51 protein-coding genes, 1 tRNA gene, 3 pseudogenes and 2 riboswitches (2 of these 57 cut by a window edge) are annotated in these 56,971 nt (G+C 65.8%); of the genes and pseudogenes, 31 read left to right on the top strand and 24 right to left on the bottom strand.

Translation table 11 applies throughout. From position 1 onward, the window contains the following. Positions 1 to 147, top strand: a riboswitch (cyclic di-AMP (ydaO/yuaA leader) (it extends 68 nt beyond the left edge of the window). A gap of 4 nt (positions 148 to 151) precedes the next feature. The 8 genes from ABIB26_RS05470 (at position 152) to ABIB26_RS05435 (ending at position 9,857) form a co-directional block, all read left to right on the top strand. Next, the gene (locus ABIB26_RS05470; protein ID WP_354240303.1) at positions 152 to 970 is read left to right on the top strand and encodes a M23 family metallopeptidase; all 819 of its coding nucleotides are present in this window, start codon (positions 152 to 154) and stop codon (positions 968 to 970) included. A gap of 147 nt (positions 971 to 1,117) precedes the next feature. Beyond that, a riboswitch (cyclic di-AMP (ydaO/yuaA leader) is annotated at positions 1,118 to 1,276 on the top strand. 308 nt (positions 1,277 to 1,584) lie between these two features. Then, a complete protein-coding gene (locus tag ABIB26_RS05465) occupies positions 1,585 to 2,319 on the top strand; it encodes an NlpC/P60 family protein (protein WP_354240301.1) in 735 nt (244 codons plus the stop codon). Between the two features lie 270 nt (positions 2,320 to 2,589). Continuing rightward, the gene (locus tag ABIB26_RS05460) at positions 2,590 to 3,090 is read left to right on the top strand and encodes an HNH endonuclease (protein WP_354240300.1); all 501 of its coding nucleotides are present in this window, start codon (positions 2,590 to 2,592) and stop codon (positions 3,088 to 3,090) included. A 94-nt stretch (positions 3,091 to 3,184) separates the two neighbouring features. Continuing rightward, the gene (mobA, locus tag ABIB26_RS05455) at positions 3,185 to 3,910 is read left to right on the top strand and encodes a molybdenum cofactor guanylyltransferase (RefSeq protein WP_354240298.1); all 726 of its coding nucleotides are present in this window, start codon (positions 3,185 to 3,187) and stop codon (positions 3,908 to 3,910) included. Next, on the top strand, positions 3,894 to 4,181 hold the full coding sequence (locus ABIB26_RS05450; RefSeq protein ID WP_354240297.1) for a DUF6457 domain-containing protein: 288 nt from the start codon (positions 3,894 to 3,896) through the stop codon (positions 4,179 to 4,181). The genes mobA and ABIB26_RS05450 overlap by 17 nt, the downstream gene beginning before the upstream one ends. Then, positions 4,178 to 5,635 (top strand): molybdopterin molybdotransferase MoeA, encoded by a 1,458-nt coding sequence (locus tag ABIB26_RS05445; RefSeq protein ID WP_354240296.1) that lies wholly within the window; start codon positions 4,178 to 4,180, stop codon positions 5,633 to 5,635. Before ABIB26_RS05450 ends, ABIB26_RS05445 begins: the two co-directional genes overlap by 4 nt. A gap of 191 nt (positions 5,636 to 5,826) precedes the next feature. After that, entirely contained in the window at positions 5,827 to 6,696 is an 870-nt protein-coding gene (gene fdhD, locus ABIB26_RS05440; RefSeq protein WP_354240294.1) for a formate dehydrogenase accessory sulfurtransferase FdhD, read from the top strand. 116 nt (positions 6,697 to 6,812) lie between these two features. Further along, complete coding sequence (locus ABIB26_RS05435; protein ID WP_354240293.1) at positions 6,813 to 9,857, top strand: alpha-mannosidase; 3,045 nt, start codon at positions 6,813 to 6,815, stop codon at positions 9,855 to 9,857. Positions 9,858 to 10,078: 221 nt separating this feature from the next. Here the strand turns inward: ABIB26_RS05435 and ABIB26_RS05430 are convergent, their stop codons facing one another. Genes ABIB26_RS05430 through ABIB26_RS05420 form a run of 3 tightly spaced genes read right to left on the bottom strand, consistent with a single transcriptional unit; the run spans position 10,079 to position 12,324 of the window. Then, on the bottom strand, positions 10,079 to 10,804 hold the full coding sequence (locus ABIB26_RS05430; protein ID WP_354240291.1) for a hypothetical protein: 726 nt from the start codon (positions 10,802 to 10,804) through the stop codon (positions 10,079 to 10,081). A 33-nt stretch (positions 10,805 to 10,837) separates the two neighbouring features. Beyond that, positions 10,838 to 11,581: a hypothetical protein gene (locus tag ABIB26_RS05425; RefSeq protein ID WP_354240290.1), complete on the bottom strand. Its 744-nt coding sequence runs from the start codon at positions 11,579 to 11,581 to the stop codon at positions 10,838 to 10,840. Beyond that, entirely contained in the window at positions 11,578 to 12,324 is a 747-nt protein-coding gene (locus ABIB26_RS05420) for a hypothetical protein (protein WP_354240289.1), read from the bottom strand. Before ABIB26_RS05420 ends, ABIB26_RS05425 begins: the two co-directional genes overlap by 4 nt. Positions 12,325 to 12,609: 285 nt before the next feature. On the opposite strand from ABIB26_RS05420, the gene ABIB26_RS05415 reads away from it, so the two are divergent. Together ABIB26_RS05415 and ABIB26_RS05410 are read left to right on the top strand one after the other, a co-directional pair. After that, positions 12,610 to 14,325 (top strand): ABC-F family ATP-binding cassette domain-containing protein, encoded by a 1,716-nt coding sequence (locus tag ABIB26_RS05415; RefSeq protein ID WP_354240288.1) that lies wholly within the window; start codon positions 12,610 to 12,612, stop codon positions 14,323 to 14,325. Then, on the top strand, positions 14,322 to 16,235 hold the full coding sequence (locus ABIB26_RS05410) for an ABC transporter ATP-binding protein (protein WP_354240287.1): 1,914 nt from the start codon (positions 14,322 to 14,324) through the stop codon (positions 16,233 to 16,235). Before ABIB26_RS05415 ends, ABIB26_RS05410 begins: the two co-directional genes overlap by 4 nt. 429 nt (positions 16,236 to 16,664) lie before the next feature. Here the strand turns inward: ABIB26_RS05410 and ABIB26_RS05405 are convergent, their stop codons facing one another. From ABIB26_RS05405 to ABIB26_RS05395, 3 genes are all read right to left on the bottom strand, one after another. Beyond that, on the bottom strand, positions 16,665 to 17,084 hold the full coding sequence (locus ABIB26_RS05405) for an NUDIX hydrolase (RefSeq protein ID WP_354240286.1): 420 nt from the start codon (positions 17,082 to 17,084) through the stop codon (positions 16,665 to 16,667). Next, entirely contained in the window at positions 17,081 to 17,596 is a 516-nt protein-coding gene (locus ABIB26_RS05400; RefSeq protein ID WP_502913624.1) for a DUF6314 family protein, read from the bottom strand. The genes ABIB26_RS05405 and ABIB26_RS05400 overlap by 4 nt, the downstream gene beginning before the upstream one ends. Position 17,597: 1 nt before the next feature. Then, a tRNA-Arg gene (locus ABIB26_RS05395) sits at positions 17,598 to 17,670 on the bottom strand. Between the two features lie 96 nt (positions 17,671 to 17,766). Between ABIB26_RS05395 and ABIB26_RS05390 the strand changes: the two genes are divergently transcribed. From ABIB26_RS05390 to ABIB26_RS05380, 3 genes are all read left to right on the top strand, one after another. Next, entirely contained in the window at positions 17,767 to 18,624 is an 858-nt protein-coding gene (locus ABIB26_RS05390; RefSeq protein WP_354240285.1) for a DUF998 domain-containing protein, read from the top strand. A 222-nt stretch (positions 18,625 to 18,846) separates the two neighbouring features. Further along, the gene (locus tag ABIB26_RS05385) at positions 18,847 to 19,398 is read left to right on the top strand and encodes a DUF7793 family protein (RefSeq protein WP_354240284.1); all 552 of its coding nucleotides are present in this window, start codon (positions 18,847 to 18,849) and stop codon (positions 19,396 to 19,398) included. Continuing rightward, positions 19,388 to 20,905, top strand: coding sequence for a putative bifunctional diguanylate cyclase/phosphodiesterase (locus ABIB26_RS05380; RefSeq protein ID WP_354240283.1), 1,518 nt, complete (start codon positions 19,388 to 19,390; stop codon positions 20,903 to 20,905). Before ABIB26_RS05385 ends, ABIB26_RS05380 begins: the two co-directional genes overlap by 11 nt. Before the next feature lie 141 nt (positions 20,906 to 21,046). Here the strand turns inward: ABIB26_RS05380 and ABIB26_RS05375 are convergent, their stop codons facing one another. After that, positions 21,047 to 21,199, bottom strand: a complete 153-nt coding sequence (locus tag ABIB26_RS05375; RefSeq protein WP_354240282.1) for a hypothetical protein — start codon at positions 21,197 to 21,199, stop codon at positions 21,047 to 21,049. Between the two features lie 200 nt (positions 21,200 to 21,399). On the opposite strand from ABIB26_RS05375, the gene ABIB26_RS05370 reads away from it, so the two are divergent. Next, positions 21,400 to 22,425, top strand: coding sequence for a tetratricopeptide repeat protein (locus ABIB26_RS05370; protein ID WP_354240281.1), 1,026 nt, complete (start codon positions 21,400 to 21,402; stop codon positions 22,423 to 22,425). 92 nt (positions 22,426 to 22,517) lie between these two features. Here the strand turns inward: ABIB26_RS05370 and ABIB26_RS05365 are convergent, their stop codons facing one another. Then, positions 22,518 to 23,177 (bottom strand): hypothetical protein, encoded by a 660-nt coding sequence (locus ABIB26_RS05365; protein WP_354240280.1) that lies wholly within the window; start codon positions 23,175 to 23,177, stop codon positions 22,518 to 22,520. A 78-nt stretch (positions 23,178 to 23,255) separates the two neighbouring features. On the opposite strand from ABIB26_RS05365, the gene ABIB26_RS05360 reads away from it, so the two are divergent. From ABIB26_RS05360 to sucD, 4 genes are all read left to right on the top strand, one after another. Then, positions 23,256 to 24,113, top strand: coding sequence for an inositol monophosphatase family protein (locus ABIB26_RS05360; protein WP_354240279.1), 858 nt, complete (start codon positions 23,256 to 23,258; stop codon positions 24,111 to 24,113). A gap of 439 nt (positions 24,114 to 24,552) precedes the next feature. After that, complete coding sequence (gene pcrA, locus ABIB26_RS05355; RefSeq protein WP_354240278.1) at positions 24,553 to 27,072, top strand: DNA helicase PcrA; 2,520 nt, start codon at positions 24,553 to 24,555, stop codon at positions 27,070 to 27,072. Positions 27,073 to 27,509: 437 nt separating this feature from the next. After that, positions 27,510 to 28,679: an ADP-forming succinate--CoA ligase subunit beta gene (gene sucC / locus ABIB26_RS05350; RefSeq protein WP_354240276.1), complete on the top strand. Its 1,170-nt coding sequence runs from the start codon at positions 27,510 to 27,512 to the stop codon at positions 28,677 to 28,679. Between the two features lie 12 nt (positions 28,680 to 28,691). Further along, positions 28,692 to 29,594, top strand: coding sequence for a succinate--CoA ligase subunit alpha (sucD, locus tag ABIB26_RS05345; RefSeq protein WP_354240274.1), 903 nt, complete (start codon positions 28,692 to 28,694; stop codon positions 29,592 to 29,594). A gap of 187 nt (positions 29,595 to 29,781) precedes the next feature. Here sucD and rbsD read toward each other — a convergent pair whose 3' ends face one another. The 8 genes from rbsD to ABIB26_RS05305 all read right to left on the bottom strand — a co-directional run bounded on the left by rbsD (position 29,782) and on the right by ABIB26_RS05305 (position 36,790). Then, a complete protein-coding gene (rbsD, locus tag ABIB26_RS05340; RefSeq protein WP_354240272.1) occupies positions 29,782 to 30,165 on the bottom strand; it encodes a D-ribose pyranase in 384 nt (127 codons plus the stop codon). Further along, positions 30,162 to 31,088 carry a ribokinase gene (locus ABIB26_RS05335; RefSeq protein ID WP_354240270.1) on the bottom strand — a complete coding sequence of 309 codons (927 nt, stop codon included), beginning with the start codon at positions 31,086 to 31,088 and terminating at the stop codon, positions 30,162 to 30,164. Before ABIB26_RS05335 ends, rbsD begins: the two co-directional genes overlap by 4 nt. Positions 31,089 to 31,099: 11 nt before the next feature. Then, complete coding sequence (locus ABIB26_RS05330; RefSeq protein WP_354240268.1) at positions 31,100 to 32,044, bottom strand: substrate-binding domain-containing protein; 945 nt, start codon at positions 32,042 to 32,044, stop codon at positions 31,100 to 31,102. Positions 32,045 to 32,106: 62 nt separating this feature from the next. Then, a complete protein-coding gene (locus ABIB26_RS05325; RefSeq protein ID WP_354240266.1) occupies positions 32,107 to 33,078 on the bottom strand; it encodes an ABC transporter permease in 972 nt (323 codons plus the stop codon). 77 nt (positions 33,079 to 33,155) lie between these two features. Beyond that, positions 33,156 to 34,709: a sugar ABC transporter ATP-binding protein gene (locus tag ABIB26_RS05320; RefSeq protein ID WP_354240264.1), complete on the bottom strand. Its 1,554-nt coding sequence runs from the start codon at positions 34,707 to 34,709 to the stop codon at positions 33,156 to 33,158. A 1-nt stretch (position 34,710) separates the two neighbouring features. After that, positions 34,711 to 35,742: a LacI family DNA-binding transcriptional regulator gene (locus ABIB26_RS05315; protein ID WP_354240262.1), complete on the bottom strand. Its 1,032-nt coding sequence runs from the start codon at positions 35,740 to 35,742 to the stop codon at positions 34,711 to 34,713. Between the two features lie 215 nt (positions 35,743 to 35,957). After that, entirely contained in the window at positions 35,958 to 36,431 is a 474-nt protein-coding gene (locus ABIB26_RS05310) for an SRPBCC family protein (protein WP_354240261.1), read from the bottom strand. Continuing rightward, positions 36,428 to 36,790 carry an ArsR/SmtB family transcription factor gene (locus ABIB26_RS05305; RefSeq protein WP_354240259.1) on the bottom strand — a complete coding sequence of 121 codons (363 nt, stop codon included), beginning with the start codon at positions 36,788 to 36,790 and terminating at the stop codon, positions 36,428 to 36,430. Before ABIB26_RS05305 ends, ABIB26_RS05310 begins: the two co-directional genes overlap by 4 nt. Before the next feature lie 293 nt (positions 36,791 to 37,083). Between ABIB26_RS05305 and ABIB26_RS05300 the strand changes: the two genes are divergently transcribed. The 9 genes and pseudogenes from ABIB26_RS05300 to ABIB26_RS05260 all read left to right on the top strand — a co-directional run bounded on the left by ABIB26_RS05300 (position 37,084) and on the right by ABIB26_RS05260 (position 47,724). Continuing rightward, positions 37,084 to 37,488: a tautomerase family protein gene (locus ABIB26_RS05300; RefSeq protein WP_354240257.1), complete on the top strand. Its 405-nt coding sequence runs from the start codon at positions 37,084 to 37,086 to the stop codon at positions 37,486 to 37,488. 206 nt (positions 37,489 to 37,694) lie between these two features. After that, a complete protein-coding gene (gene iolC, locus ABIB26_RS05295; protein WP_354240255.1) occupies positions 37,695 to 38,708 on the top strand; it encodes a 5-dehydro-2-deoxygluconokinase in 1,014 nt (337 codons plus the stop codon). Then, complete coding sequence (locus tag ABIB26_RS05290; protein ID WP_354240254.1) at positions 38,705 to 39,655, top strand: Cgl0159 family (beta/alpha)8-fold protein; 951 nt, start codon at positions 38,705 to 38,707, stop codon at positions 39,653 to 39,655. The genes iolC and ABIB26_RS05290 overlap by 4 nt, the downstream gene beginning before the upstream one ends. A 39-nt stretch (positions 39,656 to 39,694) precedes the next feature. Continuing rightward, on the top strand, positions 39,695 to 41,623 hold the full coding sequence (iolD, locus tag ABIB26_RS05285) for a 3D-(3,5/4)-trihydroxycyclohexane-1,2-dione acylhydrolase (decyclizing) (protein ID WP_354240252.1): 1,929 nt from the start codon (positions 39,695 to 39,697) through the stop codon (positions 41,621 to 41,623). A 35-nt stretch (positions 41,624 to 41,658) separates the two neighbouring features. Further along, positions 41,659 to 43,167 (top strand): annotated as a pseudogene (locus ABIB26_RS05280) (CoA-acylating methylmalonate-semialdehyde dehydrogenase); the annotation flags it as partial. A gap of 177 nt (positions 43,168 to 43,344) precedes the next feature. Continuing rightward, entirely contained in the window at positions 43,345 to 44,262 is a 918-nt protein-coding gene (locus ABIB26_RS05275; protein WP_354240250.1) for a sugar phosphate isomerase/epimerase family protein, read from the top strand. A gap of 40 nt (positions 44,263 to 44,302) precedes the next feature. Next, entirely contained in the window at positions 44,303 to 45,316 is a 1,014-nt protein-coding gene (locus ABIB26_RS05270) for a Gfo/Idh/MocA family protein (protein ID WP_354240248.1), read from the top strand. A 74-nt stretch (positions 45,317 to 45,390) separates the two neighbouring features. Then, positions 45,391 to 46,263, top strand: coding sequence for a sugar phosphate isomerase/epimerase family protein (locus ABIB26_RS05265; protein ID WP_354240246.1), 873 nt, complete (start codon positions 45,391 to 45,393; stop codon positions 46,261 to 46,263). A gap of 30 nt (positions 46,264 to 46,293) precedes the next feature. After that, the gene (locus ABIB26_RS05260; RefSeq protein ID WP_354240244.1) at positions 46,294 to 47,724 is read left to right on the top strand and encodes a sugar porter family MFS transporter; all 1,431 of its coding nucleotides are present in this window, start codon (positions 46,294 to 46,296) and stop codon (positions 47,722 to 47,724) included. Between the two features lie 91 nt (positions 47,725 to 47,815). Here the strand turns inward: ABIB26_RS05260 and ABIB26_RS05255 are convergent, their stop codons facing one another. Next, positions 47,816 to 48,265, bottom strand: coding sequence for a MarR family winged helix-turn-helix transcriptional regulator (locus ABIB26_RS05255; protein WP_354240242.1), 450 nt, complete (start codon positions 48,263 to 48,265; stop codon positions 47,816 to 47,818). A 172-nt stretch (positions 48,266 to 48,437) separates the two neighbouring features. Here ABIB26_RS05255 and ABIB26_RS05250 point away from each other — a divergent pair, with 172 nt between their 5' ends. The 3 genes from ABIB26_RS05250 (at position 48,438) to ABIB26_RS05240 (ending at position 50,676) form a co-directional block, all read left to right on the top strand. After that, positions 48,438 to 49,688 (top strand): MFS transporter, encoded by a 1,251-nt coding sequence (locus ABIB26_RS05250; protein ID WP_354240240.1) that lies wholly within the window; start codon positions 48,438 to 48,440, stop codon positions 49,686 to 49,688. Between the two features lie 135 nt (positions 49,689 to 49,823). After that, positions 49,824 to 50,318: a low temperature requirement protein A gene (locus ABIB26_RS05245; protein ID WP_354240238.1), complete on the top strand. Its 495-nt coding sequence runs from the start codon at positions 49,824 to 49,826 to the stop codon at positions 50,316 to 50,318. Positions 50,319 to 50,436: 118 nt separating this feature from the next. After that, complete coding sequence (locus ABIB26_RS05240; RefSeq protein ID WP_354240236.1) at positions 50,437 to 50,676, top strand: hypothetical protein; 240 nt, start codon at positions 50,437 to 50,439, stop codon at positions 50,674 to 50,676. Between the two features lie 277 nt (positions 50,677 to 50,953). On the opposite strand, the gene ABIB26_RS05235 is transcribed toward ABIB26_RS05240, so the two are convergent. From ABIB26_RS05235 to ABIB26_RS05220, 4 genes and pseudogenes are all read right to left on the bottom strand, one after another. Next, positions 50,954 to 51,865: a MurR/RpiR family transcriptional regulator gene (locus ABIB26_RS05235; protein ID WP_354240234.1), complete on the bottom strand. Its 912-nt coding sequence runs from the start codon at positions 51,863 to 51,865 to the stop codon at positions 50,954 to 50,956. Positions 51,866 to 51,924: 59 nt separating this feature from the next. Further along, positions 51,925 to 52,585: pseudogene (locus ABIB26_RS05230) on the bottom strand (transposase); the annotation flags it as partial. Positions 52,586 to 52,780: 195 nt separating this feature from the next. After that, entirely contained in the window at positions 52,781 to 53,089 is a 309-nt protein-coding gene (locus ABIB26_RS05225; protein ID WP_354240233.1) for a transposase, read from the bottom strand. 94 nt (positions 53,090 to 53,183) lie between these two features. After that, the gene (locus ABIB26_RS05220; protein WP_354240431.1) at positions 53,184 to 53,474 is read right to left on the bottom strand and encodes a transposase; all 291 of its coding nucleotides are present in this window, start codon (positions 53,472 to 53,474) and stop codon (positions 53,184 to 53,186) included. A 45-nt stretch (positions 53,475 to 53,519) separates the two neighbouring features. Here ABIB26_RS05220 and ABIB26_RS05215 point away from each other — a divergent pair. Further along, positions 53,520 to 54,263: pseudogene (locus tag ABIB26_RS05215) on the top strand (DDE-type integrase/transposase/recombinase); the annotation flags it as partial. Between the two features lie 80 nt (positions 54,264 to 54,343). Here the strand turns inward: ABIB26_RS05215 and ABIB26_RS05210 are convergent. The 3 genes from ABIB26_RS05210 to ABIB26_RS05200 form a co-directional block, all read right to left on the bottom strand. Beyond that, a complete protein-coding gene (locus ABIB26_RS05210; RefSeq protein WP_354240231.1) occupies positions 54,344 to 55,438 on the bottom strand; it encodes an SIS domain-containing protein in 1,095 nt (364 codons plus the stop codon). A gap of 225 nt (positions 55,439 to 55,663) precedes the next feature. Further along, complete coding sequence (locus ABIB26_RS05205; RefSeq protein WP_354240229.1) at positions 55,664 to 55,891, bottom strand: recombinase family protein; 228 nt, start codon at positions 55,889 to 55,891, stop codon at positions 55,664 to 55,666. 64 nt (positions 55,892 to 55,955) lie between these two features. Next, positions 55,956 to 56,971, bottom strand: partial view of an N-acetylglucosamine kinase gene (locus tag ABIB26_RS05200; RefSeq protein ID WP_354240227.1) — the 3' portion only. It continues 34 nt past the right edge of the window; only the last 1,016 of its 1,050 coding nucleotides appear in the window; the start codon falls outside the window, past its right edge — the gene reads right to left on this strand; it ends in the stop codon at positions 55,956 to 55,958.

Raw genomic sequence — 56,971 nt, 5'->3', positions numbered from 1 at the left:
GTGAAGTCCGCCAGCGGCAAGCACACTCCACCGAGGGACTTTTTTTGGATTCCCCTGTGCCTGGATGCTTGTTCACGGCGGACCGGGTCTTTGAACTCTCTGACCCGAATCCGACAGCTAACTTCGCAGGCTATCCAGAGAGGAACCGTTCTTGACCACCCAAACCTCGCGGGGCCGCCGCCGCGCGACCGGCCCCGCTCCGGAGCCGCGACCGGCCGTCGCCGTCATGGCAGACCGGCCGCGTGACGCGCACCGCGACGAGCGCCGCGGCCGCCGGAGCCCGTTCCGCCAGGTAACGGAATTTGCCGCCGCCAGTGGGGTGGGGCAGAAGGCCGGCATTGCCCTGGCGGCTACGGGCCTGGTCCTGACGATCGCTGTCCCCGCCACCGGCCCGGTCATGGCTACCGACGGCTCGTCGGGCTCGGTCTCCGCTACGGCGCAGCCGGATGTAACGGCCGCCTCCGCGGCCAAGATCGACTTCAGCCGGACCGCCGTGACCACGAAGGGCGATCCCGACGGCAAGCTGAAGCAACTGCTGAGCGCGCAGTCGGCGGGCAGCATCACGCGCGCCGCTTCTTCCGGCAGCCTGGGCGCACCGCTGGACCAGATGGTTTCCGCCTCGCCCTTCGGCTACCGCGTCAGTCCCATCACCGGCGGTGCCGGCGAGTTCCACCGCGGCCAGGACTACGCCGCGCAGTGCGGAACGGCGGTCCACGCGGCCGCCAGCGGCACCGTCACGTTCACCGGCTGGCATCCCTTCGGCGGTGGCAACCGCGTGGTGATCGACCACGGCAACGGCCTGGAGACCACCTACAACCACCTGTCCTCATCAAGCGTCCGTGTTGGCCAGACGGTCTCCCGCGGCGATGTTGTGGCCATGAGCGGGACCACCGGCGCCTCCACCGGGTGCCACCTGCACTTCGAAGTGATGGTCAACGGCGACGTCGTGGACCCCACCGGCTGGCTCTAAATAGCCGATGGATGACTCTCGCATTCTTGTGACACGCCGTGATCTGAATGTGACATTGGGTCCCAACTGCTGTACCGTATGAAGTACGCCAACTTCTCCGAAGTTGGCGCTCTTGAGTGGATTGCCTAGCTCTGCCACCGCTCAAGGTCCGTTCGCATGACATCGTCTGGCAGGGGCGGGGGAACCAATTTTGGTCTTCGCAAGAAGACCTTGGGGTTAAGTCGCAAAGCTTTCCAGGAAGCAGCGCGGCCGGGTGACTCCCATCCGAATCCGACAGCTCACCTCGCAGGCATTGGGAGAGGCTACTTTCGTGTCTTCACGCCACAATGCTGCGCTTAAACGCGCTTGCGCGGCTCATTCGAGCCCGCTGAAATCCACGTCCCGTGCTGCCCTTGCCGGCGCCCGGAATGGATCTCACTCCGCCGACTCAATCTCTGCTGAGTTCGGCCCGCAGGCCAAGCACCTGCAAGCAGTTCCCGCTTTTGGCGCGTCTTCGCAGTACACCCTTCGCTAAGTAACCCATTCGGGGCGATCCGGCGTACCCCCAAGATGCCGGAGCGTCCTCTGTCCGCGCCTGAAAAGTGCGGTCCAAGGATCACGAAAGAGAGAACTTAATGACTACTCGTGCAAATACTGCACGGCACCGCGCCGAGGTCACCAAGACCAACTCGCTTGCTGTCATTGCCAAGGCCGTCGGCGACAACGCCGGTACCATGGGCCGCCAGGCCGCAGTCGTCGCTGCCGCTTCCGGGCTGGTCCTGACCAGCGGAATCGCAGCCAACGCTGCCGAGACCAACGTTCAGCGCGAATCCACCTCCGCTTCGGCACTCGAAGTCCAGTCGGGCACCCCGGCAACGATCTCGGCGGCTTCCACCATTGCGATCTCCTACGAGAAGCCGGCCGTTTCCACCTCACCTGCTCCGGTCGTCGAGGCCGCAAAGCCCGTCGTCAACGTCCAGGACTCCAAGGCCGGTGCCGCCGGCGCCTCGGCCTCGACGCAGGGACTCTCCGTTGCCAGCGGCGCCGGAGCTTCCATCGCTGCCGCCGCCTACGCCCAGCTCGGGGTTGGACAGGACTGCACCGCACTGGTCACGAACGCTCTGGCTGCGGCGGGCATCAACTTCCACGGCTGGCCGGCAGGTTACCTGTCCCTGGGCCGCACCGTGGGCGCCGGCGAGGCACAGCCGGGCGACCTGGCGTACTACCAGAACGGTGGCGTGGGCATGGCCCACATCGCTGTCTACGTCGGCAACGGCATGGCTGTCCACGGCGGCTGGAACGGCGGAACCACCGCACTGAACAGCGTCAATATCGGCTCCGGGCCGGTCTTCATCCGCGTCGGCGGCTAAATCGCCGCTGGCTGGAAACAGCTGTCTGAAAACAGCTGTCTGAAAACAGCCTGAAAGTCGCCACCAAGAAGAGGACCCCCGCCCCTGTGGCGGGGGTCCTCTTCCTGTACGCCCGGCCATCTCCGGCAGACACGGACCCCCTTGCGGGAGAAAAATTCGGTGATCCGGCCTTGGGGTGTTTACTCTTGTGGTGTCGATCCATAGCCCGACCATGCAGAGGGCAGCCGGCCCTCGTGCCCCTGGCGGGTGCGGCCGTGAAGAGGTATGCGGATGCGCACTCTCGTTCTGAATGCTGGATATGAACCGCTCGCGGTAGTCACCTTCCGCCGGGCGCTCGTTCTCGTGCTTACCGGAAAGGCCAGTGTGGTGGCCGAAGGAGACGATCCGGTTGTTGGTCCCCAGGACATCCTGGGCCGGCCGTCGGTGATCCTGCTCAACCGCTACATCCGGCCCCGGTACAACACCATGACGGCGGTCAGCCGCCGGGGTGTGCTTCGCCGGGACGGACAGCGCTGCGCTTACTGCGGAAAAGCGGCCCACACCATTGATCACGTCCAGCCCAAGTCAAGGGGCGGTGCCGATTCCTGGGAAAACCTCGTGGCGGCCTGCCTGCGGTGCAACAACGCCAAGGGTGACCACACCCCCGCCGAGATGGGCTGGAAGCTCAGCTTTGTCCCGGGACCACCGAAGGGCACCATCTGGCAGATTAAGGAACTGGAAAAGCCGACGCCGGCCTGGGACCCTTTCCTCTTGCCGGAATCCGCGGCCTGATTCGTTTGCCTGGAGTCAGGCCGGACGTGTTCTGCCGGACCAAGTTGCGGCCTGGGCCGGGCCGGGGCCTGGTGGCACCGCGCTAGGCTGGCCAATGGAATTCGATGCTCTGGAATTGGACACTGTGGAATTCGATGCTGTCATACTCGCCGGAGGGCGGTCCTCACGGTTGGGCGGCTCGCCCAAGTCCGCCCTGGTGCTCGGCGGCCGGACCCTCCTCGAACGCGCACTGCAGGCCGCGAAGGGGGCCGGGGCGATCGTCGTCGTCGGACCGGACCCGGGATCGCTTCCTGCGGGGGTGCTGAACTGCCGGGAGGAGCCGCCTTTTGCTGGGCCGGCCGCCGCGATCGCCGCCGGACTCGCCGCCCTGGCGGCCCACCATTCGGGGGACGGCCGGACCGTCCGTGCGCCTCGGCTGACCCTCGTGCTGGCCTGCGACATGCCCCGGGTGGATGCCGCTGTCACGGCGTTGCGCGCGGCCCTGGATGCCGGTCCGGAGGTCGGCGCCGTCATGGCAGTCTCCGCGGACGGACGACGGCAGCCGCTCGCCGGCTTTTATGGCACGGCCGCGCTACAACACTCCGTCGCGGAAGCCGCGGAGCGGGGCGGGCTGGCGGACGCCTCGGTGTTCTCCCTTCTTGCTAGTCTTGACGTGCGGGGAATTCTCGTGCCCTCCGGTTCCACGGATGACGTGGACACCTGGGACGATGCCGCCGCACTTGGGGTATCCGGCCGGATTCCGGACCATGGACCGGACGAGCGGTCCGGAGCTCCGCGACTGAAACCGACTTTGGAGGCAAACGGTGAAGAGCCAGGATGAAACTCTGGAAGATTGGTGCCGTGCCCTGCTCCAGGCCCTCGAGCTGGAGGATGTTGAGATTGACGTCAACGACGTCCTTGCCCTCGCCGGGGTGGCCGCACACTCGGTGGTGCGTCCTGCCGCCCCGCTGACTACTTTCATCGCTGGCTTTGCCGCCGGTCTGGCCTCCGGTTCCGGCCAGGCGACGGACGCGGTCTCCATGCAGGCGGCCATCGGCGTGGCCCGGAAGCTCGCCACTGACTACGCGGCCACCGAAGCCTCCGGGGCATGACGCCTGCGCCGCCTCATGGCAGTGCTGCTGCCGGGAACGACTCCGCTCCCGGCGGAATCCAGGCCCCAGCGGACGATGAAGAGGGTGCCGGTAGCGCCCCGCCGGAACCGCACCGGCACGCGGCACACACCTGGCAGGAGGCCAGGCAACTCGCTTTTGACTGCGCCACACCCATACCTGCCGCGCGGGTGGCTCTCAGGAATGCCTTGCGGCGTATCCTCGCGGACGACGTCGAAGCGCTGCAGGACATTCCGCACTATGCCTCTTCCGCCATGGACGGCTGGGCTGTCAACGGCAGCGGGCCATGGATCCTGGCGGAACCGGGCCAGCGGCTGGCCCCGCACCAGGCGAGCCCGATCGTTACCGGCGGCCTGATCCCGGCTGGAGCCAAAGCGGTGCTCCGCAGCGAGAGCGGCCTCATTTCCCCGGACGAGGACGGGCTGCCGGCCCTGACCACCAGTGGCGCTGCCAGGCCCGGCGAGCCGCGAAACGGTGAACACGTCCGCAAGGCAGCGGAGGAAGCCACTGCCGGAGAGCTGCTGATCAAGGCCGGCACCGTGCTTAACCCGGCCCATCTGGCCCTCGCCGCCCTGGCCGGCCACGACACCGTTCCTGTGCTGGGTAAGCCGGTAGTCAGGCTGGTGCTCACCGGCTCCGAGGTCGTCTCGTCGGGTATCCCTCAACCGGGGGAGGTCCGCGACACCTTCGGCCCGCAACTGGCCGGTGTGGTGGAGCTGCTTGGCGGGATCTGCAGCGGCCAGGTGAAGATCGGGGACAGCTACGCCGAATGGCTGGCCGCCCTGGCAGACAACGACCCCGCCGTTCCGGACTCCGGGCCCGCAGGGGACGCCGGGTTTGAGGTCCAGCTCGCCGACGTCGTCATCACCACCGGGGGCACCGGCCGCTCAGGCACCGACCATCTCCGGCGTTCCGTAGCCGAGCTCGGCGGCCGGCTGCTGATCGACGGCATCGCGATGCGGCCCGGCCATCCCGCCGTGCTGGCCGAACTGCCCGACGGCCGCTTCATCATTGGCCTGCCGGGGAACCCGCTCGCGGCCATGATGGCACTTTCCACCCTGGCCGCACCGCTCCTGGCGGCACTGGGGCACGGAACGATGCCACCCGTCGTCGAAGTGCCGTGCGGCTCGACGATCGAACCCGATCCTGGCCGGACGCGGTTGATGCCTTTCCGGTTGCTTTACGGCATGGCGTCGCCGGCACAACATGCGGGACCAGGAATGCTGCGCGGGCTGGCTGCGGCCGATGGTGTGCTGGTGGTGCCGCCACACGGCGTCCAGCTGGGAGAGCTGGTCTCCGCCTTCGCCCTCCCCTGGGGCGCCCCCATCCCGGAACCGGGAGCCGCCGGGGCGAAAGCCACGACCGCACCTAAGCGTCCCGCACGGAAGCCCGCCGGCACGGACGGTCCCGTTGACTGGAGCGCCCTGCGCGGCTGAGACCGGCGAGGGCCCGCCCTGAGACCGGCGGGGTCCCGCCCTGCGGGAGGCGGGTTTGCGCGCCTGCGGCCCCCAATGTTTTGTGGCCCCCTATGGTGTGTGGCCTCTGCTTCGGGCGGACGCTTGCGGCCCGCGCTGGCCCCCCGGCCCCGTGCTTGCGATGATGGATGCATGTTTCTAAGGAGTTTTTGATGGGTCGCGTGACGCAGCGCCGCAAGGTGCACAAATTTGTCTTGGACGGCTCGCCGCAGGCTCTCGAGTTCCCGGTCCGGCACCGCGAGGACATTCTCGCCGTGGAGGAACCGCTGGAGATCCGGCTGGGGGAGCTCTCCTACTCCGTCACAATGCGGACGCCCGGAAACGACTTCGACCTGGTGGCGGGCTTCCTCGTCTCCGAGGGCGTCATCTGGAGCCCTGAACAGCTGGTATCCCTGCGGTTCTGCGCCGGCGAAGACGAAAACGGGGTCCAGACCTTCAACGTCGTGGAGGCGCAGCTGAGGCCCGACGTCGTGCGTCCCGAGACCGGACGGAACTTCTTCACCTCAAGTTCCTGCGGAATCTGCGGCACGGATTCCATCGAGGCCGTCCACAAGTCCTCGCATTTCAGTCCCGCCGCGGACCCGCTCACCGTTCCGGTGGGCGTCCTGGCGTCCCTGCCCGATCTGCTGCGGGAGGCCCAAGCCGTCTTCGATGTCACCGGTGGCGTGCATGCGGCGGGGCTGTTCCGGATTGCCGACGACGGCTCCGCCGAGCTGCTGTGCCTCCGGGAGGATGTGGGACGCCACAACGCGGTGGACAAGGTTGTCGGCTGGGCGCTCCGGGAGGGCCTGCTGCCCTTGAGCGGTACCGTGCTGCAGGTCTCCGGACGGGCTTCGTTCGAGCTGGTCCAGAAGGCGTCGCTGGCCGGCATCCCCGTGCTCACGGCCGTCAGCGCACCATCGAGCCTGGCTGTCGAGCTCGCGGAAGCCAGCGGAATGACCCTCGCCGGGTTCAGCCGCGGCACCACCATCAATGTGTACGCGGGCCACGGACGGGTATCCACCCCGGCGCCCGCGCCCTGAGCGGCGCCCTTGGCCTGAGCGGCGCGCCCTTGGCTGATTGCCGCCGCCCGACGTAAGTATTATCTATCGATTGGATACAATGGGGCTTTAGTCACACCAGCGCTAAGAGGATCACATTGCACGAGGACCGCCGTCTCACGGAAGTCCGGCTGGACCGCTTTCTGCGCGAACGCATCATCCCCGCGATCTACTCGCGCAGCATCCCGCTGGCGCTGAGCAGCTGGGAGGTTCCCGGCGAGCCGGTGCCGGTCATGGAGGCCCTCCGGCAGGACTTCGCCCCGCAGGAACACGGGGCGCCTTGGGGCCGGCCCTGGAGCACCACCTGGCTGCGGCTACAGGGCGACGTCCCGACCTCCTGGGGCACCCGGGCGGACACGGCAGTGGAAATCGTGGTGGATCTGGGTTTCAGCGGCGGCCTTCCGGGCTTCCAGTGCGAAGGCATCGCCTGGCGGCCCGACGGCACCATCATGAAAGCCATTTCGCCGCGGAACCAGTACATCCCGCTCAAGCTCCTCGGCAGCGGAATGTCCGTCGATTTCTATGTCGAGGCCGCGGCGAACCCCGACCTTTCGCAGGGATGGACCTTCGCGCCCACCCCCTACGGCGACAAGGCGACCTCGGGCAATGAGCCGGGATACCGGCTGGGGCGGATCGTCATCGCCGAGCTGAACCAGACCGTCTGGGAACTGCAGCAGGATATCTGGACGCTCAGCGGGCTGATGCACGAGTTGCCTCTGGAACTCCCCCGCCGCCACGAAATCCTGCGGGCACTCGAACGCATGCTGGATGTGATGGATCCCGACGATGTCCCGGGGACCGCAGTTTCCGGCCGGGCCGCCCTCGCCGGGGTCCTGGCCCGTCCGGCCTACGCCTCCGCCCACCAGCTGCTGGCCACCGGCCACGCACACATCGACTCCGCCTGGCTGTGGCCCATCCGGGAAACTATCCGCAAGTGCGCCCGGACGTTCTCCAATGTGGTCGCGCTCATGGATGAGAATCCAGGGTTTGTATTTTCCTGCTCCTCGGCCCAGCAGCTTGCCTGGATCAAGGAATACTATCCGGAGCTGTTCGGGCGCATCCGGGAAAAGGTCAAGTCCGGCCAGTTCGTGCCGGTAGGCGGCATGTGGGTCGAATCGGACACGAATATGCCCGGCGGCGAGGCCATGGCCCGCCAGTTCCTGGAAGGCAAGAGCTTTTTCCTGGACGAGTTCGGCGTGGAGTGCCGGGAAGCGTGGCTTCCGGACACCTTCGGCTACTCCGCGGCCATGCCGCAGATCGTCAAGGCCGCCGGCAGCAAGTGGTTCCTGACCCAGAAGATCTCCTGGAACCAGGTCAACCGGATGCCCCACCACACCTTCAACTGGGAGGGAATCGACGGCACCAGGCTCTTCACCCACTTCCCGCCGGTGGACAGCTACAGCTCCGAGCTCAGCGGACGCGAGCTGGCCCACGCCGAGCGGAACTACCGCGACCATGGCCGCGGCACCGTGTCCCTGGTCCCGTTCGGCTATGGCGACGGCGGCGGCGGACCCACCCGCGAAATGCTGGCGGCGGCGCGCCGCACGGCGGACCTTGAAGGATCCCCCAAGGTGCTGATCGGCTCGGCGGCCAGCTTCTTCACCCGGGCGCAGACCGAGTACCAGCCTCTTCCGGTCTGGGTGGGGGAAATGTATCTGGAACTCCATCGCGGGACCTACACAAGCCAGGCCAACACCAAACTGGGCAACCGTCGCAGCGAGCACCTGCTGCGGGAAGCGGAGCTCTGGTGCGCCACCGCGGCGGTGCGCGCCGGCTACAGCTACCCGGCGGCGGAACTGAAACGCCTGTGGCGCCTAGTCCTGCTGCAACAGTTCCACGACATCCTTCCCGGCAGCTCCATTGCCTGGGTCCATCAGGACGCTGAACGGAACTATGCCGCCGTCGGAAAGGCACTCGAAGCGATCATCACGGACGCCGCCGGGGCGCTGCTCGGGACGGGAGAGCGGGACTTCCTGCTCAACGCCGCGCCGCATGAGCGCCAGGGTGTTCCCGCCCTGGCCGTCGCCGAGCCGGTCCGCGCCGGGCAGCCCGTATCTGTCACCGAGGCCAGGGGCGGCTACATCCTGGACAACGGGATCATCCGGGCCGTCATCAACTCCGACGGGCTGCTGGCATCCCTGATGGACTACGCCAGCGGGCGCGAGGCCATTGCGCCCGGCCAGTTCGGAAACCTGCTGGAATTGCACCGGGACACCCCCAACGAATGGGACGCGTGGGACATCGATGCATTCTATCGCCGGAACGTCGTGGCCCTGACCGAGGCACGCTCGGTGACGCTGGAACGCGACCCCCGAGGGGAAAACCCCCCGGGCCAGGAAGCCGCCGTCGTCGTGGTGGAACGGGAGGCCGGTTCCTCCACGGTGACCCAGCGGATCTCGCTCGAGACGGGCTCCGGCTCGCTATCCATTTCCACGGCCGTGGACTGGCAGGAGAGCGAGAAGCTGCTCAAGCTCGGGTTTGCCCTCGACGTCCGGGCGGACCGCTCGGCCTCGGAGACCCAATTCGGGCACGTCTTCCGCCCCACCCACGTCAACACCTCCTGGGAAGCCGCCAAGTTCGAAATCTGCGCGCACCGCTGGATCCACGTCGCCGAGCCCGGCTACGGCGTCGCGGTCTCCAACGCCTCCAGCTACGGCCACGACGTCACCCGGACTGTCCGGGACGACGGCGGGACCACCACCACGGTGCGTCTGTCGCTGCTGCGGGCCCCCAGGTTCCCGGACCCGGGCGCGGACCGCGGCCCGCACGAGCTGAACGTGACGATCCGGCCGGGCGCCAGCATTGCCGACGCGGTCGAGGAGGGCTACCGCACGAATCTGGCGCCGCGGGTGCTCAGGGGAGCCCGCGGGGTGGAGCCGTTGTTCACAGTGTTCAACCCGGCGCTGGTCATCGAGGCAGTGAAGCTCGCCGAGGATGGCTCGGGCGACATGATTGTGCGGCTGTACGAGTCCCTGGGGGAGCGGTCCACCGGGATGGTGACGGCCAACTTCGACGTCGCCAGCGTCCACACTGTGGATCTGCTGGAACGCCCGGTGGCGGCGCCTGGCGTGACGCCGGGGCAGGATTCGGCGGAACTGGTGCTCCGGCCCTTCCAGCTGGTGACCTTGAGGTTTGTGCGCTGACGCCCGGGGTAGCCGGGTTTTCAGGGCCGGAAAGCCGCGTTAAACAGGCTGAGTGGGAGCGGTCCGAACGGACCGCTACCACTCATCCCCCCAATGGCGCTTGGACGACTGCCTCGGCTTCGCACGGCTGATTCCCGTACACGAAGCGAATGCCGCTTTCACACATTCATGATTCTCTCACGGTCTAATGATTTTGTGAATGTCTAATCGCTGTTCTTACCTTATGTTGCATTAGCTGTACCAGATTTGCTGGCGATCAGCCCGGAGAACCAGAACAGGGCCAGGCCCAGTACGTAGCCCAAGACCGCTGAGTAATTGACCACATGCTGCCCTAGCGCCCAGTCCGGAGGGGCGAAGGACGCTGGGATGCTCACCACCACGGCGAGGGCGCCGAGCAGCGTCACGAGCGCGGCTGCCCGCACCAGTCGCGGCAACCGGCTCCTGTATGCAGACAGCAGGGGTCCCATGAGGATCAGTGAGACGAAAGCCGGGTAGCTGCGGGCTGCCGCGGCATAGAAGGGAGCGAGGACCGCGTTCCGCCCGCCGCGGCCCGCGAGGGCGTCCAGGTCAGCAGAAGACCCTCGCGTGTCCATGAGGAGGACGAGCGCCGCTACAGCCACGCAACTGGTGCCCAGTGCCCAGCGTCCCGTTCTCCCGGCAATCAGTTTGTAGCCCCTGGTCGCGGAGAGTCCCCGCGTAATCCGCAGGCCGGCCAGCAGGACGGTGGTGAAAACGAGGTACCGCAGGATGAGATGGGTGAGGTTCCAGCCCCCGAGCACGCCGTCGATCGCCTCGTAGGGACCGGCGACGGCGAGTAGGCTGCATAGCGTCGCCAGGAGCAGGATTCCGAATACGGTTCTGTTCCGTCCCCTCACGGCATCAGGAACGCGGAGGAGAAGCACGGTGCAGCACACCACCAGCGTGCCCCATTCAAGGACTGCCATCATCGCGGATTCTTCCAATTCGCTCGCCTGCCCAGCTCAGGGTAGTCGTCGGTTGAAGCCAGTGTGCGTCCTCGGCGTCCGCTTCGCCACTGTCTTCCCCAGCCAGATCAGGGCAAGGCCCAGAACCAGGCAAAGAACGGCGGTGTAGCTGAAAATGAAGCGCAGGATTGCCAGCGACGGGGGGATCACCGGGGACAGCAGGCTCAAGGTGGCCGCAACCGATCCCACGGCGAGCAATCCAGCGCTCAGCCGCACGAGGACGGGAAGTCTGCTGGTGGCGGTCCGCACCATGGCCGGCAGCAGGGCCAGTGTCACATACGCGGGGTAGAGGCGGCCTGCGGCGCCGTAGTATTCCACGAGCGCGGCATGGCGCACATCTTTGGCGAAGACATCAACCAGTCCGGCGGAGGAGCCGGCCGTATCCATCATCAGAAAAAGCGCCACCACCACCACGGAGGCCGCCCCCAGCACCACGATCCCGACGGGGCCGGTGATGAGCCGCAGGGCGTCGTCGGCGCCGAACCCCCGGGCGACCCTGAGCCCGAGGGCAAAGATAGCCCCGAAAATGATGAAGCGGAGCATCAGATTTGCCAGGTTGGTACCGCCCAGAACCTGATCCACGGCGAGATACGGGGCATCGATGCTCAGCAGGATGGCGACCGTCAGGAACGCGTAGATGAAGAAAAGCGAGCGGTTCTCACCCCGGAGCGCGCTGGGGATGCGGGCGAGCGCTACGACGCCGCAGACCGCCAGGGTGGTCCATTGCAGGATCGCGATCATCCGAGGTTCTCCCAAATCTTTTCTGTTTGTGCCTGTTCCTGCTCCTGGCGGCGGAGGGTCTTTCCGAGCGTTTGCAACCGTTCGCCGGCCAGGGCGGTGAGCTCACCGCCCGGGAGCGCATCCAGGGCAGACTGCTTCGCGTCCGGCGGCCAGCCGGCCTCTTCCTCGGTGATCAAGCCGGTGGCGACGAGTCCGCCCGTGAATCCTACGCCTGCCGCGCGCGCGGTGGCGACCGCGAGCTCCGGAGACAACCTGTTGGCGGTCAACTGTGCGGAGTAGTTTTGGGGCGCGACGCCGGTGGCGGCCGACACCCGGTGCCGCAGCTCGCCGTCGTCGATCGCGTCCACCCAGTTCCGGACCGACGTCGCGTGCGGGGCCGGGCTGAGGGCAGGCCGGCCCGCGCTCAGCCCAGCCCGGGCGCCGGCGTCCGCGGGGGAAGAGCGGTTTATGACTGCGCGCAGCAGGTCCATCGTGGCAATCTGGCTGACGAGTTCGGCGGGGGTGGGCGGCTGCGGGTTGCCGGCAAGTTCGGCGTAGTGGTCGAAGGACGCCAAGGCCGCCAAGGGGCTCAGCCGCAAGGCCCGGCTGATGTTCACCAGGGTGGTTTCCGCGACTTTCCCCCGCACCAGCTGCTGGGCCAGGGTGGTGCGCTTGATGCCGGATATCCTGCAAATATCGGCCGTGCTTGCCGTCGGGGCGACACCACGAAGCCAGAGTTGAAACGCCTTGGCGGGTAGTGGCATCTACGGCTTCCTGCGGGCTCGGATGGACGGGCGGCAATGGGCATGCGGCTGCGCTGTGGATCTGCGGGGACGGATTTTACGGCGGGAGCTGATTCAACTATGCTAAATGCTCGAACCCGCTGGTCCGTACACCCCCCAAGTCCGGACCGGCGGGTTCGTTCATGCCCGGCGGAAATCGGCACCGCCCGGAGCGGTGTTTGGGCTGCCGTTGCTACCGCGTTGGTCCGCCCGTTCGGGCGCCCGTTGTGGGCCGCGGGTTTTGGGCGGCGGTGAGAGGATGGACTAATGACTGCAACCCTTGTTGCCAAAGACCTTTCCGGTGGTCACGACCACCGCACACTCTTCGCCAAACTCTCCCTGACTGTCGCGCCGGGCGACGTCGTCGGCGTCGTGGGCGCCAACGGGGCCGGCAAATCGACCCTGCTCCGGCTGCTGGCCGGCGTCGACGAGCCGCAGGAGGGCACTGTCAGCCTGGCCCCGGCGGATGCCTTTGTGGGCTGGCTGCCGCAGGAACACGAACGCCTGGCGGGCGAAACGGTCGGCGGGTACATCGCGCGCCGCACCGGCTGCGCCCGGGCCACGCTCGAGATGGAGTCCACCGCCGCGGCCCTGGGTTCCGGCGCCACCGGCTCCGACGACGCCTACTCCCTGGCCTTCGACCGCTGGATGGCGTCCGGTGCCGCCGACCTGGAGGACCGCATCCCGGCCGTCCTGGCGGACCTGGGCCTCGACGTGGGGCCCGACGCCGGGATGACCGGCCTCTCCGGCGGCCAGGCTGCCCGCGTGGCGCTGGCGGCCCTGCTGCTGAGCCGCTTCGACATCGTGCTCCTGGACGAACCCACCAATGACCTGGACCTCAACGGCCTGGCCAAGCTCGAAGCCTTCGTGCAGGGCCTGCGCGGCGGAGTGGTGCTGGTCTCCCACGACCGCGAGTTCCTCGCACGATGCGTGACCACCATCGTTGAGCTGGATCTGGCGCAGAACTCCGTGGCCGTTTACGACGGCGGCTATGAGGCTTTCCTGGAAGAGCGGGCCGTCGCCCGGAGGCACGCCCGCGAACGCTACGAAGAGTTCGCCGCCACGAAGGCGGACCTCGTCTCCCGGGCCCGGACCCAGCGCGAATGGAGCTCCCAGGGCGTCCGGAACGCCATGAAGAAGAACCCGGACAATGACAAGATCCGGCGAGCCGCCAGCACCGAGTCCTCCGAGAAGCAGGGCCAGAAGGTCCGGCAGATGGAATCCCGCATCGCCCGGCTCGACGAGGTGGAAGAACCCCGCAAGGAATGGCAGCTGCAGTTCAGCATCGGCCAGGCCCCGCGGTCCAGCGCCGTGGTGTCGACGCTCCGCGACGCCGTCGTCCGCCAGGGGGACTTCACCCTGGGACCGGTGAGCCTGCAGCTGAACGCCGGTGAACGGATCGGCATCACGGGGCCCAACGGGGCCGGCAAGTCCACCCTGCTGCGCCTCATGCTGGGCGTTCAGCAACCCGATTCCGGGGAGGCCTCCATGGGCGCCTCCGTGGCAGTCGGCGAGATCGACCAGGCCCGCGGGCTGCTCGCCGGCGGGCTGTTGCTCGGAGACGCCGTCGAGGCCGTGCTGGCCGGCCAGACTCCGGCCGAAGTCCGCACCCTGCTGGCAAAATTCGGGCTCAAAGCGGACCACACCACCCGCCCGGTGGACTCGCTCTCGCCGGGGGAACGCACCCGGGCCGCCCTCGCGCTGCTGCAGGCGCGCGGCGTGAACCTTCTCGTCCTCGACGAACCCACCAACCATCTGGACCTGCCCGCCATCGAACAGCTCGAGGAAGCCCTCGAAAGCTACGACGGCGCGTTGCTCCTGGTCAGCCACGACCGCCGGCTGCTGGAAAACGTGCGCCTTGACGCGCGCTGGAACGTGGACAACGGCGTCGTCTCCGAGCTGCTGGGCCATCCCTCCCCGGCACCACACGTCGGGGCGCCACACGGCGGACGAGATACCGCCCCGAAAGGCAACAACACATGAGTATGGACCGGGTGGCCTGGAGCTCCCTCTACAACATCACACGCGCCTCGAGCGGCTCCAAGCCGTTCTCGAAGGAAACGCTCAAGCGGGTGTTCAGCTTTGCCCGTCCGCACAAGGGCAAGCTGATCGCCTTCGTGCTGCTTTCGATCGTGATGGCTGTGCTGGCCGTCGCCACCCCGGTCCTTGCCGGCCAGGTGGTGGATGCGATCATCGCCGGAGCGGGCACCGACGTCGTGGTCCGTCTGGCCGTGCTGATCGCCGGCGTTGCCGTCGCGGAAGCCGGGATCGGCCTGATCACGCGCTGGCTGTCCTCGATCATCGGTGAGGGCGTGATCGTGGACCTGCGCACCCGAGTGTTCGACCACGTGCAGAAGATGCCGATCGCCTTCTTCACCCGCACCCGCACCGGCGCGCTCGTAAGCCGGCTGAACAACGACGTGATCGGCGCGCAGTCGGCCTTCGCCGGCACGCTGTCCGGCGTCGTCAGCAACGTCGTGGCCCTCGCGCTGACCCTGGTGGTGATGATGGGCAAGTCCTGGCTCGTGACCGTGTTGGCCATCATCCTGCTGCCGATCTTCCTGATTCCGGCCCGTCGGATGGGCTCCAAACTGGCCGACCTGCGCCGCGAAGCCGCGGACAACAACGCAGCCATGGGCACCCAGATGACGGAGCGCTTCTCCGCCCCGGGCGCCACCCTGGTCAAGCTCTTCGGCCGTCCGGACGAGGAGTCCCGCGAGTTCGCGCTCCGGGCCGGCCGTGTCCGGGACATCGGGGTGCGCACCGCCATGCTGCAGTTCACCTTCGTGACCGCGCTGACGCTCGTGTCGGCCCTGGCCCTCGCGCTGGTCTACGGCCTGGGCGGATCGCTGGCCCTCGCCGGGCAGCTGGCCGCGGGCGACGTCGTCGTGCTGGCACTGCTGCTCACCCGCCTCTACGCGCCGCTCACGGCGCTCTCCAACGCCCGGGTGGAGATCATGAGCGCCCTGGTCAGCTTCGAGCGCGTGTTTGAGATCCTGGACCTCAAGCCGCTCATCCAGCAGAAGCCGGACGCGGTGTCCTCGCCGCCCGGCCCGCTCTCGGTCGAGTTCGACGACGTCCGCTTCGCCTACCCTTCCGCCGACAAGGTCTCGCTGGCCTCGCTGGAGGACGTGTCCACGCTGGACACCCGCGGCGGCGAAGAGGTGCTGCACGGCATCAGCTTCCGGGTGGAGCCCGGCCAGACCGTGGCCCTCGTGGGCTCCTCGGGGGCCGGCAAGTCCACCATCGCGCAGCTGCTCTCGCGGCTGTACGACGTCGATTCCGGCGCCGTGCGCCTCGGCGGCACGGAACCCGGCACCGGGGTGGACGTCCGCGATCTCACCTTCGATTCGATGCGCGAAACCCTCGGCATGGTGACGCAGGACGGGCACCTGTTCCACGAAAGCATCGCCTCCAACCTGCGCCTGGCGCGCCCGGAGGCCACCGAGGCGCAGATGTGGGATGTGCTGCGCCGCGCCCGCCTCGAATACATGATCCGGTCCCTGCCCGATGGCCTGGACACCGTGGTGGGGGAGCGCGGCTACCGGCTCTCCGGCGGCGAACGGCAGCGCCTGACCATTGCGCGGCTGCTGATCGCGCAGCCGCGGGTGGTGATCCTGGACGAGGCCACGGCCGCCCTGGACTCCACCAACGAAGCCGCGGTGCAGGAAGCGCTCGGCGCGGCGCTGGAGGGACGCACCGCCGTCGTGATCGCGCACCGGCTCTCCACCATCCGCGCGGCCGACGTCATCCTGGTGGTGGAGGAGGGCTCCATTGTGGAGCGGGGAACCCACCCCGAACTGCTTGCCGCCGAGGGCCGCTATGCGGAGCTGTACCGGACCCAGTTTGCCGAGGCGACGGCTGTTGCCGGCGAGGCCGTGCCGGAGCACTAATAGTCGTTTTCGTTAGGTTTTCGTTAGTTCGTCGGGGGTTGAGGCGCGGTCTTCGCGCCCGGGACGGGGCATAGCGGGAATATGTCCATCGGCCGACCCGGGCGCGGGGCGTGTCCTGATCTGGGGGCTCGTGAAGTGGCTCCGCTGGGGGCATCGGGCCACTTCCCCGGGAGGACATGTCCAGTCTTCGCGCCGGGGACCGGGCATGACCGGACTATGTCCATCCGCCGACCCGGGCGCGGGGCATGTCCTGATCCGGGGGCAAGTGCAGTGGCTCCGCTGGGGGCGTCGGGCCACTTCCCCGGGAGGACATGTCCAGTCTTCGCGCCGGGGACCGGGCATGACCGGACTATGTCCATCGGCCGACCCGGGCGCGGGGCATGTCCTTGAGCCCGGCTGCCCCACCGCCTGGACCTGAACCCCGGCGAACTAACGAAAATGCCTACTTGCCGTGCTGGCCTCGAGGGCGGGCAGCACGTGGTCGGTGATCAGCGGCGCGAGATCGTCCGGCAGCTCGGCGGCCAGATCCAGCCAGCGGATCTCGGCGATCTCCGCGGAGGGATGAGCGCTCCACACCCCGGGCGCGGTGAAGACCGTGGCCTCGATCTGTGTGGCGGTCTCGTTGGCGGCGTCCGCGAGCCAGATTCCCAGGAGCTTCAGCTTTTCCGGCGCGAGCACGATCCCTACCTCTTCCGCCAGCTCGCGGGATGCCGTCTGGGCGGCGTTTTCTCCGGCCTCGGGCTTGCCGCCGGGATGCATGAACTTGTCCGTGCCCCGTTTCCGGACCGTCAGGAGTCGTCCGGCGGCGTCGAAGACGCAGACGGCGGAAACAACAATGAGGGGATTCACGCCGGGGTTCCTGTGATGCGGTGCAGTACGGATTCGATCAGCTGGTCCTTGGCCGGTCCCGTGACATCCCAGCGGTAGCGGAAATCGTCCGGCCCGATCAGCGTGTAGCCCACCTGGTAGGTGTCCGGGTCGCACCAGTGCTGGGCGTGGTTGCTGTTCGGGCCGAACCCCATCCGGTGGAACGGGCGGCCGTCGGGAAAGAACATGTCCATCGTGGCGCGGGCCCCGGTGGGCCGGAGCAGATACTCCCGGCTCGCCGGTCCGGTGAAGGGTTCCCCGCTGAAGGACGGCCAGGCAATGGTGCCTTCTTCGCGGAAGCGGAGGCCGCCGTCGTCGTCCTGATTGTTTGTCGTGCCGTCGGCGCGGGTCAGGGGAGTGAAGCGGACGACGCCGGTGAAGGTCCCGCGGGTGCCGGTGGCCCGGTCCAGCAGGGTCCGTGCCACGCCCCAGCTGCCCAGCAGGTAGCCGCGGAGATCGAATTCCGGAGCGGTGCCCGGTGCTGGCAGGTTCAAGTGCCCTCGATTGGAATCGAACCAACGACACCGGCTTTAGGAGAGCCGTGCTCTATCCACTGAGCTACGAGGGCGGGCATCCGCGGCGGTCGGCTGCAAGGCCGGCCCGTGCGGACACGGATATAAGCATACTAGCGTTCCTTAGGTGAGCGGCGTACTACGCTCTTGGCATGACAGCCCCAGCCCCCGCGGCCCCAGAGGACGTCCTCTATATCCCGGATGTGGCGTCCACCAGGTTTTACGTCGGCGCCCTCGCCAAGCTCAGCGTGCTGCAGTATTTCGTGGCCGAGGCGGCCGTTATCGGGGTGTGGGCGGGGCCAGATCCGTACAGCCGCCGGACCGGCTACATCAGCGATCTCGGTGCCCTGGGCTGCGGTGTGTTTGACGGCCGGGACGTGTGCTCCCCGGCGCACCTGCTGATGAACGCCTCGTTCGTGGTCCAGGGGCTCGGCATGGCGGTCGGGGCCCTGCTGCTGAGCTCCGCCCTGCTGTGCACCGCGGCGCGCCCCGGGGCCCGGATCCCGCTGCGCCCGGGCCGGGGGCGCGCGGGCCAGCGCCCTAATCAGCGGGCGGGTCAGCGCGCGGGCCAGCGGGCGCCGTCGCGCGCCGCTCTTGCCGCTTTGGCGGCTCTTGCCGCTTTGGCGGCTCTTGCCGCACGGCTGCTCAGTTTCACTGCGGGCGTCGGAACTGTCATTGTGGGTCTGGTGCCCGAGGACGCCGGGTCCGGCTGGCACGGGGTCGGGGCGGTGATGTACTTCGCGGCCGGAGCGTTGGCCCTGTTCGTCCTGGGCTGGCTGTGGATCCGGCAGACGGCGCTGGGCTGGGTCATCCTCGTCTGTGGTGCGGTGTCCCTCGGCGCGCTCGTCACCGCTGCTGTGACCGGTATGGCGGTCCCGGAACCCGGAACCCTCGAGCGGCTGATGGGCTACCCCATCACCATCGGCATGGCCGCCGTGGGGTTGGTGGTTGCCCAGCGCGTCCGGAAGGGGCTCAAGGCAAGAAAGAGCCCTGCTGGCCGGGCCGGATGAAGATCAGGCGACCACGGGGTGTCGTATGTCTCACAACGGCCCGAGCTTGCATTATCATAAGGGCACTCACCGGAATTCCGGTGCCTCGTGCGCGAGCTGTCTCTAGCGCACGCCGAAATGCCGACTTTGTAGTCTTTGGGGACGAATGTTTGATCAGCTAGTCTGGCCGCGCCTTGATGTTGCGACTGCCCTCCGGAACCGACGCAGGGGGACTGCAGTCCGATGACGGTTGAAGCGCTCGCCGCGCCCGATGACCAGCTCCCCGAAGAGACCACGGGGGCCCCGGCGCCTGCCTCTGCTGAGGTACCGGAACTCGCCACTGGCGTGGTCGCCGGCCTTGCCTCTGCGGTGGTCGCGGGCCTTGCCTCTGCTGCGGCCGGGGGACCTGCTCCGGATGTGACTGCCGGCGCGGCGGCCCCGATCGGTGTTCGTCTGCTCGACGGCGGGATCATCCAAGTCACGCTGCCGCCCAACGAGGAGATCGCGGCGGCCGAAGCGCGTGTTGCCGGAGCGGCGGTCCGTGCACTGGCCATCGGCCGTCGCATGCCGGTCATGCTTGTCATCACCGGTGTGCTCGGGATCAGCGTCGAGGCGCGGCATGTGTACACATCCTCCATCGCGGCATCGGCCTTCGCCTTGGTCGGCGAAAGCCCCGTGGACCGCGTCATTGCCCACTATCTGCTGCGCTCAAAGTCAGAGACGATTCCGGCGCAGTTCTTCACCTCCGAGGCCGAGGCCGTCGAGTGGTTAGGGCTATACGCGAGTGAAGACTGATCCTCCCGACCCCAGGCTGCACGCACTCGTTGAAGGCATTGTCCGGATTGCCGGTGGTGACCTAAGCACCAGGATCCCCCACTCGGGTGCCCGGGACGACGTCGCGGCCGTCATCGCGGGGATCAACCTGATGGCTGATGACCTCCAGACGATCTACCAGGAGCTTGAGGAGCGGGTGGAAAGCCGCACGGCAATGCTGCGCGATGCGCAGGTTGAGCTTGAGCGCATGGCGTTGACGGACCCGCTGACCCAGCTTGCCAACAGGACCGCGCTTAACTCGGTGCTGAGTCATGCCCTCGCAGAGGCGTCACGGGGTGAAATGCCGCCGGCGCTGCTGATCCTTGACCTGGATTCGTTCAAGGGCATCAACGACACGCTGGGACACAGCGCCGGGGACGACGTCCTCCGCGTGATCGCCCGGCGGCTGCAGGAAGCAGTCCGCGAGACTGACACTGTGGCACGCCTCGGCGGCGACGAGTTCGCCGTCATGCTGCCCAAGTCCAACCTCGTCCGGGCCCGACGCGTGGCCAACAGGATCCTGAAGGCGCTCGGCGAGAGCCTGGAAATCGGGGACCTGCGGATCACCTGCGGCACGAGCATCGGGCTGCGGATTGCCGAGCCGGGGCAGTCGGCGGACGATCTGGTCATGGAAGCCGATACCGCCATGTACGCGGCCAAGGCCCAGCCGCACAGCAGCATCAAGGTGTTCGAACCCGCCTTGTTGTATGCCCGCCGGCTCCAGAGCGTGATGGTCACGGAACTGCGTGAAGCGATCCGCCAGGACCAGCTTGTCTTGTATTACCAGCCGGTGGTGGAACTCGCGACTGGCAAGATCGAAGGCGTCGAGGCGCTGGTGCGGTGGAACCATCCGGAGCGGGGACTGCTCATGCCCGATTCCTTCATCCCGCTGGCTGAAGAGACAGGGATGATCGTCGACCTCGGCCATTGGGTCTTGCGGAACGCGGTGCGCCAGCTGCGCGACTGGCAGCGGGAACTGGACGTTGACCCGGGCTTCAATGTCCGGGTCAACATCTCGACAACCGAGCTGCAGAACCTGGACCTGATCGAACACGTGCGCGACATCCTCCGTGAAACCGGGGTGGACGCCGCCAACCTCATCGTGGAGCTGACCGAATCCATGGCCATCAATGGCGGGGACGTGGACAAGTACTCCCTGAGCGGGCTTCGGCGCTTGGGCGTTCAGCTGGAAATCGACGATTTCGGCACCGGCTACTCGTCCATCAGCTACCTGCGGAAACTGCCGGTCAACGTGGTCAAGATCGACAAGAGCCTCATCGACGGACTGGGCAGCGACGTGGAGCAGAGCAACTTCGTCGAGGCGGTGCTGCACCTGATCCACGCCTGCGGGCTCAAGGCTGTTGCCGAGGGCATCGAGACGGCCGAGCAGGCGGCCGAGCTCGTGAGGCTGGGCTGCGCCAGCGGCCAAGGCTACTATTTCAGCCGGCCGGTCCCCTCAGCCGAGATCGCCGCGTTGATCAGCCACTGATCAGCCTGGGGGTGGCCGGTGCCTGTCCCCCAAATGCCTATTCGGTGCTTAAGCGGCCCGTCTGCGAAGGGCCGCTTAAGCACCGACGGCGGGTACCGGAACCAAAGTCCCGGTAGCCGCCGTCGTGAGTTGCTCCGTCAGTTAGTTCTTCGGAGTCGAGTTCGGCCACCAACCGACAGCCACAACCGAACCCTGGCCGGCGTTGTCGCTGCTTGCCGAGATGGCAGAGGTAGCGGACAGGCCGGCAACGGCCAACGCGCCGGCGACGAGAAGAGTTGCAAGGGATTTCTTCATGAAAGACTCCTGAGACGTAAGTGGCTGATGTGACTCATGTGGTACTTGGTCAGTATAGGGGAGTAGACACGCCGTTGTATAACAATTACGGCTGCAATATTCGATACTGTGTTATTCGCGCGACTCCTGCGCAAATCTTTCGCCGTTCCTGCTTGCGCGCTTCGTTCGTTTCCGCTTCCGGCGCAACGGATAATTGAGTCATGCCAATGAACTCCGCTTCACCGTTGTACGCGACCGCCGAACTGCAGGCACATGAGCACCGGACTAACCATGCCTTCGTCGACGCGGCCAACAGTGCACACGACGCTGCTCAGATCGCCCGCAGTGAAGGCGATGTGGACGCCTGGCGGAACATGACGTTCCTCCAGGGTGAGAACCTTTTGGACGCTGAGGACTTCGAAGCCTGCGCTGCTCTGGCATCGTCGCTGGTTTCCGGTCCTGGTTCCACGGCCGAACCGCAGGCCCAAGCCGAGGCCTACATTCTTCTGGCGAAGGCCAGGCAGGGGGCCGGGCTGCTGGAAAGGGCTGCTGACGCTGCCCGTGCAGCCGTGGCGCTGGTGGCAGGTGAGCACGACATTGAAACGAACGTCAAAGCCCGCCAAGCGCTGATTGCCGCCCTTGCTGACAGTGGAGGACTGGAGGAAGCTTGGGCCGAAAGCCTCGCACTCGCTGAGGCCATCGAGTCCGAGGTCGACGATCAACTGGTTGGGAAGGGCTATTGGGTCATCGGTAACGTCGCCTTTCTTTGCAACAAAGTCCAGGAAGGTCTTCACTACCACGAGCTGGCGGCGGCAACACTGTCCCCCGCCAGGAACCTCGACATCTGGGCGAAATTCAACAAGGCCTCGGCCGCCATGAGGCTCGCCGCGGATGTGGCCGACGCAGACACCCTGCGCTGCATCGAACGAGCGGAGCTGGCCACGGATATCATCGGCGGCAGCTCCAACGACCACTTGTTGATGAGGCTGAACCGCGGCCACTGGAACTATCTGGCGGGCGACCAAAAGGCGGCGATCGAGCTCCTTGAAGGCGTTTGTGCCGACGCGGACAAACCGTTGCCCCAGATCCTGGCCGAAGCGTGTCTGCTGCTGGGGCGCGCACATTCTGCGATGGGCAATCACGACGCTGCCCGGGAGCACCTGCGGAAGGCCGCTGATCACTTCGAAGCCGCCGGCGCCCAGCAGCGTGCGGACCAGACGCGCGAGCACCTCGCAGCCGAGGCCTGAACGTCCGCCCGCGGATCCTCGCCAATCCCGGCGGACATGCCCCTGGAAGCAGCGAGGGATGGACATAGTGGGACTATGCCCAGTTGCCGTTGCTAGGACTGGGCATGTCCCGCGGACCGACCCGTGGGCGCGGGGTGGGCGGATTTCCGGCCCAGGAACACCGCGGCGGCACCTGCCACCAGGCTCAGCACCAGCAGCACCCAGCCAGCCACGGTGAGCCCCGACGCGAGGGCAACCTGGCCGGCGTCGACCGCGTCTGCGGACATCATGGCGTCAATGGCCGTGTTGCCCCACAGCCGCACGGCGGCGAAGAGCAGCGGAATGGCCCACAGCGCCCAGCGCAGTCCCTTCCGGGCCACGTTGATGCCAATGAGAAGCAGCCAGGTGAAACCGAAGATCAGCGGGAAGAGCGTGCCTGCCGTCTTGTGGACGTAGTTGAGCTGCCCGACGGCGTCCTGATCCGTGGCGTCCCGCAGCCGCTCCACGAAGCCCTGGTCGAAGCCCCCGAGCAGCGAGTCCGGCATCGGCAGGCCGCCGGAGAGCTGGGTGAGCTGGTTCAGGGTGAGCAGGTGGAGGTACCAGAACAGGAAGAGGCTGGCCACGACTCCGGCGATCAGGATCAGGTTGCTGTTGTTCTGCGCCTTCTGCGGGGTCCGGCTGGTGCTGGGATTGATCACGGACGGCAGGTGGTGCTGAGGGACGGCTGCATTGGAGCCGTGCTTCTTGATCCGCTGTGCGGGTGTCTTGGCCATGGCTCCATTATCGCCCGCCCGGGCCGCCGGACCGGCGCTGTCTGTTCACCGCCATCCGCCGCCGATAGGCTGGAACGCGTGACTGAACTAGGAAAACACCGGCTTGGCCGGCACAGCACCGCAGATCTCGACCCCGGCCTGGATGACTACCAGCTGGCGGAAGCCCTGGTCCGGGAGGCCGGCCAATTGGCGCTGCTGATGCGGCAGGCCGGGCTGGAAGGACGGCAGAAGACGTCCATCTCGGATGTTGTCACCGCCGCCGACCATGCTGCCGAGGCCTACGTCCTGGAACAGCTCCTGCGCTGCCGCCCCGACGACGGCGTTCTCGGTGAAGAGGGCGCGTCCGTGGCCGGCACCAGCGGCCGCACCTGGGTCATCGATCCAGTGGACGGAACGTACAACTTCCTGCACGGGTCGACGTACTGGTGCTCGGCGATTGCGCTGAAGGACGCCTCCGGGGTACTGCTGGGTGCGGTCTTCCAGCCGGAGGAGGAGAAGCTCTGGCTCGGCGGAACGGCCCGGACCGCAACGCTCAACGGGGAACGGCTGACCGCCTTCCAGCCGCGGGGCACCGGGGGCGCGGGCCGTTCGGACACTCCGCTGTCCGAACTCGGTGCCGGCACCTACATCCACCCCGGCTGGCTCGCCGATCCGATGTGCGCCATGCCCTGGCACGCCGCTGCAACGTCCGCTGCCGCGCTGCGGATGTTCGGCTCGGGCTCGTGCGACCTCGGCCGCGTGGCCGACGGCGAGCTGGGCTGCTGGTTCCAGCACAGCTGCCCTGAATGGGACTGGCTGCCGGGGAAGGCGATCGTTCTGGCGGCCGGCGGCGCGGCCGACGTCGTCCGGGTCAACGGACTGGAGTGGTTCCTCGCCGGAGGCACGACGGCGGTCCGGCAGCTCCGCGCCGCGCTCGAGTCAGGCTCCGCGGGCTGACTTCGGCCGTTCAGCCCCTGCCCCGTGGGACATGCTCATTCTTGGCCGCGGTGCGTGGACATGCTCGAGTCCCGCTCCGGGTCCCCCAGGGGACATGCTCAGTCTTGGCCGCGGTGCGTGGACATATTGGCTAAGTGTCCAATGGTCGCGGACAAGGGTGGACATGCTGCTCCGGGGTCTTGCGAGTACGCGGGACATGCTCAATCCAGGGCGCCAGGAGTGGACATGTCCCGACCTGCGCCGGGACCGGACACGCCCAGTCCTTGATGCGTGAACGGGACATGTCCAATCCTCGCCACGAATTCCGTGGGACATGCTCAATCCTGGCTGCGAGGAATGGACATGAGGGGCATATGTCCAGCGGACACGGGCAGGGGAGGGCATGTCCCCGAGGGGGCGGACTCCGCGGTCAGTGGCACCGCCTAGACTTGTTAACACCATGGATATGTTGTTTGACCCTTTCGCCGACGGACCCTTCCAAGCTGCCTCCAGGACGGCGGCGGCCACCAAATCGTCCGCCGGAACAGGCGCGGCGGCCGTGGGATCCCCAGCCGGGTGGGATCCCAACCGCGCCGCGAGCGGCAACGCGGGGGACCGGGACCGCCCCCGCCTTCCCAGCGCGGAGGAGCTCCTGGAGGGGCTCAACCCGCCCCAGGAGGAAGCGGTCAAGCACGCCGGCAGCGCCCTGCTGATTGTGGCCGGCGCCGGCTCCGGAAAGACGCGGGTGCTCAGCAACCGGATCGCCTACCTGATCGCCACGGGGCGCGCGCACCACGGCGAGATCCTGGCGATCACGTTCACCAACAAGGCCGCGGCCGAAATGCGGGAGCGGGTTGAAGCCCTGCTCGGCGGCCGGGCCAAGACCATGTGGATCTCCACCTTCCACTCCTCCTGTGTCCGGATCCTGCGCCGCGAGGCCAAGAACGCCGGCCTGAGCTCCAACTTCTCCATCTACGATGCCGCGGATTCGCTGCGGCTGATCACGCTCGTGGCCAAGAACCTGGACCTCGATCCCAAAAAGTTCGCCCCCAAGGCCATCCGGCACAAGATCTCCTCGCTCAAGAACGAGCTGATCGACGCCGATTCCTACGCCTCCAGCGCCAACCACAAGGATCCCTTCCAGCAGGCCGTCGCCGAGGTCTTCACGGGCTACACCCAGCGCCTGCGCCAGGCGAACGCCATGGACTTCGATGACCTGATCGCGGAGACCGTCTACATGTTCCGGGCCTTCCCGGCCCTGGCGGACTCCTACCGGCGCCGCTTCCGGCACGTCCTGGTGGACGAGTACCAGGACACCAACCACGCCCAGTACGCCCTGGTGCGCGAGATCGTCGGCGAAGGCCCCGGCGCGGCCGAGCTCACCGTCGTCGGCGATTCGGACCAGTCCATCTACGCGTTCCGCGGCGCCGATATCCGCAACATCGTGGAGTTCGAGCAGGACTACCCGGACGCCCGCACCATCAAACTAGAGCAGAACTACCGCTCCACCCAGACCATCCTCAGCGCGGCCAACTCGGTCATCTCCCGCAACCCGAACCGGCCGGAGAAGCGGCTCTGGACGGCGGAGGGCGACGGCGAGAAGATCGTCGGCTACGTGGGCGAGAACGAGCACGACGAGGCCCAGTTCATCGCCAAGGAAATCGACCGGCTGCAGGACGAGGGTGACCTGCGCCCCGGCGACGTCGCGATCTTCTACCGCACCAACGCCCAGTCCCGCTCCATCGAGGACGTCCTGGTGCGCGTCGGGCTGCCGTACAAGGTGGTCGGCGGAACCCGCTTCTACGAGCGCAAGGAGATCAAGGACGCGCTCGCCTACCTGCGCGTACTGGTCAACCCTGACGACGACGTCAACCTGCGCCGGATCCTCAACGAACCCAAGCGCGGCATCGGCGACCGTGCCGAGGGCGCCGTGGCCTCGCTCGCCCAGCGCGACCGGATCTCCTTCATGGCCGCCGCCCGCCGCGCCGACGAGGCGCCCGGCATGGCCACCCGGTCCGTCAACGCGGTGCAGGGTTTCGTGAAACTGCTCGACGACCTGGCCGAGGTGGCCTCCGGCTCCGGCGCGGCCGCGGCCCTGGAGGCCGTCCTGGAACAGACCGGCTACCTCGCCGGGCTGCGGTCCAGCACCGACCCGCAGGACGAATCCCGGGTGGAGAACCTCGCCGAACTCGTCGCCGTCGTCCGTGAATACGAACGCGACAACCCCGAAGGCTCCCTCGGGGCCTTCCTGGAGCAGGTGTCCCTCGTGGCGGACGCCGACCAGATCCCGGACGCGCCGGCGGGGACCGCCGAAGACATCGTAGCCGCCGTGGCCGAGGCCAAGCGCCTGGGCGTCGTGACGCTGATGACGCTGCACACCGCCAAGGGGCTGGAGTTCCCGGTGGTGTTCCTCACCGGCATGGAACACGGGCTGTTCCCGCACCAGCGCTCCGCGACGGACCCCAAGGAACTGGCCGAGGAACGCCGGCTGGCCTACGTGGGCCTGACCCGTGCCCGGAAGCGCCTGTACCTGACCCGCTCCGAGGTCCGCAGCATGTGGGGCCAGAGCCAGTACAACCCCGCGAGCCAGTTCATCGAGGAAATCCCCGCCGAGCTCGTGGAATGGAAGCGCGAAGGCTCCCACCGCCAGACCGGCAGCTGGGGGAGCGGCGCCTCGATCGGCTCCAGCCGCTACGGCGGATCGTCCTGGGGCGCCGGTGCCGCCCGCGGCGCCGAGGCCAGCCCGTCCGCAGGCTTCAACGCCGACGTCCCGGCCGCCATCGCCAAGAACCGCGTGCAGCCGCAGAAGGAGATCGTTGCGGTCAGTGTCGGGGACAAGGTCAACCACACGAGCTTCGGCAACGGCACCGTCCTGGCCGTCGAGGGCGCCGGGGACAAGACCGTGGCCAAGGTCAGCTTCGAAATCGGCGAGAAGCGCCTGTTGCTCCGGTACGCGCCGCTGACAAAGCTGGACGCGTGACCGGGCCCGGCGCCTGATTCGGGGGTCCGCCGCCGAAGACGGCCGGAACCTGGAGCGCAACGTCCTGCGCAGCGCCGCGGCAACGGTGGTGTCGCCTGCGGAAACATCTCCGCGGGCGTCGCCTTCTTCATTTCGAGGGACCATTACGAACTGATCTCGGACGCCGGAAAACAAGCCCCCCAGGGGCCGTCAGTAGCCCCAAAAACCCCGTAATCTAGCGGTTTTTCTACGCTTCATAGAATAGTGTCGTTACTCACATAACCGGTACTCTGGGACGGGCTGGTCCCGAGAAAGGACTAGAGTTCCGAAAGGAGCATTGCGCCGTGTGGCTCGTTTCCAAGCCAGTCGCAGGGTGCGTTTATTCCGCAGCCCGGTAACCGCGAGAACGTGGGGTCCGGCTGTACAGAAACTACTTCGACGTAGAAGGACACTAACCCGTGGACCTGTTTGAATATCAGGCGCGCGATATGTTCGAGGCGCACGGTGTACCCGTGCTTGCTGGCATCGTGGCGCACACCCCTGAAGAAGCAAAGGCAGCTGCCGAGAAAATCGGCGGCGTAACTGTCGTAAAGGCGCAGGTCAAGGCCGGAGGCCGCGGCAAGGCCGGCGGCGTCAAGGTCGCTAAGACCGCCGACGAGGTGTTTGAACACTCCACCAACATCCTCGGCATGGACATCAAGGGCCACACCGTCCACCGGGTCATGATTGCCCAGGGTGCGGACATCGCCGAGGAATACTACTTCTCCGTTCTTCTGGACCGGGCCAACCGCAACTACCTGGCCATGTGCTCGGTTGAAGGCGGCATGGAAATCGAGCAGCTCGCCGTTGAGCGTCCCGACGCCCTGGCCAAGATCGCGATCGACCCGGCCGTCGGCATCGACCAGGCCAAGGCTGACGAAATCGTTGCCGCAGCAGGCTTCGCCGAGGAACTGCGCGGCAAGGTGGCCGGCGTCATCCTGAAGCTCTGGGACGTTTTCAAGAAGGAAGACGCCACCCTCGTGGAGGTCAACCCGCTGGTCCTGACCGGCGCCGGCGACATCGTTGCCCTCGACGGCAAGGTCTCCCTCGACGAGAACGCGGACTTCCGCCACCCCAAGCACGCGCACCTTGAAGACAAGGACGCTGCTGACCCGCTCGAGGCCAAGGCCAAGGCGCAGGACCTCAACTACGTCAAGCTGGACGGCGAAGTCGGCATCATCGGTAACGGTGCCGGCCTGGTCATGTCCACGCTCGACGTCGTTGCCTACGCCGGCGAGAACCACGGCAACGTCAAGCCCGCCAACTTCCTGGACATCGGCGGTGGAGCTTCCGCCGAGGTCATGGCTGCAGGCCTCGACGTAATCCTGGGCGACCCGCAGGTCAAGTCCGTCTTCGTCAACGTCTTCGGTGGCATCACCGCGTGTGACGCCGTCGCCAAGGGCATCGTCGGTGCACTGGCCGAGCTGGGCCACTCCGCGAACAAGCCGCTGGTAGTCCGCCTCGACGGCAACAACGTCGAGGAAGGCCGCCGCATCCTGGCCGAGGCCAACCACCCGCTGGTTACCCTGGCCGCCACCATGGACGAGGGCGCCGACAAGGCTGCCGAGCTCGCCAACGCAGCGAAGTAAGGCGACTCAATCATGTCTATTTATCTGAACAAGGACTCCAAGGTCATCGTCCAGGGCATCACCGGCGGCGAAGGCACCAAGCACACCGCCCTGATGCTGAAGGCCGGCACCAACATTGTCGGCGGCGTCAACGCCCGCAAGGCCGGCAGCACGGTGGTGCACGGCGACAAGGAGATCACCGTCTTCGGCACCGTCAAGGAAGCCATCGCGGAGACCGGCGCTGACGTTTCCATCGTCTTCGTGCCGCCGGCCTTCACCAAGGACGCCGTCATGGAGGCCATCGAGGCTGGCATCGGCCTGGTCGTCGTCATCACCGAAGGCGTCCCGGTCCAGGACTCCGCCGAGTTCTGGGCGCTGGCCCAGTCCAAGGTCGATGCCAACGGCAAGCAGGTCACCCGCATCATCGGGCCGAACTGCCCCGGCATCATCACCCCGGGTGAGGCCCTCGTCGGCATCACCCCGGCCAACATCACGGGCAAGGGCCCCATCGGCCTCGTCTCCAAGTCGGGCACGCTGACCTACCAGATGATGTACGAACTGCGCGACCTCGGCTTCTCCACCGCCATCGGCATCGGCGGCGACCCGGTCATCGGCACCACCCACATCGACGCCCTCGAGGCTTTCGAGGCAGACCCGGAGACCAAGGCGATCGTCATGATCGGCGAAATCGGCGGCGACGCCGAGGAGCGTGCCGCTGATTACATCAAGGCACACGTCACGAAGCCGGTTGTCGGCTACGTGGCCGGCTTCACCGCTCCGGAAGGCAAGACCATGGGCCACGCAGGCGCCATCGTCTCGGGTTCCGCAGGCACCGCCCAGGCCAAGAAGGAAGCCCTCGAGGCTGCCGGCGTCAAGGTCGGCAAGACGCCGTCCGAGACCGCCAAGCTCCTGCGCGAGGTCTTCGCGACCCTCTAGGTCCGAAGCAACGCGGGGTCCCTTACGGCCCATCCCATCGGGTGGAGCACGCCGAAAGTGGCCCCGCGTCGCTGTTTAACGTTCGACTTGCGGTTTAGCATTCGACGGCGGTTTAACGTTCGACGGCGGCTGCCCACCTTCCCCGGGAAGGTGGGCAGCCGCCGTCGAACTTTAAGCGGAAATCAATCTAGAAGGGGACGCCGCATGCGAGCAGAACGTTGGCGTACGGGGTTGCCTCGCCCGTGCGGATGAACAGTTTGGCAGAGCCGGACAGCTCCTTGAGCTCCGTGTGGCTGACGTAGCTCACCTGCTCAAAGCGGCTGCTGACCCACCCTTCCGCCTCGGTGCCGCGGACCTCCTGGGCCATGACGCCGCCTTCAAAGACGAGATCGTCCAGGAGAGCAGCCAGAACCTGTTCGAAACGGGGCACACCATGGACTAGTGCCAGGTCCACCACCGGAACACCGGCGGGCGCCGGCATGCCGCAGTCCGCCAACAGCACCAGATCTCCGTGCCCCAGGCGGCTCACGGCCGCGTTGAGCTCGGCATGCAGAATTCCGCCGCGCTTCACTGCGCCGGCTCCGGCAGGAGATCGGACAGCTTCGGGTACGAAGGCTGGGTTCCGTGGCCCTGCACCGCGAAGGCGCCGACTTTGGCCGCAAAGGCCGAAGCGTCCAGCAGCGACTCTCCGGCAGCCAGGCGGACGCTGAGCGCGCCGACAAAAGCATCGCCGGCGCCGGAGCTGTCCACAGCGCTGACCCGCGGGGCCGGCACGAGGAACGTGCCGGCGTCGTCCGAACAAATGGCGCCGCGGGCGCCTCTGGTCAGCACAACTGAAGCTATGCCCTGCGCCCGGAGCGCACTGACCAATGCTTCGTCATCGGCGGGATGTACCGCCTCCGGATCCAGCTGTGAAAGCACCAGCTCGCCCTCGTGTTCATTGACCACCAGGGGATTTGCCGAGCGGATGACGGCAGCGTCGATGGACACAACCGGAGCCAGATTCAGGAGCACCCGGCCGGACGCCAACGCCGCCGCTGCCGCGATTCCGTCGGCAGGAATTTCGCCTTGCAAAACCACGACGGCGGCTTCCGCGATCTGCGCCGCTGCAGCCTGAACGGCTTGAGCGTCCATCGAAGCGTTGGCACCGGGGATGACCACGATGGTGTTTTCGCCGCCGTCCGCTACACAAATGACCGCCAGCCCGGTTGGGCCGTCCACCGTCCTGACAGCACCGAGATCCACGCCCGCCTTGCTCAGCAGGCTTGTGGCCAGGGCGGCGCTTGAATCGCCTCCCACCGCCCCAACGAGGCTCACAGCGGCCCCTAACTGAGCGGCGGCCACGGCCTGGTTGGCGCCCTTGCCGCCTGGCAGCAGCATAATGGAGCTGCCCAGCAGCGTCTCGCCCGGGAGCGGATGACGCTCCACCCGGACCACCTGATCAATGTTGATGGAACCGACTACGGTGACTTTCCCGGCCTGCTGTTCTGTCACCTGCTGTTCCGTCACTTGCTGAATTCGCCAACGTTGGCTTTGTTCACGGTGACAACGCTTACGGGTACGGTCGCTTCAACCTTTTCGCCCTTGAGGATCTTGGCGACCTGCTCGACTGCCAGCTGCCCCAATTTCGCCGGCTGCTGGGCAATGCTGCCTGCCATGGTGCCGTTCTTGATGGCTGCAAGCCCATCCGTGGTGCCGTCAAAGCCTACGACCTTGACTTCGGCACCTGCTTTGGCGCCCAAGGCCTGGACAGCGCCCAAAGCCATTTCGTCATTTTCGGCGAAGACACCGGTGACGCCGGGGTTGGCCTGCAACAGGTTGGTGGTGACATCCAGGGCAGCTGTCCGGTCAAAGTTGGCGGTCTGCTCGGCCACGATCTTGATGTCCGGGAAGGCCTTCAAGCCCTCAGTGAAGCCGGCGCCGCGGTCGCGGCTGGCGGAGGTTCCGGCAACACCCTGGAGGACGATGATGCTGCCCTTGTTGCCCAGTGCGGCGGCGAGTTCAACGGCAGCCTGCTTGCCGCCGGCCACGTTGTCGCTGGCCACGAGCGAGCTCAGGGTCACGCCGTTAACCGTGCGGTCCACGGCCACGACGGGAATGTTTGCTTTGATCAGGGCCGATACGGATGCCGAGGCGGCGTCTGAATCGACCGGGTTGACGATCACGGCTTTCGCGCCGGCCGTCTGGGCATTGGCCAGCTGATTGGCCTGGGTGGCTGAATCGTTCTGGGCATCAACAACATCCAGCTGGATGTTGGCCGTCTTGGCTGCGGCCAAGGCGCCATCGCGGACCTCAACAAAGAACGGGTTGTTCAAGGTGGAAAGGGCCAGAACGGCTTTGGGATTGCTGCCGGTGGCAGAATCACCGCCTCGGTTGCAGGCGGTGGCTCCCGTGAGGAGCAAGGCGGCAGTGGCGGCAATGGCCACGGTGCGGGGGAGTGAGAGCTTCATTGTTCTTTCCTTTTTCGTGGGGAGGTTGTTTGTGGCGGGGAGATGAAAGTCCTGGGAGGTTGCTAACTGGAGCGGGTTTTGCGGCGAAGAACGTCGATGCCGACGGCCAGGGCAATGACCAAGCCGATCACTACCTGCTGCCAGAACGATGTGACGTTCAGCAGGTTCAGGCCATTGCGGATGACCACGAGCACGAGTGCTCCGACGATGGTTCCGGAGATTCTCCCGAGACCACCTGCTAGCGATGCTCCACCGATGACGACGGCGGCAATGGCGTCAAGTTCATAGCCGGCCGCAGCCTGCGGCTGGGCTGAGTCCAGGCGGCCGGCCAGCAGCAGGCCGGCCAAGGCAGCGAACAGCCCGGCCAGGGCGAACACGGTCACGGTGATTTGCTTGACCGGCAGGCCGGAAAGCCGGGCAGCCTCGGCATTGCCGCCAACGGCATACATGGAGCGGCCAATGACCGTTCGGTTCAGGATGAAGGAGGCGATTCCGGCAGCGATGACCATCACAATGATGGGTGTGGGGACAGGGCCAATGCTTCCGCCGAGAAAGGAAACTTCCGGAGCGGTTTTGATCGGCTTTCCGTCCGAGATGACGAGCGTCAGGCCGCGGGCGATGCTGAGCATGGCCAAGGTGGCGATGAACGATGGCAGTTTTCCGTAGGCACTGGCAAGGCCGCTGACCATGCCAACCACCAGGCCGGTCAGCAGGCCGATCAGGAGTGCGAGCCCACCAGGGAGTCCCGCGGAAACGAACATGTATCCGGAGACCATGGCGCTGAGGGCTGCCACTGAGCCCACTGAAAGGTCAATCCCGCCGGCCACAATGACGAAGGTCATGCCGAACGCGAGGATGGCAATGGTGGAAACCTGAATGCCAATATTCAGGAGGTTGGGGCCGGTGAGGAAATCCGGGGTAATGATGAACAGGGCGAGGGCCAAGACCAACAGGCCCACCAGGGCGCCATTGTTGGCCAGGAACTTCTTGATATCGAAGCCCGGCTTAGGCTGGGCCAGGGTGGCTGTGGACATGTTGGTGTTCCTTGTCTGGTTTGGCGCGGTCTGGTTTGGCGCGTCTTGTGAGTTCAGTGGGGTTGTTGAGGACCGGTTCATGGCTTTGCATCCGTTTGGGGGCCGATATCCCGCGCGGCGAGTGTCATGACGGCGTCCTGCGTGGCATCGGCGGCCGAGAGTTCGCCGGCAATTTCGCCGTCGCGCATCACAAGAATGCGGTCGCTCATTCCGAGTACTTCGGGAAGCTCGCTGGACACCATCACCACGGCGCCGCCGGCAGCCGTGATCTGGTTCATCAGTTCGTAAATTTCCACTTTGGCGCCCACATCGACGCCGCGGGTGGGCTCATCCAGCAGCAGAACCGTGGAGCCGGCCATGATCCAGCGGCCGAAGACAGCTTTCTGTTGGTTGCCGCCGGAGAGGGACCTGATGGGCTGGTCGATGCTGTGCATCCGGATCCGCAGGGTCTTGGCAATCTCCTCGGCCTTGCGTCGCTGGCCGGCAAAGTCCGCCAAGCCCAGCTTCGAGCTGGATTTCAACGTGGCATAGCCAAGGTTTTCGTTCACGGAGGCGTCCAATACCAGCCCCTGGACCTTACGGTCTTCGGGGACATGCCCGACGCCGGCGGCAATCGCCGCTCCGACGTCGCCTTTGGGGAGCCTGGTGCCGCGTATGCTCACGGTCCCGGCGTCGTGGCGGTCGACGCCGGCGATAGCGCGGATGACCTCCGTTCGCCCTGCTCCGACCAGGCCTGCGATTCCTACGATTTCGCCGGCCTTGACGCTGAAGGAGATATCGCTGAACCGGCCCTTCGAGCTCAGTCCTTCGACGCTGAGGACGTTCTGGGCTGAGGCGTCCTCCCCAGCGCGTCGCGGAAACTGATCGTCGATGCTGCGGCCAACCATCAGCCGGACCAGTTCGTCTTCGGGGGTGGAGCCGGGCACCTCGGCGATGAACTCGCCGTCGCGCAGTACGCTGACGGAATCGCCGATCTCGGCAACCTCCTCAAGGTGATGGCTGATGAACAGCATGCCCACCTGGTGCGTCCGGAGCTCCTCGACCACCCGGAACAGGTTCTCGGTTTCATGCTTGGTAAGGGCCGCCGTCGGCTCATCCAAAATCAGCACCTGGGCGTCGATACTCAGCGCCTTGGCAATCTCCACCAGCTGCTGCTGGGCGATTCCCAATTCACCGACCAAAGTGTCGCTGTCAACGTTGAGACCAATCCGGTCCAGGGCAGCCTGGGCTTGGCGGCGCAATTCACGCCGATCCACCATGCCGTACTTCTTCGGGGTGCGCCCCAGCATGATGTTCTCAGCAATACTCATGCTGGGCACCAGATTCAGTTCCTGGTGGATGGTGGCAATGCCATGAGCTTCCGCCGCACGGATGTTGGGGAGCGTGACAGCCTTGCCGCCAATAAGAATCTGGCCCTCATCCGGCTGGTAAACGCCGGCCATGATTTTGATCAGCGTGGATTTTCCTGCGCCGTTTTCACCGAGGAGCACCTGTACTTTGCCTGGATAGACATTGACGGTGACGCCTTTGATGACAGCGACGGGCCCGAAGGACTTGCTGATGTTTTTGAGTGTGACCAGCGGCTGGCCCGGGTTCTGCGCGGCGTTGCGGTGGGCGGATGGATCAGTCATGTCAGTTATTCCTCTGGGGGTTCAGCGGAGCAGGAAGGCGGTGGGAGGAGGACTCGCGGATGATGAGCTCACTTGGCAGCGAGACGGAAGCAGGTTGGCCGCCGCCGATGACGTTCACCAAGAGCTCGACGGCAATCCGGCCCATGTCTTCAACGCTGTGCGAAATGACGCTTAACGGGGGATTGAGCAGGGCAAACCAATCGATGTTGTCGAACGCAACGAGGGCAATGTCACGGCCGATCCGCAGGCCCATCTCGTGCAATTTGGCGACGGAACCGGCAGCCATGGGGCTGTCGGCCGCGAGGATGGCCGTGGGCGGGTAGTTGAGCTGAAGCAGTTGTTCCGTGGCGGCTGCGCCGCTGGCAATCTGGAAGTTTCCGAATGCTGTCAGCGCAGGGTCGTGGTCGAGTCCAGCCGTACGCAGCGCATCGGTGAAAGCGCTATGGCGCTCCCGGCCCGTGGAAATCGATTGCGGTCCGGCGATGTATCCGATCCGGCGGTGCCCCTGGTCCGCAAGGTGCGCCACGGCCTGCTGTATTCCCTCGCGGCTGTCCGTCGTAACGCTGGGGACATCAACACCGTCCACCCTTCGGTCCACAAAAACCATGGGAATCCCGCGGTTGAGAAGCGAACGGATGGAACCGCTGCCGTCACCTTGAGGCGCCACAATCACACCGTCCACACGCTGGTCAATGAGCGTATCGAGGAAGCGGTTCTGCTGGTCTTCGAGTTCATTGGCGTTGCCGAGCAAGATGACGTACCCCGCTTCCAGGGCCGCCTGCTCCACGGCGTGCGCCAGATCGGCGAAAAACGGGTTGCGCACGTCCGAGACGAGGAGACCAACAACATTGGTTCTAGTGGAACGGAGGCTACGGGCCTGGGCATTGGGGCGGAAGTCCAACTGCTCGACGGCGGCGGTAACCCTTGCCCTGGAACCACTGGACGTCGCGGGGTGTCCGGACAGCACTCGTGATGCCGTGGCAGGGGAGACTCCGGCCAGTGCTGCGACATCCTTGATGGTGACTGTGACCATCTCAGACACTCCTTTGTGTGGGCCGTTTCTGTGCTAATTTTTGCCAGACAATCTGTGGAACCGATTCCATGAAACCGATTCCATGAATGGATTCCATGAGTGTAGGACACTGCCTCGGATGCGTCAAGCATCACTGGAGGGGAGGGGGCTTCGGGCACGACGGCGGCCGGCTACCTTCTCAACGAAGGTGGCCGGCCGCCGTCGTGCTTTGCGGGCTATTTGGCCAGGACTTCCTCGAGCCGTTCGTAGCCTTCGGTCAATCCGCCTTCCATGCCGGACTGGGCCATGCCGTCCCGGGCCTCCATGTTGGGGTAGACGGAGTGGGCCGTCAGCCGGGTGCGGCCGCCGCCAAGATCCTGGAAGGTCAGGAACTCGATGCTGACCACATCGGGGTAGCCGTCGAACTCGAAGGTCTGGATGGCGAACTCGTTCTCGCGGACCGTGTGGAAGACCCCGCTGAAGCGGTACGTGGCGCCGTCCGGTCCGGTGTGGGTGTAGCGGTAGCTGCCGCCGGTGCGGAAATCGTAGTGGTCGATCTCCATCCGCAGCCGCCGCGGTCCGAGCCACTGGGCCACCAGTTCGGGCTGCTTGTGGGCCCGGAAGACGTCGGCGACGGGAAAATCGAACTCCCGCTCGAAATCGATGAAGGGCAGTCCCTCCGGAACAGTGACTTTCAGGGCGTTGGTCATGATGGGTCCTTTGCCTGTGTGCCGCGGGCCGCGGCTTGGTTTTGGAGCACGGCGTCAAGGCTGCGGAACTGCCCCTCGCGGACCAGCCGGTACTGGTCGATCCATGCGGTGAGCGCCTCCAGCCGTGCGGGGTTCAGGTGGACGGGCCGGCGCTGGGCGTCACGGGTGCGCGTGACCAGCTGCGCCTGCTCGAGGACCTGGATGTGTTTCGAGACCGCCTGTTTGGTGATCGCGAAAGGTTCCGCCAGTTCGTTCACGGTGGCCGGGCCGCGGCTGAGCCGGGCGATGATGCGGCGGCGGATGGGGTCGGCGAGGGCCAGGAAGGCCGAGTCGAGATGTTCGTCGTCGCCGGAATCCACTGGTGCCCACCTCCTCGTCCAAGAGCGCCGTCTTTGGCCGGCAAGCCGCGGTTGTCAATCTGCGGGTTGTCAATCGAGTCATTGATCAACCTCTAGGTTGTTAACGCTACGCCCGGCGTCCGGCCTGCGCAAGACCCCAACGCGGGGTCACTTCGCGCCGGTCCCAGGCCGCGCGATGGGCGCGGAGTGACCCCGCGTTGCTGTGTCCGCGTTGCTGTGTCCTGGGGGAACAGCCTTGCGCCCGCACCTCTTACTTTGTTAGTATGTCAGGACAAACTATGAAGGAGACGCCAGTGCCTCTTGTACGAATCGACGTCAACCAGGGCCGTACACCGGAGCAGCTCCGCGCGCTCAGTCGGGGCATCCACGACGCCATCCTGGCCGAATATGGCATTCCGGAGCGGGACTACTTCCATGTGCTGACCGAGCACCCCCAGGGGCAGATCTTCGCCCAGGACGCCGGCCTCGGATTCGAGCGCACGCCGGATGTGGTGATGATCCAGATCTTCACGCAGGGCGGACGCGGCCGGGAGTCCAAGCAGTCCCTGTTTGCTGCCATTGCCGGGAAGCTGGCGGCCATGGGTGTCGGCGGCGAGGATGTGTTCATCGGCTATGTCGAGAACAGTGCGGAGGACTGGTCCTTTGGTTTTGGCCGCGCCCAGTATGTCACCGGCGAGCTGGTCGTCCCCAAGAAATAGAACCGGGTTCGCCTCCCGGAACGCCGGGCTTCGGCACCATGTGGGGACCCTATGGCAAGTTGTAAATATGTCAGTACAAACCTTTGACAGGACATGAATTCTAGGGCAAAGTAGTGGATGTGTCCCGGCTCACGCCGGCCCGCAAAGCACCGAAGCCCCAGCTGTGTAGAGGTACAGAGTTCAAACGAGAAAGGTCCACGATCACCGTGACCCACGAACTGCTCACGATCGGGCGCATCAGCGTTGATATCTACCCGAATGACATCGGGGTGGATCTGGAGGATGTCACGTCCTTCGGAAAGTACCTGGGGGGATCCCCGTCCAATGTGGCTGTTGCCGCTGCCCGGCATGGCCGCCGGACCGGAGTGATCACCCGCACCGGCGATGACCCTTTCGGCAACTATCTGCACCGCGAACTGCGTAAGTTCAGCGTGGACGATTCCTTCGTCACCGCGGTGAAGGAATGGCCCACTCCGGTCACCTTCTGCGCGATCAAGCCGCCGGAAGACTTCCCGCTCTACTTCTACCGTTTCCCCACCGCGCCGGATCTGCAGATCAAGGCCGAAGAACTGGACCTCGAGGCTATCCGGGTCGCCGGAATCTTCTGGTCCACCGTGACCGGCCTGTGCCAGGAGCCGAGCCGCGAGGCGCACCTCAAGGCCCATGAAGCGCGGCCCCGCACCGGCCTGAAGCAGGGGCAGTACACCATCCTGGACCTCGACTACCGCCCCATGTTCTGGGCCTCCGAAGAGGAAGCCCGCGCCCAGGTTGCCAAGATCCTCCCGCATGTCACCGTCGCTATCGGGAATGACAAAGAGTGCGCGGTCGCTGTCGGCGAAGGCACCCCCGACGAGCAGGCAGACCGACTCCTGGCCGCCGGCGTGGAAATCGCCGTCGTCAAGCTCGGCCCCGAAGGCGTGATGGCCAAGACCCGCACCGAGCGTGTTGTATCCGCCCCCGTCCCGGTGGAGACCGTCAACGGCCTGGGCGCCGGCGATTCCTTCGGCGGAGCCTTCTGCCACGGCCTGCTGTCCGGCTGGCCGCTGGCCGAGGTCCTGGATTTCGCCAACGCGGCAGGCGCCATTGTGGCGTCCCGTCTGTCCTGCGCCGATGCCATGCCGACGCCGGAAGAGGTCACCTCGCTGCTGGCCGAGCGCGGCCGTATGGCTCCGGGCCAGTTTCTTCCCGGCCACTATGCCCCCGAAGGAGCAGCACTGTGACTCGCGACCCCGCCTCCTCAACAACGACGCCGTCAACCACCACGGCGGATGACGATCCCCGCCGCTACACGCACCTGAGCACCATCCGCCTGGAGGATCCGGACGCAATCGTGCGGGCGGCGATGGCCCGCCGCCGCCATCCCGGCCCCAAGTACGGCCGGCAGAACTTCATTGTTGCCGCCGACCACCCGGCCCGCGGCGCCCTCGCCGTGGGAAACGATCCCGTGGCCATGGCGGACCGCCGTCAACTGTTGGACCGTCTCCAGATTGCGCTGGCCAATCCGCTCGTTGACGGCATCCTGGCCTCTCCGGACATCATGGACGATCTCCTCCTGCTGGGTGCGCTCGACGGGAAGCTGGTCTTCGGTTCGATGAACCGCGGCGGGCTCTCCGGCCTGGTCAACGAGTTCGATGACCGCTTCACCGGCCACACGGCCGCCGCGCTGGAAGCGCTGGGCGCCGATGGCGGCAAGATGCTCACCCGCATCTGCCTCGGGGACCCGGACACGGTGTCCACGCTCGAAGCCACAGCGAAGGCCATCGATTCGCTTGCCGAGCGAAAGCTGATCGCCATGGTGGAGCCCTTCCTCTCCGTCCGTGAACACGGCAAGGTCCGCAACGACCTCTCCACCAACGCCGTGATCAAGTCCATCGCCATCGCCGAAGGCCTTGGTTCCACGAGCGCCTACACCTGGATGAAGCTGCCGGTGGTGGCCGACATGGAGCGCGTCATGGCGGCCACCACCATGCCGACCGTGCTGCTGGGCGGGGACCCGGATAGCACCCAGGACGAGGTCTTCGCCAGCTGGGAGGCCGCTTTGGCCCTCCCCGGTGTCCAGGGCCTCACCGTGGGCCGGACCCTCCTGTATCCGCAGGACGGCGACGTCGCCGGCGCCGTGGCAACCGCAGCCTCCCTCCTTAACCGCACCGCAGAAGTATCGGAGTAACTTCCCATGGGAATGAGAACTGCAACAGCAACACGCAGAATGACAGTCGCCCAGGCCGTGGTGGAATACCTGTCAAAGCAGTACACCGTCGACAGGATCGGCGGCCAGGACTACCGGGAACGGCTGATCCCGGGCACCTTCGGCATCTTCGGCCACGGCAACGTCGCCGGCGTCGGCCAGGCCCTGAAGCAGTACCAGCACCTCGATCCCACGATCATGCCGTACTACCAGGGCCGCAACGAGCAGGCCCAGGTGCACCAGGCCGTCGGCTATGCCCGGCACACGCGGCGCCGGCAGACGTTCGCGATCAGCACCTCGATCGGGCCGGGTTCGACCAACCTGCTCACCGGTGCGGCGCTGGCCACCACCAACCGGCTGCCGGTGCTGCTGCTGCCGAGTGACACGTTCGCCACCCGCGCCGCCGACCCCGTGCTGCAGCAGCTCGAACGCCCGGATGCCTACGACGTCACCGTCAACGACGCCTTCCGGCCGCTGTCCAAGTTCTTCGACCGGGTCTCCCGCCCGGAACAGCTGTTCTCCGCGTTCCACCACGGCCTGCGCGTGCTGACGGACCCGGCCGAGACCGGCGCGGTCACCATCTCGCTGCCCCAGGACGTCCAGGCCGAGGCCTTCGACGTGCCCGAGGAATTCCTGGCCGAACGCGAATGGCGGATCCGCCGCCCGGACGCCGACGACGAGGACATCCGCCGCGCCGCCGAGGCCATCCGTGCCGCCAAGCGGCCGCTCATCATCGCCGGCGGCGGCGTGCTCTATGCCTTCGCCAACGAGGAACTCGCCAGGTTCGTGGAGCTGACCGGCATCCCGGTGGGCAACACCCAGGCCGGCGTCGGCGTCCTGCCCTGGGACCACCCGTTCTCCGTCGGAGCGATCGGCTCCACCGGCACGACCGCGGCCAACACCATCGCCGCCGAAGCGGACCTCATCATCGGCATCGGCACCCGCTACGAGGACTTCACCACCGCGTCCCGCACCGCGTTCCAGAACCCGGACGTGAAGTTCATCAACATCAACGTCGCGCCGATCGATGCCTACAAGCACGGCACAGCGCTGCCGATCGTCGCCGACGCCCGCAAGGCACTGGTCAAGCTGAACCAGGCCCTGGGCGGCTACCGCATCGGCGCGGACCTGGAACAGGCCATCGCGGCCGAGAAGACCCGCTGGAACGCCACGGTCGATGAAGCCTTCGATACCCGGTTCACGCCGCTGCCGGCCCAGAACGAGATCATCGGCGCCACGAGCCGCGCCATGGACGCCCACGACGTCGTCATCTGCGCGGCCGGGTCCCTGCCGGGCGACCTGCACAAGATGTGGCGCGTCCGCGACCCCTTCGGCTACCACGTGGAATATGCCTACTCCTGCATGGGCTACGAAATTCCCGGCGGCCTCGGCGTGAAGCGCGCAACGCTGGCGGAGGCGGCAGCGGGCGGCGAGCAGCGCGACGTCGTTGTCATGGTGGGGGATGGCTCCTACCTCATGATGCACACCGAGCTCGTCACCGCCGTCGCCGAACGGATCAAACTGATCGTGGTCCTGATCCAGAACCACGGCTACGCCTCCATCGGCTCGCTCTCCGAGTCCCTGGGCTCCCAGCGCTTCGGCACCCAGTACCGCTCCCTGGATGAGGAGCACCACAGCTTCGACGAAGGCGAAAGGCTCCCCGTGGACCTCGCCCTGAATGCCGAAAGTCTCGGCGTGAAGGTGATCCGGATCGAACCGGGGGAGAAGGTCATAGCCGAGCTCGAACAGGCCATCCGCGATGCCAAGGCTGCGCCGGAAAAGGGCGGCCCGATCGTCATCCACGTCGAATCCGATCCGCTGCTGGATGCCCCCGGCTCCGAGTCCTGGTGGGACGTTCCGGTCTCCCAGGTCTCCGAGCTCGAATCCACCCGGCAGGCCTTCAAGACCTACACCGACCACAAGAACCGACAGCGCAAGCTGCTGGGCTGAACCCCTTCAGTAACAGACCAAGGAAGTCCTTTTATATGTCGACGACGACCACCACTAAAACCATCCACCACTTCATCAACGGCGCTGAGACTGCAGGCGAGGGCGACCGCACCCAGCCCGTCTACAACCCCGCCACTGGCGCCGTCTCCGCGGAGCTGCGGCTGGCCAACCGGGCGGACCTGGACGCCACCGTGGCGGCCGCCAAGGCAGCTGCGGCCAGCTGGGGCGATATTTCCCTGGCGAAGCGCACCGGCGTGCTCTTCAAGTTCCGCGAGCTCGTCGCCGCCCATGTTGACGAGCTGGCCGAGCTGATCACCGCCGAACACGGCAAGGTGCTCTCCGATGCGAAGGGTGAGATCGGCCGTGGCCTGGAGGTCGTAGAGTTCGCCTGCGGCATCCCGACCCTGCTCAAGGGCGACTACTCGGACCAGGTCTCCACCGGGATCGATGTCTTCTCCTTCCGCGAGCCGCTCGGCGTCGTTGCGGGCATCACCCCGTTCAACTTCCCCGTCATGGTGCCGCTGTGGATGGCGCCGATGGCCATCGCCACGGGCAACGCCTTCATCCTCAAGCCCTCCGAACGTGACCCCTCCGCCTCGATGCTGCTGGCCAAACTCTGGAAGCAGGCGGGCCTGCCCGACGGCGTCTTCCAGGTCCTGCACGGCGACAAGGAAACGGTCGAGGGTCTCCTGACCCACCCGGACGTGGACGGCATTTCCTTCGTCGGCTCCACCCCGATCGCCCGGTACGTCCACGAGACCGCCACCGCGCACGGCAAGCGCGTCCAGGCCCTGGGCGGCGCGAAGAACCACGCCATCATCCTGCCCGACGCCGATCTCGACAACGCCGCCGACCACCTCGCCGCGGCAGCCTTCGGCTCCGCCGGCGAACGCTGCATGGCCATCTCCGTCGCCGTCGCCGTCGGGGACGCCGCCGAGCTGCTGGTCAAGAAGGTCGAGGAGCGCGCCCTGGCCGTCAAGGTCGACAACGGCACCGCCCCCGGCGCCGAAATGGGCCCGGTCATCACCCCGGCCTCCAGGGACCGCATCGTGAAGATCGTCACGGAAGCCGAAGCCGCCGGCGCCGCCATGGTCGTGGACGGCCGCGACCTCGTCGTCCCCGGCCACGAGGACGGCTTCTGGGTCGGCCCCACCGTCGTGGACCACGTCACGACCGGGATGACCGCCTACACCGAGGAAATCTTCGGACCCGTCCTCGTGGTGGTCCGCGTCGAGGACCTGGATGCCGGGATCGCCCTGATCAACGCCAACCCGTACGGCAACGGCACCGCCATCTTCACCTCCTCCGGCGCCCACGCCCGCAAGTTCCAGCGCTCCGTCACCGTGGGCATGATCGGCATCAACGTGCCGCTGCCCGTCCCGGTGGCGTACCACTCCTTCGGCGGCTGGAAGGCCTCCCTCTTCGGCGACAAGCACATCTACGGACCCGAAGGCGTCTCCTTCTACACCCGCGGCAAGGTGGTCACCTCACGATGGCCCGAGCCCACCCACGCCTCCGGCGCCTCCTACAACTTCCCGTCCCACGCCGACGACAGCCACGCGGTGCGCCACGACGGCATCGCCGAGGGCCTCCCTGACGAGTTGCGTCACGGAGAGGACGCGGTTCCGGGACGCGCCGATGACGACACCGAAGGCCGCGGGCGGCGCGACTAACCACCGACCACCGACCACCCAAGCTCGCAAGAGAAAGACAACGCTGTGATGACTGAAGTAGAGAACAAGCTGATCATCGGCACCGCGCCGGACTCCTGGGGCGTCTGGTTTGCGGATGACCCCAAGCAGACCCCGTGGGAGCGCTTCCTGGATGAAGTGGCCGAGTCCGGTTACAAGTGGATCGAGCTCGGCCCCTACGGCTACCTCCCCACCGAACCCGCCCGCCTGGCTGAGGAACTAAAGCAGCGCGACCTGAAGATCACCGCGGGCACCGTGTTTACGGCCTTCCACAGGGGCGTGGACCAGTGGGAAGCGGCCTGGGAGCCGGCCCGCAAGGTTGCAGAACTCACCGCGGCCATGGGCGGGGAACACATCGTGGTCATCCCGGCCATGTGGCGCGACGACGTCACCGGCGAAGCCGTCGAGAGCGGCGAACTCTCCGGGAAGGCGTGGACCGACCTTTTCGCCGGCCACAACCGCCTCGGCAAGACCCTGCTGGAGGACTTCGGCCTGAAGCAGCAGTTCCACTCCCACGCTGACTCCCATGTCGGCGCGCAAGAGGACATCGAGACCCTTCTCGCCGCCACCGACCCGAAGTACCTCAACCTCTGCCTGGACACCGGCCACGCCGAATACTGCGGCGCCTCCAGCCTGGAGCTGATCAAGAACTACCCGGACCGGATCGGGTACCTGCACCTCAAGCAGATCAACCCGGACATCCTCATAAAGGTCAACGAGGAGAAGATGACCTGGGCCGCTGCCAACCTGGCCGGCGTCATGACCGAACCGCCGAACGGACTGCCGGACCTGCGCGCCGTCATCGAGGCCGTCGAGGCGCTGGACCGGCCGATCTTCGGCATCGTGGAACAGGACATGTACCCCGTCGCCTTCGACGTCCCGATGCCGATAGCCAAGCGGACCCGCAATTATCTGCTCTCCTGCGGCTCCCGCACCGCCGTCAACTAGACGCAGCCAACTAACCCTCCTGAACCCAAAGGAAAGAACAATGACTGAAACCCTTCGCGTAGCTGTCATCGGCGCCGGCCGTATGGGCGCAGACCACATCCAGCGGCTCAACTCTCGCATCCACGGCGCGGAAGTTGCCGCCGTCGTCGACGTCGACCTTGCCCGTGCCCAGGCAGCCATCGGAGGCATCCCGGGCGCCGTGGCGCTGGCCGATGCCGAAGAAGCCCTCAACAACGGCGACGTCAACGCCGTCCTGATCGCCACCCCGGGCTTCCTGCACGAAGACATCCTGCTCAAGGCAATCGCCAAAGACATCCCGATCCTGTGCGAAAAGCCGCTGACCCCGGATGCAGAAACGGCCTGGAAGATCGTCCAGGCCGAGGAACAGCTGGGCCACCAACGCATCCAGGTGGGTTTCATGCGCCGGTTCGACGCCGAATACGCGGCTCTGGGCAGCGTGATCCGCGACCGCGAACTCGGCGAACTGCTGATGCTGCACCACCAGCACCGCAACGCGAGTACGCCCGAAGGCTTCACCAACGAGATGCTGATCAACGATTCAGTGGTCCACGAATTCGACGCGATCCGCTTCTTCACGGGCGAGGAAATCACCAGCGTCCAGGTCCGTCTGGGCAAGGCCACCAGGAACGCCCCTGCCGGCCAGCACGACCCGCAGCACGTCCTGATCGAGACCGAGTCCGGCGTCCTTGCCGACGTCGAGATCTACGTCAACGCCAAGTTCGGCTACGAAGTCGCCACCCAGGCCTCCTTCGAAGACGGCATCGTCAGCATCGGCGGGGACAAGGGACCGTACACCCGCAGCGCCGGCCGCTGGGGCGGCACCGTCACCCCCGGCTTCGAGGAGCGCTTCGGCGCGGCGTACGACGTCGAAATCCAGTCCTGGGTGGACGCCGCCCTCCGCGGCGAAATCGGCGGCCCGACGGCCTGGGACGGGTACGCCACCGCCGCCTGCTGCGAGGCCGGTGTTGAGGCGCAGAAGAACGGCCAGAAGGTTGCAGTCGTCCTGAACGCCAAGCCGGCCCTGTACCGCTAAGGAACATAGGGAGCGGCGGAAGCGATTCCGCCCCTCCCACGATTGCCCGCCTGACCCACAATGGAGTGACCACCGTGAAAATTGCGCTCGACCCCACGCCGTTCCACCACAGCCACAGCCTGCTGGAGTTCCCCCAGCTGGTGGCCGACCTCGGGTACAAGTACATGCAGCTGACGCCGCACCCGGACTTCATCCCGTTCTTCAACCACCCCAAGGCGGACGACGCCCTCGTCCGCCAGCTGAAAAATGCGTGCACTGATGCAGGCATTGAGATCGCCTCCGTGCTGCCGGTGCTGCGCTGGTCCGGCCCGGACGAGGACGCCCGCGAAGCCGCGGTCCGCTACTGGAAGCGAGCCATCCAGATCACCGTGGACCTGGGGGTCCGGCAGATTAACACCGAGTTCAACGGCCGCCCCGAGAGGGCGGAGGAATCCGAGCGGGCCTTTTACCGGTCCATGGAGGAGCTGCTGCCGATCATCGAGCGCGAGGACTTGCACGTGGCCATCGACCCGCACCCGGACGACTTCGTAGAGCAGGGCGTGGCCGCCCTGCGCGTGATACGCGGCGTCAACTCGCCGAACATCGGCATGGTCTACGTGGCCTCGCATACGTTCCACATGCAGGATGACCCGGAGGCGATCATGCAGGCGGCCGGGAACCGGCTTCGTGTGGTCCACGTATCCGACACCCTGAACCACCATGCCTCCCATGGCCTCCGCTACATCACCAATCCGCCAGGCAACGCCGTGCGCGTTCACCAGCACTTGAGGCTCGGGGACGGCGACGTGAACTGGGACGAGTTCTTCGGCGGCCTGTCGGAAAACGGGTTCCTTGACCGGGACGACTCGGTCATGGTCTCCAGCGTATTTGCCGAGGACGACAACGCCCGGGAGGTATCCCGGTACCAGCTGAACACCATCAAGGAGTACGTCTCAAGCGTCCAATAGCGGCTGAGCTCTTCAACCACCTAAGGAACCATGACGAATTTACCCCTCCTGGAGACCGAGGCTCCGGCCCCAAAAACCGCGGCGAATCCCAAGAAATTCATGCGCCGCGTGGCGCTCTTCTCCACCTTCGGCGGTCTGCTGTTCGGCTATGACACCGGCGTCATCAACGGTGCTTTGCCGTTCATGCAGCGCGATCTTGGCCTGACGCCGCTCACTGAAGGGCTGGTCACATCGACTCTCCTGTTCGGGGCGGCTTTCGGCGCCATCGGTTCCGGCCGGCTGTCTGACCGGTTCGGCCGCCGCAGGACCATCATGGGCCTCGCTCTGATCTTTGCCGTGGCCACCATTGCCTGTTCATTCGCGCCAAGTACGGAGTGGCTCATTGCAGCCCGTACCTTGCTGGGTCTGGCGGTCGGCGGGGCGTCCGTCATTGTCCCGGTCTATCTGGCAGAAATGTCACCGGCTGCCCAACGCGGGCGGATCGTCACGCAGAACGAGCTCATGATTGTCACGGGCCAGTTCCTGGCCTTTACCTTCAACGCTGTGCTGGGAAATGCCTTCCCGGAGTCGATGCACGTGTGGCGCTGGATGCTGGTCATCGCCACGTTGCCTGCCGTTATCCTGTGGTTCGGAATGCTGGTGCTGCCGGAGAGCCCCCGCTGGCTGGCCGCGGCAGGCCGGTTCGGCGAGGTCATGGCTGTTCTGCGCAGCACTCGCGCAGCGGGTGACATCTCGAACGAGTTCGACGAAGTACGGCAGGCTGCCCGCGAGGACTACAAGTCGAAACTGGGAACAGTCAAGGATCTGACAGTCCCATGGATCCGCCGGATCTTTGTGGTGGGGCTGGGCATGGCCGTGATCAATCAGATCAGCGGCGTCAACGCCATCATGTACTACGGCACCACGATTCTGTCCTCGTCCGGATTCGGCGATCAGGGGGCGCTGCTGGCGAATGTACTCAATGGCATCACCTCCGTAGTAGCCGTCATTGTGGGCATGTACCTGATGACCAGAATTGCCCGCAAGTCCATGCTCATTTTCGGCCTGAGCGGCACCGCGACGTCGCTGCTCGCCATTGCCATCATTTCCTTCGCCGTCCCGGAAGGGCTCCTTCGCGCCTACCTGGTGCTGCTCTTCATGGTGACGTTCCTGGCGTCCATGCAGGCCTGCATCGGCACGGTGACGTGGCTGACCATGTCTGAAATCTTCCCGCTCCACGTGCGTGGCGTGGCCATGGGAATCTGCGTGTTTGTGCTCTGGATGATCAACTTCCTGATCGGGTTCTTCTTCCCGCAGATGGTCGCCTGGATCGGCATCTCCGCAACGTTCATGATCTTTGTTGTTCTCCAGGCCTGTGCCATCGTCTGGGTCAAGCGGGTGGTCCCCGAAACCAAGGGCAAGAGCCTTGAAGAGTTGGAACACCATTTCAAGGAAGCGGCCGGAGTCAAGCCCGCAGTTTAGGCGGACTCCGCCGGCACGGTAAGTGCGGGAAAGGCTCCCGGTCAGTGAACCGGGAGCCTTTTTTGATGTCCTTCGAGAATGCGCTGCTGCGCTAGACGCCGGCGTGCAGCTTCGGGAGGGCGTCGACCAGTGCCGCCAGTTCCGGTACCTCCTGCGCCTCGGCCAGCGCACGCTCCAGCGTGGCGTCGTGGATGGGGCGGACCTCTTCCAGCAGCTTGATCCCGCTGGGCGTGAGCTCGGTGTAGATCCCGCGGCGGTCGTCAGCGCAGAGGATCCGGTTGAGCAGGCCCCGGTCCTCGAGGCGGTTGACCAGGCGCGTGGTGGCGCTGGCGCTCAACGCAGTGGCGCGGGCCAGCTGCTGCATCCGCATGTGCCAGCCGTCCTGGCGGCTCAACGCATCCAGCACGGTGTACTCCACGACGGACAGCTGCGCCACAGCCTGCAGCGAGCGCTCCAGCTCCGCCTCGATCAGTCCGTGCAAGGCCGCCAGGGTCCGCCAGCCTTGCGCCCGGACCTCGACGGCGTCGTCCTTGATGCCCATCAGTTCTTCCCTTCAGATCAGCCTGCCCGCCTCCGGAAACCCCGGAACACAGGCAGCCCACAAATTAGTTGCTTGCGCGGCATTATTGCTTGTGCAACAATAAATAACGCGTCTGCAACTACTAGCTTACGCTTCGCTTTTCTTTCCGTACAGTTTTTGAAGGAGCTCCGCCATGCCTATTGGCCTGATAGCACTCGCCCTCGGCGGGTTCGGGATCGGACTCACCGAGTTCGTCATCATGGGCCTGCTGCCCGAAGTGGCCGCAGACTTCCAAGTCAGCGAGGCTACGGCGGGCTGGCTCATCTCCGGCTACGCGCTCGCCGTCGTCGTGGGCGCCCTGCTCCTGACTGCCGCCGTGACGCGCTTCGAGCGCAAGCCGGTGCTGGCCGTGCTCATGGTGCTGTTCATTGCCGGAAACCTGGTCTCCGCCATCGCGCCGGACTATGGGCTGATGATGATCGGCCGCATCATCGCGGCGCTCGCGCACGGCGCCTTCTTCGGCATCGGCGCCGTGGTTGCGGCCAGCATGGTCGCACCCACTAAAAAGGCCGGCGCCATCGCCATCATGTTCACCGGGCTGACGGCGGCCAACGTCCTGGGTGTCCCTTTCGGCACCATGCTGGGCCAGGCGGCAGGCTGGCGGTCCACCTTCTGGGCCATCACGGGCATCGGCGTCCTGGCCCTGGCCGGCATCCTCACCCTGGTGCCCGCAACGGGATCGGGCGACGCGGGCTCGGGAGACGCGGGCTCCGGTACCTCTTCCTCTGGCAGCCTCCGCAGCGAACTGCGGGCCTTCAGGTCGGGCCAGGTCTGGCTCTCCATTCTGGTCACCATTCTCGGTTATGGCGGCATGTTCGGCGCCTTCACCTACATCGCGTTCACGCTCACCGAGGTCACCGGATTCGCCGCGTCCACCGTGCCGTGGCTGCTGATCCTCTTCGGCGTCGGACTCTTCATCGGCAACGCCGTCGGCGGCAAGGCCGCGGACAAGAATGTGGACCGCACCCTGCTGGTGGCTCTCGCCGCCCTCGTGGCGGTGCTCGTGGTCTTCGCGCTGACCTCCAGCAACCAGCCGATGACCATCGCGTCCATGGTGCTGCTGGGCGGGTTCGGGTTCGCCACCGTTCCGGGGCTACAGATGCGCGTCATGAAGTACGCCAACAACGCGCCCACCCTGGCCTCCGGCGCCAACATCGGCGCCTTCAACGTGGGCAACGCCCTCGGCGCCTGGCTGGGCGGCGTGACCATCACCGCCGGCCTCGGCTACACCTCGCCGATCTGGGCAGGTGCAGGCATCACCCTGCTGGGCCTTGGCGTGATGGCGTTCGCAGCCGCTCATGCCAAGCGGAACGACGCCGGACGCACCGAAGGTGACCGTTGTCAACCTTTTCGACAACAGGAGGGGGCGTCCGTCCGCTCATGAAGCCCAGTGGAGGATACAGATGACACGTGCCAGGTCGCTGATGCGTTCTGCGACTTCCGGAGACCGGGTTACGCATCTTGAGCTGTTCTTCGATCTGGTCTTTGTTTTCGCGCTATTGCAACTGTCCATCATTTGGTGGAGCATCCTTCATGGGTGGGGGCCGGTGAGACCCTTGTGCTTCTTCTTGGAGTCTATAAGGTTTGGGTGTACACGACCTGGGTCGCGACTTTGCTGGACACTGCGTGTCTTGAGGCGCAGTGGATGCTGCTCATCGTCATGCTCTTCGCACTGTCCATGAACGCCTCAATCGGTGCCGCGTTTGGTGCTTTCGGCTGGCTCTTCGCTGAGAGCTATCTCCTGATCCAGCTTGGCAGAGGTGCGTGGATGCTCGCCGTCGGATTTGACCGCACAACCCAGAGCCTTTTCGTGCGCACGCTGATCTGGGGGTGTATGAGCGCGCCTTTTTGGATTTCCGGTGTCTTCTTCGACCACGAGGTCCGCCTGATGTTCCGGGGTGTCGCTGCCGCGATCGATCTGGTCGGCCATATGCTGGCGCATCATCCCGGCCTTCCGCGAGAAGGAAGGCCGCCTACTGATCTGTGCCACCAACTTCAGCCGCTCACTGGATAAAGCTTTCCTCCGCCACGGCCGCTTCGATTACGTTATCCCGATCGGCCCGCCCGACCTGGACGCCCGGACGGCCATCTGGAACCGCTGTATCCCGCCCGCGGCCTCCCCGCAAATTGACTTGGCCGCCCTTGCCGAAGCCAGTGAACGGTTCTCGCCCGCCGACATTGAATTCGCAGCCAGAAAAGCCTCACAACGGGCGCTGGAGCTCGCGGTCCAGGCCGCCGGGCAACCTGCCCCGGAGGACCCGGCGCTCACGACGGCGGCCTACCTTGAGGCAATCGAAGGAACCCGCGCGACCGTCACCGAACCCGTCGTCAGGGAATTGCTCGAAGACATCGACCGAATAGCGAGGGTCTAAACGAACCGCGACTTCACCCTCTGATGCCGGGTCGGCGGGGGCGTTTGGCCGTCGTCCACACACATGATCCATGAGCTTCTTTGAATTCTTCCGCCGCCCCCACTTCACCGGCGTGGACGGTTCACGACGGCGATAAGAGCTCACCGCCCAGTCCCAGGTGTTGTCGTCCCAGCCAGGTGTCAAGGTATACATGCTTCGGCGTGGTCAAGAACCTCCACATTGCATCGAGCGTCATGGACATTGTGGAATTGGGCGCGCTGTGACCCGTTCCGAAGCCTTAACTCGTTGGTTGGATGCGTGGCACCGAGCGGTGGAGGAGCTTGAAGGTTTGCCAGCAATCCTCCGCGGCCGTGAGACTTTCTCGGGTCCGGGCGGGATCTACTCTGGCCAGCGTGGCCACGATCCCCTGCTGGGCAGCCATCGCGGCGGTCAGGGACGGGAAAAACGACGTCCCTTCCGCTGGTGTCAGCACGATCTCGTCAGCCGACTTTTCCAGCGCTGGCAAAATGTTGTCCGCAAGGACGATTACCTTGGCACCGCGGGCCTTTGCCTTTGCCGCAGCAATGACAGCAACGTCGTAAAGCCTCCAGTAAGAACAGACGACGAGGCTATCGGCTGCGGTCATCCTGGCGACGTGGTTGGCGATCATCGAGGGACTGTCCAAGAGCTGCCTGACGGGATAGCCGGCAAGATGAACGTTATGGACGAGGGCATGCCCGACAGCGGAGAAACTTCCCTGGGCGGTGACGTATATGTTTTCGGACGCGGCGAGGATTTCCGCGATCCGGGTGATGCGTTGTTCGTCGAGGTTCCGCATTGACGTCGCGAGGGAATCGGCGTCCTGCCGCAAGGACGCACGAAACGGGGATTCCCCGTTGCCATGTGTTTCGGAAACTTCCAGCATTGACAGGTGGGCAAGGTAGCGCGCCCGAAGGTCCCGCTGCAGATCAGGCCATCCTGCGTAGCCCAGGCGCTGGGCGAGCCTGGTAACGCTGGAGACACTCGTCCCGGCCAGCTCCGCCAGTTCGGCCGCAGGAGCGAAACTCGCCTTGGCCGGCTGGCTCGCCATGAGACTGAACACCTGCTGGGTGCTTCCGCCCAACCCTTTGCCCGGCAGCAGGGAACGCAGCCAGTCATCGACGGAATCGGCATCCGTTGCAGCTGCAACGGGGACAATATGAGGTGGCACACCATCTCCTAGTTGCAAAGTTTCTTGCAGATATCTATTGACTGCACAGTTGCTTGCATCTAGCCGGGTTGGGTGTGGCGTCGGTGGCGTTGAGCGCGGTAGATCTGGCGGGCGAGATAGCGCTTGAGGCATCGGCGGATCTCCTTGGTGGTGCGGCCTTCAGTGCGACGTTTGTCGACGTAGGCGCGGGTGGCGGGGTCGTGGGTCAGGCGAGTGATCGTTGCGATGTGCAGGGCGCGGTTCAGGCGCCGGTCGCCGCCGCGGTTGAGTCGATGGCGGACGGTGTTCCCGGAGGAGGCAGGGATGAGGGTTCGTACCGGCGAGGGCGGCGAACGCGGCTTCGGAGCGGACCCGTCCAGGGTGGGACCAGGCGGTCAGCGCGATCGTAGCGGTCACGGGCCCGATGCCGGTCTTCTCCAGTAGCACGGCGGCCCGGCTCTGACGGACGAGGTCTGTCATGGTGGCGGAGTTGGCCGCGATGTCGCCGTCGAGCTCGGCCACCCGCTTGGCCAGGCGGGCCGCCTCGGTGCGGGCGGTCGCGAGCCCGATCTGTTCGTCACGGGTGCGCCGGCGGGATACCTCGGCGATCTGCTTGGAGGTCAACGCTCTACGAGCGTCGATGCCGAGGTCGACCACACGCACCAGCGCGATCAGCGCGTTGAGGGTCGCGGTGCGCTCGGCGGTCATGTGGTCACGGGCAGCGACCAGTTCCCGCAGAGCCACCGGCGTGTGCTGGGACTGTCAGACTGTTTTTGTCGAATCATCAGCCGTAGATTCGGAAGTCCTGGCCGTGACGGCTTGACCCATGTTGGGATGGACCCCTCGGGTGTCTTTGCGTTGATCTGTCAGCCCCGCGGCAGGGCAGCAACAAGCACTGCCGCCGGATCGGGCGTGACCTGATAGCGCCTCTGTGTGTCAAGCGGCGGCTTCGTGGGCGTGCTGGTGGTCGTGGAGGATTCGGTGGTAGAGGACATTGGAGAGGCGTCGCTTGAGTGCCCTACGGGCTTCCCGGGGTGTTTTTCCTTCGGCGGTTTTCTTGAGGTAGTAGTCGCGGCCGGGCCCGGGATCGCGGCTTTGGCAGACGGCCATGGTGTGCAGGACGGAGTTCAGCTGACGGTTGCCTCCGGTGTTGAGCCTGTGGCGGTTCTGGTTGCCGCTGGAGGCGTCTGTTCTGTCAGCTCCAGATGCCGGAGGGCCATCGGTGATTCCTCCGCGTCGAGCCACCGGTAATACGAGGCCCTGGAAATGCCCAGCCGGCTGCACATCCACTGGATGGGAAACTGCGCGTCCCTCGCCTGAACAAGACGGTAGAGATCCTCTACCGTTGTTCTTTGGCGAAGAACGCGGAAACTTTTTTTAGGAAATCGTTCTCCCTTTCGACTTCACGCAGCCGGGCTTCCAAAGCCTTGTATTTCGCGGCATCCACCGGGTCATCGGGCCTGCCGCCCGCCCCGGCCACAGCGTCATGGTGCAGCTGCACCCACCGCTTCAGCGCCGTGACAGAGACGCCGACTTCGGCGGCGACGGACATCGGTGACCGGCCGGAAGAAATCACAAGATCCACGGCATCGGCCTTAAATTCATCGGAATACGTTGGTCGAGCTGACATGAGCACAATCCTTTCAAACTGTGTCTCACATCAGTAGTACACCTCATCCCCACGCGCCGTGCAGCATCATTGACCGGTGTTTCCAGGACGACCGCGAACCGCAAACCGGCGCCGCCGCGGGACCATGCGCCGGTGGTGCCGCAGAACAAGCTCAGTGATGCTGAGCGGGCCGGGATTCTGGCGGCGCTGAACTCGCCGGAGTTCGTGGACCTGGCACCGATGCAGGTCTACACGAAGCTGCTGGATCAGGGAATCTACCTGCGGTCCCTGTCGACTTTCTACCGGGTGCTGGAGGAAAACAGTCAGGTCAAGGAGCGCCGACGGCTGGCCAAACACCCGCCCCGGGCGGTGCCTGAACTGGTCGCCACGGCCCCCGGACAGGTGTTTACGTGGGATATTACAAAACTCGCGGGCCCGGTCAAGGGCAAGTATTTCGACTGCTACATGATGGTCGATATCCACTCCAGATTCATCGTCGGCGCGCACGTCCACGCCACCGAATCCGGGGCGTTGGCCGTGGACATGATGAAGGGAATCTTCGGGATCCACGGCATCCCCCAGATCGTGCACGCGGACCATGCTCCGGGGTGTCTTGCGAACGACCGATACCGTTCGGCGACTTCCGGGGACGGCTTAGCGCCAGTTTTCCGCGAGATGGTCCCCGACCCCCAGATCCTCCGCCGAGTCCGTGGATGGCCTCCAGCGCCAACTCGTATTGGATGCTGGCCATCAGCCAGCCACCCAACCAGGGCCCGGCGATGGCCAGAAAGAGGATCACCCGTTGCTTGACAACTGGCGGGGCTGCCCGGGGAAGCCCCGCCAGATGCATCTGTCCAAGCAGCCACGTACCGTTTTCCCGGCCCGCGGAGTCACAGGGTTTTGGTGACTTTGTTCAGTCCGGCCGGTAGGTCCGGGTTCTTTCCTGTTGCCAGGGAGAGGGCGAGGGCGAGCTGCTGGAGCGGGATGATCTCCAGCAGCGGAATGAGCGCCGTGTCGAGACCTGCACTGTCGAGGGCGGCCAGGGGAACATGCTCCGCGTTATCGTCGCCACCGGGCCCGACAATTATCATGCGGCCGCCAAGCATGGCGGCGGCACTGGCGAACCGTTCGACGGAGTCGCGGCCTGCGGGGCTCGCAGTCAGCACGATCACGGGGGTGCTTTCGACGACCTGACCGAGCGGCCCGTGCGTGGCATCTGCGGCGCTCCACCCCGACGCGGCGATGGCGTTCGTCTCCATGAGCTTGAGTGCGCCTTCCTTCGCCGTTGACATCGAATAGCCCCGGCCGACCACGAGGATCCGCTCAACCGCTGTGAGCTTCTCAGCGAGGTCGGCCACGATTGGGGCGGTGTCCTTGAGGACGGAAGTGGCTGCATTGACGGCGATCCGTACCTGCGATGCAACATCATTCCACGCCAGGCCGGCGGCAAGGGAGAGCACCACGTAGAGCGTTAGCAGTTCGGCGGTGTAGGTCTTGGTAGCGGCGACTGACAATTCTGTTCCCGCCATCAGTGGAACGTGCACCTCTCCGAGGGCGGCCAGGGGACTCATCTCGTTGTTGGTGAACGCCACGATAGGGACTCCCGCTCGCTTTGCTGCACGCACGGTGTCCAGGAGATCGGGCGACTCGCCCGACTGGGACACGGCAAGCATGACTGAGGCGGGATACCTGAGTTCAGTGCCGAAGGCCGTGACCGTGCTCGGCGTTGCGAGGAGTGCGGGGACGCCAAGCAGATTGTGAGCGAGGTATTGGCCGTAAATTGCGGCATGGTCGCTGGACCCGCGTGCTGCGAAGACGAGCAGCTGTGGTTCTGCTTCGCGGATGAGCCCTGCGGCGGCTTCAAGGGCAGGGCGCTTCCAATCGATGAGGTCGAGCCAGCGGTAAGGCTGTTCAGCGATCTCCGCGCGCATGTATGCACCGGGAACTGTGGTCGGTGTTGTAGCAGCATTTGGGGTAATGGTCATTTCTGTGTCCTCTTCTTCGTGCCGGTTCAGGAGCGGCCGTGGCGCAGGGTAAGCGGCGTGGAGCCGTCAGCGGCCCTTCACCGTCGAGCTTGATGGTTGCGTAGTAGTCGATCGCTGCGGGGGCTGGCCCGGATGAGGTCGGATTCGAAATCGGCGCCATGGCCAGGACGGTGAAGAGGGACCAGCCGACGGGATCCTTTGGGCCGTGGACGTTCCCGCCAATGCTCAGCTTCTCCTGTCGTTTGGTGAGGTCTTCAATGATGCCCATGCATAGGGCAAGGATCGGGCAAGCCGGTCGAGTTTGGTGATGATCAGGGAATCGCCAGCGCGGCAGGCGGCGGGGGCTTCGCTGAGTCCTGGCCCTTCGGGGTTGGTGCCGGTCAGTCCGTGTTCGACGTGGATTCGGTCCTCAGGTACTCCGAGGGCGGCGACTCCGTTGCGTTGGGCAGTCACCTCATTGCAAGTTGGCGACGGAGGGAGGTGGCACACTCCCAGTAGCCGCCTCCCTCTGCATCGTTTAGCCCACCGGTGTAGCGGGAACCTTCTGCACCGGGTCCGCCTGCAGTTGCCTTTTCGCTCGGACCAGCGCCGCACCTTCCGCTCCTGCCGACTCCAGTACTAACAGGGCAGCGCCTAATACAGGGGGATCCCGGATAATTCGGATCAATGCGTGCGGCGCATTGAGTTCCAGACCGGACCGCACTGGCTCCGTCAGGAGTGGATGGTCCGCGGCCAGTACGCTTCCCCCAAGCACAATGGGTAAAGCGGCTTGCTGGAGGTTCAGACGCCGCAAGACTGTCGTGGCCAAGGTGACGATCTCCCGGGCCTGTCGCTGGATCTCTTCCAGCGCCGGTTTGTCTCCCGACTGCGCGGCAGCGAAAAGCAACGGCGTGAGGTGCGCTAACGTCCGGGCGGGGATCTGGTGGAGGTGCAGACCTTTGGTCACTTCCATCACGGAAGAGAGTCCGAAGGATTGTGGGACCGTCCGTTCAAGAACGCTTTTGGGCCCGCGGCCATCTTCGGAGCGGGCAGCATGCCACAAAGCCTGGACACCCAGCATGCCTCCTCCGCCCCAGTCTCCGGAAATCTGGCCGACGGCAGGAAAACGAGCGGTGGCGCCATCTGAGCGCACTCCGACTGCATTGATGCCGGTGCCGCAGACCACGGCGACGGCATCGGAACTGTCGGTGCCGGCGCGCAAGAGGGCAAACAGGTCGTTTTCGACGACGGGTGGCACACCGGCCGGGCTACGCGCCCAGTCGTGTATTGACACGGCAGCGGAAAAGGCTTCAATTTCAGCCGTGAAGTCCATTCCGGACAAATAGAAGCCGGTCCGTTCGGCCCGACGGTTCCCCGTCGAGGCAAGGGCCTCACGCGCCAGCTCACCTATGACTGCAACCGAACGGTCCAAACCCACGATCTGGGGGTTCGACCCCTCACCGCGCCTCCGTGCCAGCAGCTCCCCGGTAAGAGACAGGACCACAACGTCGGTCTTCGAACTCCCGCCGTCCACGGCCAGCACGACTTTCTCGG

The organism is Arthrobacter sp. UYEF20 (assembly GCF_040546335.1).
Classification (GTDB): Bacteria; Actinomycetota; Actinomycetes; order Actinomycetales; family Micrococcaceae; genus Arthrobacter.
The sequence above is the reverse complement of the archived record's forward strand: the minus strand, read 5'-3'. Positions and strand labels throughout refer to the sequence as shown.

Bases quoted from the DNA above. Each gene is read 5' to 3' on its own strand.
- ABIB26_RS05465 (WP_354240301.1), top strand. From the start codon at position 1,585: ATGACTACTCGTGCAAATACTGCACGGCACCGCGCCGAGGTCACCAAG.
- ABIB26_RS05460 (WP_354240300.1), top strand. From the start codon at position 2,590: ATGCGCACTCTCGTTCTGAATGCTGGATATGAACCGCTCGCGGTAGTC.
- mobA (WP_354240298.1), top strand. From the start codon at position 3,185: ATGGAATTCGATGCTCTGGAATTGGACACTGTGGAATTCGATGCTGTC.
- ABIB26_RS05445 (WP_354240296.1), top strand. From the start codon at position 4,178: ATGACGCCTGCGCCGCCTCATGGCAGTGCTGCTGCCGGGAACGACTCC.
- fdhD (WP_354240294.1), top strand. From the start codon at position 5,827: ATGGGTCGCGTGACGCAGCGCCGCAAGGTGCACAAATTTGTCTTGGAC.
- ABIB26_RS05430 (WP_354240291.1), bottom strand. From the start codon at position 10,804: ATGATGGCAGTCCTTGAATGGGGCACGCTGGTGGTGTGCTGCACCGTG.
- ABIB26_RS05425 (WP_354240290.1), bottom strand. From the start codon at position 11,581: ATGATCGCGATCCTGCAATGGACCACCCTGGCGGTCTGCGGCGTCGTA.
- ABIB26_RS05420 (WP_354240289.1), bottom strand. From the start codon at position 12,324: ATGCCACTACCCGCCAAGGCGTTTCAACTCTGGCTTCGTGGTGTCGCC.
- ABIB26_RS05415 (WP_354240288.1), top strand. From the start codon at position 12,610: ATGACTGCAACCCTTGTTGCCAAAGACCTTTCCGGTGGTCACGACCAC.
- ABIB26_RS05410 (WP_354240287.1), top strand. From the start codon at position 14,322: ATGAGTATGGACCGGGTGGCCTGGAGCTCCCTCTACAACATCACACGC.
- ABIB26_RS05390 (WP_354240285.1), top strand. From the start codon at position 17,767: ATGACAGCCCCAGCCCCCGCGGCCCCAGAGGACGTCCTCTATATCCCG.
- ABIB26_RS05385 (WP_354240284.1), top strand. From the start codon at position 18,847: ATGACGGTTGAAGCGCTCGCCGCGCCCGATGACCAGCTCCCCGAAGAG.
- ABIB26_RS05375 (WP_354240282.1), bottom strand. From the start codon at position 21,199: ATGAAGAAATCCCTTGCAACTCTTCTCGTCGCCGGCGCGTTGGCCGTT.
- ABIB26_RS05370 (WP_354240281.1), top strand. From the start codon at position 21,400: ATGCCAATGAACTCCGCTTCACCGTTGTACGCGACCGCCGAACTGCAG.
- ABIB26_RS05365 (WP_354240280.1), bottom strand. From the start codon at position 23,177: ATGGCCAAGACACCCGCACAGCGGATCAAGAAGCACGGCTCCAATGCA.
- pcrA (WP_354240278.1), top strand. From the start codon at position 24,553: ATGGATATGTTGTTTGACCCTTTCGCCGACGGACCCTTCCAAGCTGCC.
- sucD (WP_354240274.1), top strand. From the start codon at position 28,692: ATGTCTATTTATCTGAACAAGGACTCCAAGGTCATCGTCCAGGGCATC.
- ABIB26_RS05330 (WP_354240268.1), bottom strand. From the start codon at position 32,044: ATGAAGCTCTCACTCCCCCGCACCGTGGCCATTGCCGCCACTGCCGCC.
- ABIB26_RS05325 (WP_354240266.1), bottom strand. From the start codon at position 33,078: ATGTCCACAGCCACCCTGGCCCAGCCTAAGCCGGGCTTCGATATCAAG.
- ABIB26_RS05320 (WP_354240264.1), bottom strand. From the start codon at position 34,709: ATGACTGATCCATCCGCCCACCGCAACGCCGCGCAGAACCCGGGCCAG.
- ABIB26_RS05315 (WP_354240262.1), bottom strand. From the start codon at position 35,742: ATGGTCACAGTCACCATCAAGGATGTCGCAGCACTGGCCGGAGTCTCC.
- ABIB26_RS05310 (WP_354240261.1), bottom strand. From the start codon at position 36,431: ATGACCAACGCCCTGAAAGTCACTGTTCCGGAGGGACTGCCCTTCATC.
- iolD (WP_354240252.1), top strand. From the start codon at position 39,695: ATGACAGTCGCCCAGGCCGTGGTGGAATACCTGTCAAAGCAGTACACC.
- ABIB26_RS05275 (WP_354240250.1), top strand. From the start codon at position 43,345: ATGACTGAAGTAGAGAACAAGCTGATCATCGGCACCGCGCCGGACTCC.
- ABIB26_RS05270 (WP_354240248.1), top strand. From the start codon at position 44,303: ATGACTGAAACCCTTCGCGTAGCTGTCATCGGCGCCGGCCGTATGGGC.
- ABIB26_RS05260 (WP_354240244.1), top strand. From the start codon at position 46,294: ATGACGAATTTACCCCTCCTGGAGACCGAGGCTCCGGCCCCAAAAACC.
- ABIB26_RS05255 (WP_354240242.1), bottom strand. From the start codon at position 48,265: ATGGGCATCAAGGACGACGCCGTCGAGGTCCGGGCGCAAGGCTGGCGG.
- ABIB26_RS05250 (WP_354240240.1), top strand. From the start codon at position 48,438: ATGCCTATTGGCCTGATAGCACTCGCCCTCGGCGGGTTCGGGATCGGA.
- ABIB26_RS05220 (WP_354240431.1), bottom strand. From the start codon at position 53,474: ATGTCAGCTCGACCAACGTATTCCGATGAATTTAAGGCCGATGCCGTG.
- ABIB26_RS05210 (WP_354240231.1), bottom strand. From the start codon at position 55,438: ATGACCATTACCCCAAATGCTGCTACAACACCGACCACAGTTCCCGGT.